The following is a 49,745-nucleotide window of genomic DNA, read 5'->3' on the forward strand; positions in this document are numbered from 1 at the left end:
GGTCGTGCGCGGCGTCCAGGGCGGAGGCGATCTGCAGGGCCAGCCGGGTGGCGCGCTCGATCGGGAGCGGGGCGTCCCGGTTGATCAGCGCGCGCAGGTCGCCGCCCTCGACGTAGCGCATCGCCAGGTAGAGGATGCCGTCGTGCTCCCCGGCCTCGAACACCGGGACGATGTGCGGGTGGTCGATGCCGGCGGCGGCCTCGGACTCGTGCATGAAGCGCTGCCGGAACACCTCGTTGCGGGCCAGCTCGGGGGCCAACAGCTTGACCGCGACGGTCCGGCCGAGCCGCAGGTCCTTGGCCCGGTAGACCACGGCCATCCCGCCGCGCCCGATCTCCTGCTCCAGCCGGTAGCCCGCCACCCTCCGCCCGACCAGGCCGGCGGGCAGCCCGCCGGTCGAGGGCGAGGACGAGGCCGAGTCGGCGGCCGGGCCGGAGGCGGAGGCCGGGGTGGAGGCCGTGGCCGGGGGTGGTTCGGCGGGGGTCACGGCTCACCCGTCCGGGTGGGCGCGTACGGGCCCTGCGCCTGCGGGTCGGGCACCGGTGCCGCTCCCGGCGTGACCGCGGACCCGACGGCTGCCTGCCGGTCGGTGGCCGCGTAGGTCTGCAACTGGAGCCCGTCGCAGTAGCACCAGCGGTCGTGCACCGGGTCGAACACCCAGAGCGCCTCGCCGTCCGCGACCAGGCCGATCCGCAGGCCGCGGGTCCGCTCCCGGAAGGACTCCAGGTCCAGGGCGCCCGTGGCGAGGTCCTCCAGCAGGGCGCGGTGCCGGGCGAGTGCGGCCCCGGCCTCGGCGAGGGCGGGCCGGGGGTCGGCGGTGCGGGCGGGTGGTCCGTCCGCGGCGGGGGGCGGTTGGGGGAGTACGACCAGCAGCCGGGCGTCCACCCAGGCGGTCCAGCCGTTGGAGCAGAGCACCTGGGCCCAGTCGCCCTGCCGGGCGATCAGCCGGACCGGGAGCAGCGGGTCGAGCCGGGCGGAGGGCCGTGCCGGGTCCGGCGCCGTCCAGGTCGCCAGGCCGTCCGGCGGGGCGACGTGGGTGGGGCGGAACGCGAACTCGTCCATGGGCGGGTACATTCCCTCCGCCGCGCCGACCGGTGCCGGGGGGCAGGGGTCGCGAGCGGCATTCGCACCGCAGTTCGTCTCCCACTCTACCGGCGGGGCCGGGGGCGGCTACTTGCGCATGACGCTCGGCTCGTGCCGCCGCAGCAGGGCGAGCACCGCCAGCCCGTACGCCGCCGCGAGGGCGGCCAGTGCGCCCATGGAGACCAGCCAGCCGGTGCGCTCGGGGCGGAACATCGGGTCCGCGGTGATCGGGCTCGGTACGGTGAGCCGGTTCAGGTCGACGGTGCGGGCCATCGCCGACAGGCCCCACCGGGACGGCACCAGCCAGGCGAACTGCTCCAGGCCGGGCACGCCGTGCAGCCGGAGCATCAGGCCGCTGAACACGACCTGGACGATCGCGAGGAGCACCAGCAGCGGCATGGTGGTCTCCTCCTTGGCGACCAGCGCGGACACCACCAGGCCGAGCATCATCGAGGTGAACGCCAGCAGCGCGACCGCGATGATCAGTTCCGGCAGCTGGGGCATCAGCACGCCGGTGGTCACCGGCGGCGGGGCGTTCGGGCGGGGCTGCGCGGTGAGCGTGACCCCGGCCAGGCCGACCACCGTCAGCACCGCGGCCTGCGCCACGGTGACCGCGCCGAGCACCACCACCTTCGACACCAGGTACGCCGACCGGGACAGGCCGACCACCCGCTCCCGCCGGTAGATCGCGCGCTCCTTGACCACCTCGCGCACCGCGTTGGCCGAGCCGGTGAGCACCCCGCCGAGACAGAGCGTGAGCAGGCAGTTGATGGCGTTCTCGTCGCTGAGCCGGCTGCCGGCCATCGCCCGGCACATCAGGCCGATGATGAACGGCAGCACGATCATCACGGTCAGGAACAGCCGGTCGGCGGCGAGCACCGCGGCGTACCGGCGCACCAGGGTGCCCAGCTGGGAGAACCAGCCCTGCGGCTTCTCCCGGCCGACGGGCGACGCGGCCGCCCCGGCCGGCTCCGGCGGGCGCGCCGGGGGCACCGGGTGCGCCGCCTCGGCCGCCACGTACCGCTGGTACTGCGGCGAGGCGCGGAAGCGCTGCCGGCAGAGCCCCTCGGTGTCGTTCTCGAAGGCCTCGAAGGCCTCCGGCCACTCCGCCTCGCCGAAGTACGCCAGCGCCTCGGTCGGCGGCCCGTAGTAGGCGGTCCGGCCGCCGGGGGCGAGCACCAGCAGGCGGTCGCACACGTTGAGGCTCAGCACGCTGTGCGTCACCACGACCACCGTGCGGCCGTCGTCGGCCAGCCCGCGCAGCAGCTGCATCACCGAGCGCTCCATGCCCGGGTCCAGGCCGGAGGTCGGCTCGTCCAGGAAGAGCAGCGAGGGCTTGGTGAGCAGCTCCAGTGCGATGCTGACCCGCTTGCGCTGGCCGCCGGAGAGGCTGGCGATCACCTGCTGCTCCCGCGCCTCCAGGCCCAGTTCGCCGATCACCTCGGAGACCCTGTCCTCCCGCTCCTCCTTCGCGGTGTCCCCGGGGAAGCGCAGCTCGGCGGCGTACGACAGGGCGCGGCGGACGGTCAGCTGGGTGTGCAGGATGTCGTCCTGGGGGACGAGGCCGATCCGGCGGCGCAGCTCCGCGTAGTCGCGGTAGAGGTCGCGCCCGTCGTACAGCACGGTGCCCTCGTCGGCGGGGCGCAGCCCGGTGAGGGCGTTGAGCAGGGTGGATTTGCCGGCGCCGCTCGGGCCGGCCACCGCGAGCAGGGCCTTCTCGGCGAGCGGGAAGCCGACGTCGTCCAGCAGCACCCGGTGGTCGGGGCCGACCCGGACGACCAGGTGCTGGACGTCCAGCGAGACCTCGCCGGTGTCGGTGTACTCGACCAGCCGGCCGTCGGCCAGGCAGAGCGAGGAGTGGCCGATGCCGACCAGGTCGGCCGGGCCGACCGGGGCACGGCGGACCGGGCGGCCGTTGAGGTAGGTGCCGTTGTGGCTGTCCAGGTCGACGATCTCGTGCCCGCCGTCCGGCAGTTCGCGCAGCTCGGCGTGGTGCCGGGAGACCACCAGGTCGTCCAGGACCAGGTCGTTGTCGGGGGCGCGGCCGATCCGCAGGGCGCGGCCGGGCAGTTCCAGCACGGCGCTCGGGCTGCGGAAGGTACCGGAGCTGCGCGGGGCGAGCAGCACCGTGCGCTCGCCGGGGGCGGGGCCGGGCAGGCCGGCGAAGGTCGCGGACGGGCCGGTGGCCGGGTCGCCGAAGCGCAGCCGGGTGCCCGGGCCGACGTCCTCGTGGTCGACCCGGTGGCCCTGGTCGTAGGTGCCGTTGGTGCTGCCGACGTCCTCCAGCAGCCAGTGGCCGTCGGTGGCGCGCAGCACCGCGTGGTGCCAGGAGACCCGGGGGTCGTCCAGCACTATCTCGCTGGTCGGGTCCCGGCCCAGGTGGTAGGCCCGGGTGGGGTCGATCAGCCGGGATTCGCGGTCGGTGACCAGGACGAGGGGCGGCGCGGTGGGTGCGCCGGGGCGCTGTCCCATGCTCGGCATTCTATCGTCGGCGGGCCCGAACGGCCTTTCCGGATCCTGACATTGGACTGGACCACTGCCTCGGCGCAGCACTATCGTTCGGCGTGCCCGCAGGCCGGACCACCGGCCGGACCACCGGATGGGAACCCATGACGATCTGGCCGCATCCGCGCAGCTCCCGGACCGTCCGCGCCGGCCGGGCCGACGGCCGGGTGCTGCGCCTGGGCCTGATGGACACCATGCTCGCCGACCTCGCCGTCTCCGTCGTGCTCTGCTTCGACCGGCCGCTGGACGAGGACCGGCTCGCCGCCGGACTCGCCCTCGCCCTGGAGCGGGTGCCGGTGTTCGCCGGACGGCTGCGCACCGAGGACGGCGCGCTCCGGGCGGTCTGCGACGACTCCGGGGTGCCGCTCGCGGTCTACACCGTGGACGGCACCCTCGCCGAGGCGATGGGCCGGGTGGTGGCGGCCGGCTCCGAACTGGTCGACCCGGTGGACGCCGTCGCCGCGCGCACCGGCGATGCCCCGCTGTTCACCGTACGGGTCACCCGGACCGCCGACGGCGGGACGGTGCTCGGCTGCTCCTGGCACCACGCGATCGGGGACCTGCACAGCTTCGTCCTGCTGCTGCGGATCTGGTCCGCGGCGGTCGAGGGCGAGCCGCTGCCGGAGGCCGAACTCGTCGACGACCAGGACGTGTTGCTGGCCGCCGTGCTGCCGGCCGAGGACTGCGGACGCCCCGGCTTCCGGCTGCCGGAAGCGGCGGAGGCGGAGCAGCTGGCCCGCGAGGTCGCGGCCGGACCGCGCGCCAACCGGACCGTCCAGATCGCCTTCACCGAGGCCGAGGTCGACCGGATGCGCGAGGAGTTCGGGGCGGCCGCCGGGCGCAGGCTCTCCCCCGGGGACGTGCTCTGCGCCCATGTGCTCGCCACCCTGCGGGAGTTGGACGGGGACCAGGCCGAGCGGATGCTCACCGTGCCGGTCAACGCCCGCCGCTGGCTGGGCCTTTCGCCCGCCCTGGTGGGCAATCTGCTGAGCGAGGTGCACGTGCCGCACCGGCCGAAGGACGGCCCGGCGGTGCTGGCGGCCGCGCTGCGGACGGCCGTCGAGGAGTTCCCGACCGCCCACCTCAACCTGCGCGCCAACCTGGACTTCCTGGCGGGGCTGGGCCGTTCACGGATGGGGGAGTGTGTGCCGCTGGGCTTCGACCCGCAGCAGCGCCGGTTCAGCTTCTCCAACTGGAGCCGCTTCGGCACCTATCGGGTGAGCTTCCAGGGCTGCTCCCCGGTGTTCGTTAGTCCGGCCGCCAACTACCCGCTCCCCTGGGTGAGTTGGACGATCGAGGGGTATCGCGGCGAGGGGTGGCTCAGCACCGTGGTGCTGCCCGCCCGGCTCGCCGCCCGGGTCCGCGGGGCGGACGGCCGGGCGGCGCTGCACCGGTTCCGGCTGGCGGGCGACGAGCCGCCCGCCTCGGCGGCGGTGCTGCCGAAGGTGCTGTGAGCCCTCCGGTGCGGCCTGGAAGGCCTGGTCGATCGCCCAGTGGCGCCAGGAAGTCCGCCACCGGGCGGGGGCGGCACCGGCCTGGCGCATGCCCTCGACCCACCGTCACGGTGGTGGCCGGGGGAGCCGTGACGGCGGGTCGGGGGTGTCGGGGGTGTTGGGGCCGGGGCCGGGGGTGTCGGGGCGGCGGTCAGCGGGCCTTCACGACGGACCGCAGCGCGTGCCGCAGCTGCTCGCGGCCGGGCTGGACGGCCCGGTCGAGGGCGGGGGCGAAGGGCAGCACCGCGCCGTCCGGGCGGGTGATCCGGCGCGGCGGGGCGATCAGCCGCATCTCCTCGGCGGCGGTGGCGAGCACCTCGGCGCCGAAGCCGCAGCTGCGGTTGGAGTCGTCCACGACGACCAGTCGGCCGGTGCGCTCCAGCGACTCGGCGAGCGCCGGCCAGTCGAAGGGGTGGACGGTGCGCGGGTCGAGCACCTCGACCGAGAGCTCCGGTGCCAGCTCCTCGGCGACGGCCAGGGCGTCGTGCACCAGGTGCCCGAGGGCGACCAGGGTGACGTCCGTGCCGGGTCGGTGGATCCGGGCCCGGCCGAGCGGCACCGGGGCGAGTTCCCAGGTCACCGTCTCGCGCACCGGCAGGGCGGCCGCCGGGGCGAACACCACCACCGGGTCAGGGTCGCGGATCGCCGAGCGCAGCAGCCCGTAGGCGTCGGTCGGGGTGGCGGGCACCACGGTCTTCACCCCGGCGTGCGCGAACAGGCTGTACGGGTGGTCGGAGTGCTGCCCGGCCCAGCCGTCCCGGGAGCCCGAGCCGGGCACCAGGCAGGTCAGCGGGACGGCTGCCTGGCCGCCGGTCATCAGCGAGAACTTGTGGGCCTGGTTGACGAGTTGCTCGAAGACCAGGAAGAGCAGCGAGGGGATCTGGAACTCCAGCACCGGCCGTCGCCCGGCCAGTGCGGCGCCCATCGCCATCGCGGTGAAGGCCTGTTCGGAGAGCGGGGTGTCCACGATCCGCTCCGGGCCGAAGCGGTCCAGCAGGCCCAGGGTGGGGCCGGCCAGACCGGCGCCGATGTCCTCGCCGAACACGCAGACCGCCGGGTCCTCGGCGAGTTCGTCGGCCAGGGCCCGGTTGAGCGCCTTGGTGTAGGAGAGCCTGGTCACGCCGACACCCCCGCCCGGGGCCGCAGACCGTCGGCGTACAGGTGGTCCAGCGCGCCGGCCGGGTCCGGGTGGGCCGAGGCCAGGGCGAACTCCTCGGCGGCGGCCAGCTGTTCGGCCACCGAGCGGTCCAGTTCGACGACCGCGGCCCGGTCCAGCGGGGCGGTGGCCCGGGTCAGCGGGTCGCGCTCGCGCCAGGCCGCGACCTCCTCGGGGGTGCGGTAGCGCAGTTTCATCCGGCGTTCCATGGTGTGGTGGCCCTCGTAGCGGTAGGTGCGGCACTCCAGGAAGCCGGGTCCGCCGCCCGCGCGGGCCCGCTCGACCGCGCGCAGGGCGGCGGCCCGGACGGCCTCGGTGTCCATGCCGTCCACCTGCTCGGCGGGGATGCCGAAGGCGGCGGCCCGGCCGGTGGCGGTGCCCGCGACGGCGGTCGCGGCGGGCAGGGTGGTGGCGTAGCCGTTGTTCTCGCAGACGAAGAGCACCGGCAGCCGCCACATCGCCGCGAGGTTGAGCGACTCCAGCAGCACGCCCTGGTTGAGCGCGCCGTCGCCGAAGAAGGACACCGCGACCGGGCTGCCCTCGGTCCCGCTCTCGGTGTGCGTGGTGTGCGTGGTGTGTGTGGCGTGCTTGGCGGCCCAGGCGGCGCCCACCGCGATCGGCGCCCCGGCGCCGACGATGCCGTTGGCGCCGAGGATGCCCAGCGAGAGGTCGGCGGCGTGCATCGAGCCGCCCCGGCCGCCGTTCAACCCGCCGACCCGGCCCGCGAGTTCGGCGAGCAGCCGGTCCGGGTCGGCGCCCCGGGCGAGCACGTGGCCGTGGCCGCGGTGGGTGCTGGTCAGCCGGTCGGCCGGGCCGAGCGCCGAGCAGACGCCGACCGCGACGGCCTCCTGCCCGATGTACGGGTGGATGCCGCCGGGGATCGCGCCGGACTTCACCAGGCCGAGCGCCAGCTCCTCGAAGCCGCGGATCAGCCGCAGCATCCGGTAGCGCTCGGCCGGGGTGGCCAGCGGGGCGATCGCGGCCGCGGGCGGTGCCGTCACAGCGTTCCCCGCCAGACCGTCGGGCAGAACGCCGGGTCGGCGTAGTCCGGTCGGCCGTCGGCGGTGCGGCGCACCAGCACGTCGTGGTTGTACACCACCGGGCCGCCGTCCGGCCCTTCGTGCCGCCGGTACTCGTTGGCGCCGTCCTGGAGGTGCAGCGAGACGGCCCGGCGGGGGAAGGAGGCCAGGTTGGGGCCGCTGCCGTGGTAGGTGCGGCAGTGGTGGAAGGACATGTGGCCGCGCGGGATCAGCATCGGGACCTTCCGCACCCGCTGCCCGTTGAATGCGGCGTTGGCGTCCAGGATGGCGTCCAGCTCGGAGTTGTCGCGGTCGGCGAAGTGCCGGGTGGAGTCCTCGCCGGAGGGCATCTCGCGCCAGCGGTGGCTGCCGTCGACCATGGTGATGGTCCCGTTCTCCTCCCGGCAGTCGTGGAACGGGATGAAGGCGGTGAGCATGTTCTGGGAGGTCGAGGTCTGCCAGTAGTGCTTGTCGAAGTGCCAGGGCACGTGGTTGCTGGGCTCCCCGGGCACCGGGGGCTTGTAGATCAGGGTGGCCTGGAAGATCCGGATCTCCTCGGCCCCGGCGAGCAGTGCGGCGACCGCGCCGACCAGCGGCTTGCGCAGGATCGCGCCGATCGCGTCGCTCTCGTGGTGGACGTAGTCGTTGTGCCGCTGGACCGGCCCGTGCGAGGGCTCCCAGGCGGCCAACCGGGGCGGGCGGACGGGCAGTTCGCGGTCCCGGTGGCCCGCGTAGTACAGCTCGGTGGCGGCCTGGAGGGCGTCCAGCTCCTCGTCGGTGAACAGCCGGCGGGAGAGGTACCAGCCGTGCTCGCGGTAGTGCGCCACCTCCTCGGGGGTGGGCAGCAGGGCGTGTTCGGCGTCGGTGAGGCGGAACTCGGTGGCGGTGGTCATCGGTGGTGCTTCCCTTCTGGGGGCGGTCAGCGGGCGGCGGCGGAGGTCTGTCGCTCGACCGCCTCGTAGAGCGCCTTGATGTTCGCGGTGCCGAACGTGCCCGCGCCCTGGCGCTCGATCAGTTCCAGGAAGGAGGTGCGCCGCGGGTGGGTCGAGCGGGCGAAGATCTGGAACAGCTGGCCGCCGTGGTCCTGGTCCACCAGGACGTGCAGGTCGCGCAGGGTCTCCACCGGGATGGCCGTCCCGCCGAGCCGCTCGGTGAGCGCGTCGAAGTAGGCGCCCGGGGTGGTCAGGAACTCCACGCCGCGGGAGCGGGCGGTGCGCACGGCGGTGGCGATGTCGTGGGTGCTGAACGCCAGGTGCTGCACCCCGGCGCCGCCGTGGGCGGACAGGAACTCGTCGATCTGGCCGGGGCGGCGGGCGGTGTCGGGCTCGATCAGGGTGAAGGTGACCAGGCCGGAGGAGCTCTGCACCACGGTGGAGTCCATGGCCTGCTCGCCGACCTCGATGTACTCCTCGAAGATCGCGTGGAAGCCGAGCGCGGCCTCGCAGAACCGTACGGTGTCGGCGAGTTCGCCACCGGGCAGGCAGATCGCGACGTGGTCGAGGGCCTCCAGCAGCCCGGGCTCGGTGCTCCCGGTTGCCCCGTTGGCCCGGTCCGTCCCGGCCGCGTGCATCGAGGTGAACCGCAGGGCGGTGTCGCCGAATCCGGCGATCAGGCAGGCCTCCCGGTCCAGCACCCGGGCGCCGTGCCGTTCGGCCCGCTCCAGGGCGGCCTTCGGGTCGGTGCAGCCGAGGGCGAGCGCGGCGACGCCGTCGCCGTGCCGGGCGACGTAGGCGGAGACCGGGTGGCCGGGGTCGGCGGCGGCGGTCAGGCGCAGCCGGATCGAGCCCTGGCGCAGGTCGATGGAGCGGGTGCCGTCCGCCGAGGTGGTCGGGGGTGCGGCGGTGAAGTCGTAGTCGGCGTGCAGTTCGGCGGCGGTTTTGTCGGCGTCCGCGCAGTGGAACTCGACGCGGGCGATGGTCTGGATGGACAACGGGATCTCCCCCCGGAGGGATGGTGGTTCGAGGAGCGGCGCGCTGCCGGGCGGCGCTGCCCGGCGAGGACCCGCAGGAGCTAGCGCGTGGCGTCGGCGGGGCGGACGGAGGCCGGGCCGAGGATCAGGCTCAGGTTGTGGCCGCCGAAGGCGAAGGCGTTGCTCAGCGCGGCGCGCACCGGGGTGGACCGGGCGGCGCCCTGGACGTGGTCCAGGTCGCAGGCAGGGTCCGGGTCGACCAGGTTGAGCGTCGGCGGCAGCGTCCCCCTCGCCACCGCCAGGGCCGTCACCGCTGCCTCCAACGCGCCTGCGGCGCCCAGGAGATGGCCGGTGGAGCCCTTGGTGGAGCTGACCGCAGGCCGGTGCGCGCCGAAGACGGCGTGCAGGGCGGCGGTCTCCGCCACGTCACCGAGCTTGGTGCCGGTGCCGTGGGCGTTCACGTAGTCGATGTCCTCCGGGGCCAGGCCCGCGTTGGCGAGCGCGGCGCGCATCGCGTCGGCGGCGCCGGCGCCGTCCGGGCGGGGCATGGTCGGGTGGTGGGCGTCGGTGGAGGCGCCCCAGCCGAGCACGTCCGCGTAGCCGGTGGCGCCGCGCGCGGCGGCGTGGCTCGCGCTCTCCAGGACGAGGACGGCGCTGCCCTCGCCCAGCACGAAGCCGTTGCGGCGGCTGTCGAAGGGTCGGCTGGACTGCTCCGGATCCTCCCAACCCTGCGCCAGGGCACGGGCGTTGGTGAAGGCGGCGGCGATGGTCGGGTGCAGCGAGGACTCGGTTCCGCCGCACACCACCACGTCGGCGTCGCCCGCGCGGATCAGCCGCAGCCCCTCCGCGATCGCCTGGGCGCCGGCCGCGCAGGCCGTCACCACGGCCGAACTGTAGCCCCGGATCCCGTACTTGATGGCGATCCGGGCGGCGGCCATGTTGGAGAGCATGCCGGGCAGCAGGTACGGGCTGACGCCGGGGCGGCCGCGCTCCAGCCGGCGGTGCGACTGCTGCTCGAAGGTCTCCAGGCCGCCGCCCCCGGTGGCCAGCACCACGGCGGTGCGGTGCGGGTCGGCGTCGCGGCCGACCACCAGGGCGGCGTCGGCGAGCGCGTCGTCGGCGGCGGCCAGGGCGAGCAGCACGAAGCGGTCCACGCAGCGGGTCTCGGTGGGCGGCAGCACCTCGCGGCCGTCCACGGCGGGGGCGATCCCGGCGGCGGGCAGCCAGCCGTGCGCGGGGTGGTCCTCGGGGACGGCCCGCAGGCCGGAGCGGCCGGCGGCCAGCGCCTCGAACACCTCGGCGGGCCCCCGGCCGAGCGGGGAGACCAGGCCGATGCCGGTGATGACGGCGGCTTCGCGGGCGGTCATCGGGCGCTCACCGCCGCCAGGTGGCGCTCACGCAGCAGGACCTTGCGGACCTTGCCGGTCGGGCCGAGCGGGATGTCGTCGCCGGTGACCACCAGGACCTTGCGGACGGTCGCGGCGGTGGCCTCGTCCAGGGCGGCGACGACGGCCTCGGCGCGGTCGGCCTCGGCGGCGGCGCCCCGGTCGGCGTCCTCGCCGAGGAGCAGCAGCACGTCGGTGACCACCTGCCCGCCGTCCCGGACGGCGACCACCGTGCAGTCCAGCACCTCCGGGCGGGCGGCCAGCACCCGCTCCTCCGACATCGCGGTGAACAGCCGCTTGCCGTCGGCGAGTTCGAGCGAGTCCACGGCCCGGTCGACGTGGTAGTAGTAGCCCTCCTCGTCCCGGTACATCAGGTCCCCGGTGAGGAAGCGGCCGCGCAGCCGGGTGCGGAAGGTGGTGGCCGAGTCGTTCCAGTAGCCGAGTGCCAGGGTCGGTGAGGCGGTGGCGAGTTCGCCGACCTCGCCGGGGCCGAGCGGTTCGCCGTCCGGGCCGACCACCTCGCAGTCGACGAAGGCGTGCGGGCGGCCGACGCAGCGGCCGTAGCGGTCGGTGCCGGGGCCGTGGGTGATGAAGAAGTGCGAGTGGCCCATCTCGGTGGAGCCGAGGCCGTCCACGAACAGCGAGCCGGGCTGCCGGGTGCGGCCCTGCCGGGTGACGGTCTCCCGGCTGCCGGTGGCGATCAGTCGGCGGATGTGCACCTCGTGGGCGCAGTCGCCGGTGTTCCACCAGAGTGCGACGGACGCCAGGTCCCGTGCGGCCAGGTCGTGGTGGGCGAGGTCGGCCCAGGTGGCGGCGAAGCCGATCACCCCGGTGGGGTGCCACTGCTCGATCGCGTCCAGCACGCCGGCGCCGGACTGGCCGGACAGGCAGGCCAGTTCGGTGTGCGAGCTGAGCGCGAGGTTGAGCGCGATCAGGGTCGCGGCGTGCGGGGCGGGCAGGGCGCTGAGCATCCGGTCCTGGCCCTGCGGGCGGGGCAGCCGCAGCCGGTGGCGGATCGCCGCGTACAGGCCGGCGTGGGAGTGCACGACGGCCTTCGGCATGCCGGTGGTGCCGGAGGAGTGGGTGATCGCCACCGGGTCGCCGGACCAGTGCCGGTAGGGCTCCGGGGCGGCGTCCGGGTCGCCCGCGCCGAGGGTGGAGATCTCCGGCAGCAGCGGTGCGCCCGGGTCGTGCTCGGCCAGGGCGGCCAGGTGGGCCGGGTCGGCGAGCACCCCGACGGCGCCGAGCCGGGCGATGTAGCGGGCGGCGCGCTCGGCGTCCAGGTTGGGGTTGAGCAGGGCGGGGACGGCGCCGAGCCGGGCCAGGGCGAGGAAGGCGAGCACGTGCTCGGCGGCGTCGCTCGCGTGGACCACGACCGGGTCGCGCCGGGTGATGCCGAGGCCGTGCAGGGCGGCGGCGCGGGCCCGGACGACGCGGTCGAGCTCGCGCAGGGTGAGCGGCTGCCAGGCGGGGTGGCCGTCCACCGGGGTGTCGAAGGTGAGCAGCGGCTCGTCGAGTCCTTGGCCGAGGGCGATCCGGGCGGTCAGCACGTTGCCGGCGCCCACGTCGGGGTCGTCCGCGAGCTGGGTGCGGAGACTGCGGATGGTCACGGGGGTGGATCCCTCCCTCGGGGCCGGGGCGGCCCGGGCGGCTGATCGGGTGTCGGGGTGCGGCCGGCGCGGACGGCGGCCGGGCGGGGGTGGGGCGTCGGCCGTGGCGGGGCGTCGGCGGTGCGAGGGTGGGCCGGGCGGGTCGCTGGTGTGCCGGGTACGGCTGCGTCAGGCGGCGGGCCTCATCGATGGCTACGGGCGCCGTCGGCCCGCGGGTTCAGTCGGCGGGCCCGGTGAGCAGCACGGCCACGGCGTGGTCACCGTCGGTGCCCTGCTCGGCGGCGATCACCAGGACGTGGTCGGCGTCCCCGTCGGCCAGCAGCAGCGCGGCCAGCTCGTAGGCGTCCGCGGGGACGGTGCCGGGTACGGCCTCGGCCGGGCTGATCGCCACGACGGGGCCGGTCAGGCCCCAGCGGGCGGCGATGTGCCCGAGGACGGCGTTGGGGTTGGACTGGAAGAACAGCAGCGGGGCCGGGCGGTGTCCGGGCTCCGCGCTCCGGTCGATGGCGCGCGCGGTGGCGAGGTCGCCACCCGCGCTGGCGAGCAGCAGGGCGGTGCGCCCGGGGGCGGGCGGCGGGCCGTGGTGGGCCCGCAGGCAGTGGTCGGCGGTGTCGGCGATCAGCGGGGCCAGGCCGGCGGGGGTGAAGCCGGGCAGCGGTGGCGGGGGCCCGGGGAGGTCCGGGCCGGGGCGGCGGGCCTCGGCGAGGACGCGCGGGGCGGTGGTGGCAGGGGTGGTCATGGTGTGGGTGTCCGGGTCAGGCGGCGGCCAGCAGCAGGGCGGTGTTGGCCCCGCCGAAGGCCGAGTTGAGGGTGAGCGCGTAGTCGGGGCGGGTGGTGTGCGGGCCGTCCAGCACGAGGTCGAGCCGGACGTCGGGGTCGGGGCCCAGCCAGCCGGCGTTGACCGGAGTCAGTCCGCTCTCCAACGCGCCGACGGTGACGGCGAGTTCGAGCAGGGCGGAGGCCTCCAGCGCGTGGCCGTGCACGGATTTGCTGGAGCTGACCGGCAGTCGGTCGGTGTGCGGGCCGAACACCGTGTGCAGGGCGGTGGCCTCGGCCCGGTCGGCGAGCTCGGAGCCGGTGCCGTTGGCGTTGACGTAGCCGACCTGGTCCGGGGTGATGCCCGCGCGGCCCAGTGCGGCCTCGATCGCCCGGGCGACCCCGGTGCCGTCCGGCTCCGGTCGGCAGACGTGGTGGGCGTCCCCGGCCCGGCCCCAGCCGGCCAGCCGGGCGAGCGCGGGGGCCGAGCGCCGTTCGGCGGCCGGGGCGGACTCGACCAGGACGGCGGCGGCCGCGTCGCCGAGCAGGGTGCCGGTGCGGCCGGCGCTGAACGGGCGCAGCTCGCCGTCCCGGGCCAGGGCGCGTCCGGCGTCGAAGACGGCGAACACCCCGGGCTCGACCAGGTGGCCGGCCGCGACCAGGACCCGTTCGTGCCGACCGGCGGCGACCAGGGCGGCGGCGTCGGCGACCGCGGTGGCGGCCGCCACGCAGGCGCCGGTGTACACCCGGGTGACGCCCGGCGCGCCCCAGTGCGCCCGGACCCCGGCGGCCACCGCGTCGGCGGTGGCCCGGGTGCGCTCGTCACTGTGCAGGGCGAGCAGGACGGGCATCGCGGCGCCCTCGGCGGCGGTCAGCCCGGCCTGCCGGCCGGCCTGTCCGATCGCCTCCAGCACGGCCCTGGCCAGCGGGAAGGTGCTGGCCAGCGGTACCGTCCCGGGCAGCAGGGCGGCCCGGGTGGTGCGCCGGCCGGACACGTCGAAGCGGGTCACCTCGGTGAACGCGGCCTTGCCGTGGGCGGCGGCCTCGGTCAGCGCGGTGAGCCCGCGCCCGGCGGCGCTGAGCACCCCGACGCCGGTGACGACCGGCCGGGCGGCGACCGCCACGGGCCCGGGGGCGGCGGACCGGGGCGTCGGGACGGGCGTGCCGGTGCCAGTGCCAGTGCGGGTGCCGGTCACGGCCGCGCTCCGGCGCGGGCGGCCAGCACCGTCGAGCGCAGCAGCTCGGCTGCGTCGTCGACCGTCCGTACGGCGCCGAAGTGCTCGTCGTCCAGGTCCAGCTGGATTCCGTAACGCTGCTCGAACTCGGCTATCAGCCAGGTCAGTTCGAGCGAGCCGAGTTCCTCGGGCACGGTGTCGGCGGCGCGCTGCCCGAACGCCGCCAGCATCGTCAGGACCTCGGCCCGGTCGGGGAGCGCGCCGGTGGCGGAGTCCGCGGGGCGGGCGGAGTCGGTCACGCCGCGCTGCCGGTGGCGGCGGGGAGGGCGTCGATCCGCTTGACCACGTCGGCGGTGAACTCGTCCAGGGTCATCATCGCGGTGGTCTCCATCTCGTCCAGGTCGAACTTGATCCCGAACTCGTCCTCGACCTGCACCGAGAGTTCGGCCAGGGCGAGCGATTCGAGGTCCAGTCCGGCCGGGCCGAGGTCGGTGTCCCCGGTGACCTCGGAGACGTCGTACTGCATCTCGGTGAGGGCGGCCAGAACGAACGCGCGGATGCGGTCCTGCATGAGTGGGCTCCTTGTCGGGGTTGTCCGGAGGGTGTCCGGCGGGTGGTGCGTCCGGTCAGCGCACGGCGGCCGCGGCGGTGTCGCGCAGGGCGGCCGGGTCGCGCAGCAGCTTTCCGGTGGCGGTGCGGGGGAGGGCGGGCAGCAGGACGAGGCGGCGCGGCCGCTTGTAGGCGGCGAGCCGGCGGGCCAGCCCGTCCTGGACGAGGGCGGGTTCGGCCCCGGCCTCGACGGACAGGTACGCCTCGATCGCCCCGCCGTCGAAGACGACGACCGCCTCGCGGACCTCGGGCAGCGCGGCGAGGGTCTGCTCGACCTCGGTGAGGTCGACCTTCAACCCGCCGATCGAGACCTGGGAGTCGAGCCGGCCGTGCACGGTGACCAGGCCGGTCGCCTCGTCCAGGGCGGCGGCGTCGCGGGTGTGCAGCCAGCCGTCCGACCAGCGGCCCGGGTCGTCCAGCCCCGGGTACGGGGAGGTGGCGGCGCCGAGCTGCAGCTCGCCGGCGACGAGCCGCATCCGCATGCCGTGGACGGGGCGCTTGGCGGGGTGCAGCGTTCCGTCGAGGTCGGTGGCGATGACCCCGGTCTCGGTCATGCCGTACATGGTGCCGAGCGGTACGCCGTACCGTTCGGTGAACAGCGCGGGCAGGCCTGGGCGGACCAGTTCGCCCGCGACGACCATCCGGCGCAGCTGCGGCAGCGCCGGGGGAGTGACCGTCCCCGCCAGCAGCTCGGCGTGGAAGGGCACTCCGACGACGGTGGTCGGCCGCTGGTCGGCGGCGACCGCGGCGAGGATGCCGGCCGCCGTCATCCGCTCCGGGACGGTGAGCACGGCCCGGGCGTGCAGGGCGTTGAGCAGCCCGCCGACCAGCCCGAGCACGTGCACCACCGAGGACAGCAGCACGACCCGCTCGCCCTCGCCGGGGAACTCCACCAGCCTGCGGTAGCAGTCGAGTTCGCGCAGCAGGTCGGCGGCGGTGCGGGCGATGACCTTGGCCGGGCCGGTGGACCCGGAGCTGAGCTGGATCAGGGCGTGCCCGGTGCGGGCCGGGAGCCCGTCCGGCAGCGGGACGGCGACCGGCTCGACCTCGGAGAAGCCGCGCAGCGCCGCGGCGGGCCGGTGGGCGGAGCCTACCAGCACCTGCGGGGCCAGCCGGGCCACCGCCGCGTCCACTTCGTGGTCGGTCAACCGGTGGTCGAGCAGTGCGACTTGGGCGCCGAGCCGCCAGCAGGCCAGCAGGACGGCGACGAAGGCCACCGAGGGCGGCAGCCGCAGCGCGGCGGTGCCGCCCGGGCCGAGCCCGGCGGCGGTCAGTCGGTCGCACTGGTCCTCGACCAGGGCGCGCAGGGCGTCCCGGTCGAGGGGTGCGCCGAAGTGCAGGCACTCCTCACCGCCCGGCCCGGCCAGCAGCGACCGTTCGACCCAGTCCTGCGGGGCGTCGGCGTGCGGCGGGGCGGAAAGCGGAAGGGAAAAGCGGGAAAAGCCGGTCAACGCGGCTCCACAACAAGTGAGGGGATTTGGCATGGACGCAATGGGCGTCGTTCTCAACCAATACGGTCAATTCCGTTGCCAGACCTTGGCACAGACGTTTGGTCAAATCAAGGTCTATACCAATGTGCTCGTTGCTCCTACGCTGCCGAACCGGGACCGGCCCGCGCGTGGCCGTCCGGGAAACGAGGATGCCCGTGGGAGCACTCACGCTGGCCGGGATCGAGCACGCCGCACGCGACCGACTCCCCCCGGAAATCTGGGACTTCATCGAAGGCGGCAGCGGCGCGGAACGCACTCTGACGGCGAACCGGGAGGTGTTCGGGCACTATGCACTGCGCCCGCGCACCCTCGTCGACGTCTCGGCCTGCGACCCCGCGCTGACCCTGCTCGGAGCCCCGCTGCGGATCCCGCTGGGCATCGCCCCGATGGCCTACCACCGGCTGGTCGACCCGGAGGGCGAGACCGCCACCGCGCGCGCCGCCGGGGCGGCCGGCGCCCTGCTGGTCGCCGGGATGTTCGCCAGCCGCACCCTGGAGGAGATCGCCGCGGCCGCCACCGGCCCGCTCTGGCTCCAGCTCTACTGGCTGCGCCGTCGCGACGCCCTGACGGCCCTGGTGGAACGCGCCGAGGCGGCCGGCTTCCGGGCCCTGGTGCTGACCGTGGACGCGCCCAGGATCGGCCGCCGGCTGCGCGACCTGCGCAACGGCTTCGCCGTCCCGCCCACCGTCCGCGCGGTCAACCTGGACGAGACCCTGATGTCCGCCAGTCACCGCGCCACCGACGGCGGTTCCGGCATCGCCGAGCACGCCCGCGAGCAGTTCGACCCCACCCTGAGCTGGTCCGACCTGGCCTGGCTGCGCGAGCGCACCCGGCTGCCGCTGGTCCTCAAGGGCGTGCTGACCGCCGAGGACGCCCGGCTGGCCGTCGAGCACGGCGTGGACGCCCTCCTGGTGTCCAACCACGGCGGCCGCCAGCTCGACGGCGCGCTGCCCGCCCTGACCGCCCTCCCCGAGGTGGTCGACGCGGTGCCCGCCGAGCTCCCGGTGCTCCTGGACGGCGGCGTGCGCACCGGCACCGACGTCGCCGTCGCCCTCGCCCTCGGCGCCCGGGCCGTGCTGATCGGCCGCCCCGCCCTGTGGGGCCTCGCCGTCGACGGCGAGGCCGGGGTGCACCGGGTGCTCCGCCTGCTGCACGAGGAACTCGACCACACCCTGGCCCTGTTGGGCCGCCCCCGGCTCGTCGACCTTGGCCGCGACGCCCTCGCGCGCTGGCCCCGCCCGGTCGGCTGAACCGCGCCGTACCCGCAGCCCGTTCCTCCAGAAGGAGAACCGATGACCGAACCGACGAGCAGGACGAACGACCGCTTCCCCGGCTGGGACTGGGACGACCCGGACGGGCTGGAGACCCGCCTGGACGCCTTCAGTGCCCAGGTCGCCACCTGCAAGACCCTCGAAGCCCACCCCGGCGCCCTGCCGCACGACCACCACGACTTCCGCGAACTCGGCCTCACCGGCATCGAGTTCGCCGCCTTCCGGACCGCCCACCCGGAAGGCCTCGGCACCGACCTGGCCACCCTGCGCGGCGCCGCGGCCGACGGCGGGCCCGGCCCCGCCACCGAGCCCGGCACCCTCTACCGGGTCGACGGCGACCGCTGGTTCACCCAGCTGGACGTCTCCCGCCCGCTGCCCTTCGCCGACGCCAGCGTCGACTGGGTCTACGCCGAGCACCTGATCGAGCACGTCACCCAGCCCGTCGCGGTCGGCTGGCTGCGCGAGGCCCGCCGGATCCTGCGCCCCGGCGGCGTCCTGCGCCTCACCACCCCCGACCTCGCCCGCTACCTGGTCGGCTACGCCACCGGCGACGGCTTCCTCGGCAAGCACCGCCGCCGGCTCGGCACCCTGGGCTTCGGCCCGCCGATGCCCGCCCGGCCGGCCTTCCTGGTCAACCAGATCTTCCGGTACTACGGCCACCAGTGGATCTACGACCTGGACGAACTGCGGCACGTGCTGACCCTGGCCGGGTTCACCCCCGACCAGATCCGGCACTGCGCCTACCGCCAGGGACTCCGTTCGGACGTCGCCGACCTCGACACGGCCTTCCGCACCGACGAGACCGTCTACGTCGAGGCCGACCGCTGAACCGGGGCCGAACCCCTGGCCGACCACAGCCCGCCGCAACCCCGCTGAACCCCCGCCGAGCCGCCGCCCGGCCCCGGCCGGGCCACCGAACGGACCGCCACCCATGCCCCTGCACCCCCAGGCCGAGGCCTACCGCGCCCACCGCGCGCGCAGCGGCGCACCGCCGCTCTACACCCTCACCCTCGCCGAGGCCCGCGCCGCCGACCTCGCCGACATCCGCGCCGCGTCCGGCACTCCCGAGCCGGTTGCCGCCGTCGAGGAGCACCGCATCCCCGGCCCCGGCGGCGAACTCGCCCTGCGGCTCTACCGGCCCGAGCCGCCCGGCCGCCCGCTGCCCGCCCTGCTCTACCTGTTCGGCGGCGGCTGGACGCTCGGCTCGGTCGACACCAGCGACGCGATCTGCCGCCGCCTCACCAACGCCGTCGGCTGCGTCACCGCCTCCGTCGGCTACCGCTCGGCCCCCGAACACCCCTTCCCCGCCGCCCTGCACGACTGCCGCGCCGCCCTGGAGCAACTGGTCGCCGGGGCCGCGGACTTCGGCATCGACCCGGACCGCCTCGCGGTCGGCGGCGACAGCGCCGGCGGCAACCTCGCCGCCGCCCTGACCCTGCTGCTGCGCGCCGAGGGCGGCCCGGCGCTGCGCCACCAGCTGCTGGTCTACCCCAATACCGACCACGCCGCCGACACCCCCTCGCTGCGCGAGCACGACGACCCGCTGCTGTTCAACCGCCGCTCGGCCGCCTGGTACTGGGGCCACTACCTGGCCGACCCGGCCGACGGCGCCTCCTCGTACGCCTCCCCGCTGCGCGCCGCCGACCTGTCCGGCCTTCCGCCCGCGACCGTCCTCACCGCCGAGTACGACCCGCTGCGCGACGAGGGCGAGCGGTACGCCGAGGCGCTCCGCGCGGCCGGGGTCCCGGTGGACCTGCGCCGCTACCCGGGCATGCCGCACGGCTTCTTCGCCATGACCGGCACCCTGGACGCCGCCGCCGAGGCCCAGGCCCACGCGGCCGCCCGCCTCCGGGAGGCCCTGCGGTGACCGACCACGACCCGACCGACCACGACCCGACCGGCGTCGACCGGACCGGCGTCGACGGGATCGCCGTCGACAGGATCGGCGACGACCCGACCGACCTGGCCCTCGCCGAGCTGCACGGCTCGCTCGCCGACCCGCTGCTGGACGCGATGACCTTCCTCAACGAAGTCACCACCCGCTACCCCGGCGCCGTCTCCTTCGCCCCGGGCCGCCCCTACGAGGGCTTCTTCGAGCCCGAGGACGTCCCCGCCTACCTGGACGGCTACCTCGACCACCTGGCCGACCGCGGCCTCGACCGCGACGCCGTGCGCACCGCGCTGTTCCAGTACGGCCCCACCAAGGGCATCATCGCCGACCTGGTCGCCCGCACCCTCGCCAACGACGAGGGCCTCACCGTCGACCCCGCGGCCGTGGTGCTCACCGTCGGCGCCCAGGAGGGCATGCTGCTGGCCCTGCGCGCCCTGTGCGCCGGCCCGCAGGACGTGCTGCTGGTCAGCTCGCCCTGCTACGTCGGCGTGACCGGGGCGGCCCGGCTGCTCGACCTGACCACCCGGCCGGTCCCCGAGGGCCCCGACGGCGGCCCCGACCCGGCGGCCGTCCGCGCCGCCGCCCGGGAGGTGCGGGCCGAGGGCCGCCGCCCGCGCGCCCTGTACGTCGTCCCGGACTTCGCCAACCCCTCGGGCACCAGCATGCCGGTCGCCGCCCGCACCCGGCTGCTGGACGCCGCCGCCGAGGAGGGCCTGCTGGTCGTCGAGGACAACCCGTACGGCTTCTTCGCCCGCACCCCGGGCCCGCGGCCCACCCTCAAGGCGCTGGACCGCCGCCGCCAGGTGGTCTACCTGGGCTCCTTCGCCAAGACCTGCTTCCCCGGGGCGCGGGTCGGCTACGTGGTCGCGGACCAGCGGGTGGCCGGCCCGGGCGGGCGCCGCAGCCTGCTGGCCGACGAACTGGCCAAGGTGAAGAGCATGACGACGGTCAACACCCCCGCGCTCAGCCAGGCCGTCATCGGCGGCATGCTGCTGGCCCACGACTGCAGCCTGCGGGCCGCCAACGCCCGTGCCACGGCCCACTACGCGGCCGGGATGGACACCCTGCTGCGGGAGCTGGACCGGCACTTCCCGGCCTCCGAGCGGCGCCGGCTGGGGGTGGACTGGAACCGGCCCGAGGGCGGCTTCTTCGCCGTGCTGACGGTGCCGTTCCGGGCCGACGACGCGGCCATGGAGCGCTGCGCCCGGGAGTTCGGGGTGCTCTGGACACCGATGACGCCGTTCTACCCGGCGGGCGGCGGCGAGCACCGGCTGCGGCTCTCGATCAGCTCACTGACGCAGGCTCAGATCATCGACGGTGTCGCAAAGTTGGCGGAGTTCATCCGCTCCTGAGCGGTGCGGAGGCAGCAGCGGGGCCCGGCGCCCCGGGGGGGGGCCGGGGCCCTACCGAAATGCCCGGGGGGGGGCCCCCGGGCGCCCCCCCCCGCGCCCCCACATCCACCACCCACGCGGACACCCCCGAACGCACTACGGAGGCCCAGCGGTGCACGACCTACCGCAGCAGCTGGCCAACGGCCTGATCCTCGGCGCCCTCTACGGACTCGTCGCGATCGGCTACACGATGGTCTACGGCATCGTCCAGCTCATCAACTTCGCCCACGGCGAGATCGTCATGGTCGGCGGCTTCGGCGCCCTGACCGCCTACCTCGCCCTCCCCGGCGGCACCACCCTGTGGCTGGCCCTACCCCTCATGCTGATCGCCGGCATCCTGGTCTCCACCCTCACCGCCGTCGCCGCCGAGCGCTTCGCCTACCGGCCGCTGCGCAACGCCCCCCGCCTCGCCCCCCTGATCACCGCGATCGGGCTGTCCATCTTCCTCCAGCAGCTCGTCTTCTCCTTCTACCCGGACGCCAAGAAGGCCAGGGTCTTCCCCAAGCTCCCCGGCGACCCGTTCAGCCTCGGCTCCGTCACCATCCAGCGCAGCGACATCTTCCTGATCATCGCCGCCCCGCTGTGCATGCTCGCCCTCGGCTGGTTCGTCACCCGCACCCGCTCCGGCCGCGCCATGCAGGCCACCAGCCAGGACCCCGACACCGCCAAGCTGATGGGCATCGACACCGACCGCATCATCGTCATGGCCTTCGCCATCGGCGCCGCGTTCGCCGCCGTCGCCGCCGTCGCCTACGGACTGCGCAGCGGCCAGGTCGACTTCCGGATGGGCTTCATCCTCGGCCTCAAGGCCTTCACCGCCGCCGTCCTCGGCGGCATCGGCAACATCTACGGCGCCATGCTCGGCGGCCTCGCCCTCGGCCTCGCCGAAGCCCTCGCCACCGGCTACATCCAGCACCTGCCCGGCATGCACCTCTTCGGAGGCGGCGCCTGGAAGGACGTCTGGGCCTTCGTACTCCTCATCCTCGTACTCCTCGTCCGGCCACAGGGCCTGCTCGGCGAGCGCGTCTCGGACAGGGCGTGACCACCATGACCACCACCAGCACCGAGACCACCCCGGTCATCCCCCTGCCCGCCCCCGCCGCCACCGCCCTCACCGGCCTCGGCGCCCTGCTCACCGCCGCCTCCGCCGCCATGTCCTGGACCTGGACCAGCGACTTCCCCGGCGACCTCACCTACTACGGCTCCCCCGCCGGACTCCAGTGGCTCGCCGTCGTCGCCGGCGTCCTCACCCTCGTCCTGCTGCTCGCCGGCCAAGGCGTCCCCGGCCTGCGCTGGGCCGCCCCCAGCCGCAGCAACAACGCCGTCCTCTACGCCGCCACCGGCGCCCTCGCCGTCGCCGCCTACTCCGTCACCTCCATCTCCGTCGAACTCGGCGGCCTCGCCAACCTCGAACCCGGCGGCTGGGTCCTCGCCGCCGGCGGCCTGCTCGGCATCATCGGCGCCCTCGGCCTCCCCCTCGACCGGCGCACCGCCGTCCCGCTGCGCATCCTCGACAAGCGGCTCTTCCTGCTCGTCCCCGTCGCCCCCGTCGCCTGGTTCGCCGCCCACGCCATCCCCGACGACCAGCCCGTCGCCCCGGTGATGACCGCCCTCGCCGGCGCCCTCGCCATCGCCGCCGGCGTCGTCCTGCTGCTCCAGCTCGGCCACCTCGCCAACAGCCGGATCCGCCTCGGCACCGTCGAGCGCCCGCTCCCCGCGGCCCGCCAACTCCCCTCCTGGGTCGAGGTCCTGCTCATCGTCCTGGCCTTCGGACTCGGCCTGTACGCGATCACCTTCGGCATCGACACCGAGTACGGCGAACTCTTCATCTGCTACCTGCTGCTCGCCGCCCCCTCGATCGCCGCCCTCGCCAAGTCCGGACTGCTCGGCCGGCTGCGCGCCCTGACCGTCAAGTACCGCCCGGTCACCACCGGCGCCGCCTTCGCCGCCGCCGCCAGCTTCCCCTTCACCCAGAGCAGCGACCAGTACACCTCGGTCGCCACCAACATCCTGATCTTCGCCACCGTCGCCCTCGGCCTCAACATCGTCGTCGGCCTGGCCGGCCTGCTCGACCTCGGGTACGTCGCCTTCCTCGGCGTCGGCGCCTACGCCGCCGCCCTGGTCTCCGGCTCCCCCGCCTCGCCCATCCACGTCCAGTTCCCGTTCTGGGCCGCGATGCTCACCGGCGCCGCCGTCTCCATGGTCTTCGGCGTCCTGATCGGCGCCCCCACCCTGCGGCTGCGCGGCGACTACCTCGCCATCGTCACCCTCGGCTTCGGCGAGATCTTCCGCATCACCATGCTCAACCTCAACGGCACCACCGGCCCCAAGATCACCAACGGCTCCAACGGCATCCCCCGCATCCCCGACCTGGAGATCTTCGGCTTCGACCTCGGCAAGCCGCACACCGTCGCCGGCATCGAACTCGGCCGCTTCTCCAACTACTACCTGCTGATGCTGCTGGTCACCGCCGTCGTCGTACTGATCTTCGCCCGCGTCGGCAACTCCCGCATCGGCCGCGCCTGGGTCGCCATCCGCGAGGACGAGACCGCCGCCGAGGCTATGGGCATCAACGGCTTCCGCCTCAAGCTCCTCGCCTTCGCCCTCGGCGCCTGCCTCGCCGGCCTGGCCGGCACCGTCCAGGCCCACGTCAGCTACACCGTCACCCCCGACCAGTACACCTTCGCCGAGGCCCTCCCGCCCAACTCCGCCTTCCTGCTCGCCGCCGTCATCCTCGGCGGCATGGGCACCATCAGCGGCCCCCTGGCCGGCGCCACCCTCCTCTTCCTCATCCCCAAGAAGCTGGAATTCCTCTCCGACTACCAGCTCCTCGCCTTCGGCGCCGCCCTCATCGTCCTGATGCGCGTACGCCCCGAAGGACTCATCCCCAACCGGCGCCGCCAACTCGAGTTCCACGAAGCCGCCATCCCGGCCCAGCCCACCGGCGAACCGGGCGCACTCACCAAGGCAGGGGCGTGACGCGCCAGATGACCACCACCGCAACGCCACCGACCGCAACCCCCCTGCTCGACGTCACCGGCGTCACCATGCGCTTCGGCGGCCTCACCGCCGTCAACGACGTCTCCCTCACCGTCGGCGAGGGCGAGATCATCGGCCTCATCGGCCCCAACGGCGCCGGCAAGACCACCTTCTTCAACTGCCTCACCGGCCTCTACGTCCCCACCGAGGGCACCGTCCGCTACCGCGGCACCCAACTGCCCCCCAAGCCCCACCTCGTCACCCAGGCCGGCATCGCCCGCACCTTCCAGAACATCCGGCTCTTCGCCAACATGACCGTCCTGGAGAACGTCCTCGTCGGCCGGCACAGCCGCACCAAGGAAGGCATCTTCGCCGCCATCCTCCGCGGCCCCCGCTACCACCGCGCCGAGGCCGAGAGCCGTGAGAAGGCCATGGAACTCCTCGCCTTCACCGGCCTCGCCGAGAAGGCCGACCACCTCGCCCGCAACCTCCCCTACGGCGAACAGCGCAAGCTGGAGATCGCCCGCGCCCTCGCCTCCGACCCCGGCCTGCTGCTCCTCGACGAACCCACCGCGGGCATGAACCCGCAGGAGACCCGCGCCGCCGAGGAACTCGTCTTCGCCATCCGCGACCGCGGCATCTCCATCCTCGTCATCGAGCACGACATGCGGTTCATCTTCAACCTCTGCGACCGCACCGCCGTGCTCGTCCAGGGCCAGAAGATCGTCGAAGGCGACCGCGAGACCGTCCAGAACGACGAACGCGTCATCACCGCCTACCTCGGCGCCCCGCTCGAAACCCCCGCAACACCGGAGGACCCCAAGTGACCGCACTCCTCGAGGTCGAGGACCTCCGCGTCGCCTACGGCAAGATCGAAGCCGTCAAGGGCATCAGCTTCACCGTCGAACAGGGCGAGGTCACCACCCTCATCGGCACCAACGGCGCCGGCAAGACCACCACCCTGCGCACCCTCTCCGGCCTCCTCAAGCCCACCGCCGGCCGGATCACCTTCGACGGCCAGGACCTCAGCACCGTCCCCGCCCACAAGATCGTCGCCCTCGGCCTCGCCCACTCCCCCGAGGGCCGGCACATCTTCCCCCGCATGACCATCGAGGAGAACCTCCTCCTCGGCGCCTTCCTGCGCACCGACACGGCGGGCATCCAGTCCGACGTGGAGCGCGCCTACACCCTCTTCCCGATCCTCGGCGAACGCCGCAAGCAGGCCGCCGGAACCCTGTCCGGCGGCGAGCAGCAGATGCTCGCCATGGGCCGGGCCCTGATGTCCCAGCCCAAGCTGCTCATGCTGGACGAGCCCTCGATGGGCCTCTCCCCGCTGATGATGCAGAAGATCATGTCCACCATCGTCGAGCTCAAGGCCAGTGGCACGACCATCCTCCTGGTCGAACAGAACGCCCAGGCCGCCCTGTCGCTCTCCGACCGCGGCTACGTCATGGAAACCGGCCGCATCGTCCTCTCCGGGACGGGCGCCGACCTCCTCCACGACGAGTCCGTCCGCAAGGCCTACCTCGGCGAGGACTGAGCCCGCACACGCGAAGGGGCCCGGCGGATCCGATCCGCCGGGCCCTTCCACACTCTTCTACTCCGGCTTGTCGGCCTCGTCGGCCTTCTTGCGGTCCTGGGCCTCGCCCTCCTCGATGACCGCCTCGGCCACCGCCGCCATCGTCATCCGCCGGTCCATCGAGGTCTTCTGGATCCACCGGAACGCGGCCGGCTCGTTCAGCCCGAACTTCGTCTGCAGCACGCCCTTCGCGCGGTCCACCAGCTTCCGGGTCTCCAGCCGCTGGGTGAGATCCCCGATCTCCTTCTCCAGCTCCCGCATCTCGGTGTACCGCGACACCGCCATCTCGATCGCCGGCACCAGGTCCGACTTCGAGAACGGCTTCACGATGTACGCCATCGCCCCGGCGTCCCGCGCCCGGTCCACCAGCTCCCGCTGCGAGAACGCCGTCAGCATCAGCACCGGCGCCAGGTGCTGCTCGTGGATCTGCTCGGCGGCCGACAGCCCGTCCAGGATCGGCATCTTCACGTCGAAGATCGCCAGATCCGGCTTGAGCTCCTCCACCAGCCGCACCGCCGTCTCCCCGTCCCCGGCCTCACCGACGACGGTGTACCCCTCCTCTTCGAGCATCTCCTTGAGGTCGAGACGGATCAGCGCCTCGTCCTCGGCGATCACGATCCGGGTGATCTGGGGCATATCGGTCTCAAGCGGCTGTGCCTGCTCGTCGGCGGTGCTCACGGGGCTCCTAGTTCCGGCGGGGTACTGCATGCACGAGGGTACCCAGACACGGTATGTTTAGGGCACTCAGGGTCGGGGCCAGCCTTCGATTCTGGGGCGGGCCCCGATAGCCCAGCGGTAGAGGCAGTGGTCTCAAACACCATCCAGCGTGGGTTCGAATCCCACTCGGGGTACGTCCTCCTTCCATCCGAAGGAGATGCGGTTGACGTGTGTCGTCACCGCTGCGGGTGAACGCCCCGACGCGTCGCTCAGCTCGCCCGGTCCAGCGGCTCCAGCTCGACCGTGAGCCTCATGCCGAGCGCCCCGGCGAACCGCTCCAGAACCACGATCGTGGGCATCGTCGCGCCGGCCTCGAACCGTGCCACCGCCGGCTGCTGCATGCCGATCGCCGCGGCCAGCTGTGCCTGGGTCATGCCGAGGGCCTCCCGGCGCAGCCTGACCTTCTCCCCGAGCTCGAACCGGATCCGCGCGGCCTCGTACGCCGCGCCGGCGCCGGGACGGTTCAGGATCTCCTCACGCATGGCGCGCCAGGACGTGCGCTCGCTCATCTCGCCCACTCCTCGTCCTCGTCAACGGTGTGCTGCTCGGCCACGCAACGACGCAACGCCCGTCTCGCGCGGTCGACCTCGCCGGCCTCCCGCATCCGGGTCTTGCGGAACACGGTCAGCAGGATGATCCTCCTGCCCGACGCGATCCAGTAGGTGATCCGCAGGTCCGATTCGTTCAGGTGGAAGCGCAGTTCCCGGAGTTTGCCGTCGAGTTGCCGACTGTGCGGCTCGCCCAGCAAAGGCCCGCGGACGGCGAGCAGTTCGACGTAGAAGGCAACGGTCTCCTGATCGTCCTGGCTCAGTGCGCGGATCCAGTCCCGAACCTCCGGTTCGAGTTCCACCTCTCCCCAAGTCATAACACGGATGTTATGGAGACGCCAGCACACTCTCCCGCGGATCCGACGGCCCACGGGCGGCATCCCTCCCAACGGGGGACGCCGCCCACGCGCAACCGTTCGAGTACCGCTCAGTCGTCCAGGGTCCCCACGTGGTGGACGCGGACGAGGTTGGTGGAGCCGGCCAGGCCGGGCGGGGAGCCGGCGGTGATGACGACGATGTCGCCCTTCTGGCAGCGGCCGAGAGAGAGCAGCGCCGCGTCGACCTGTTCGACCATCTGGTCGGTGGTCGGGGCGAAGGGGCCGAGGAAGGTCTCCACGCCCCAGGTGAGGGCGAGTTGGCTGCGCACGGCCGGTTCGTAGGTGAAGGCGAGCACCGGGATGGGCGAGCGGTAGCGGGTGAGCCGCCGGGCGGTGTCGCCGGACTGGGTGAAGGCGATCAGGTACTTGGCGTGCAGGAAGTCGCCGATCTCGGCGGCCGCGCGGGCGACGGCGCCGCCCTGGGTCCGCGGCTTGCTGCCGGTGGTCAGCGGGGGCAGGCCCGCGGCCAGGATGTCGTTCTCGGCGGCTTCGATGATCCGGCCCATGGTCTTGACGGTCTCGACCGGGAACTTGCCGACGGAGGTCTCGCCGCTGAGCATCACCGCGTCGGTGCCGTCCAGCACCGCGTTGGCGACGTCGGAGGCCTCGGCGCGGGTGGGCCGGGAGGCGTTGATCATCGAGTCGAGCATCTGGGTCGCCACGATGACGGGCTTGGCGTTGCGCCTGGCCAGCTTGATGGCGCGCTTCTGGACCAGCGGGACCTGTTCGAGGGGCATCTCCACGCCCAGGTCCCCGCGGGCCACCATGATGCCGTCGAAGGCGTCCACGATGGAGTCGAGGTTCTCGACCGCCTGCGGCTTCTCGATCTTGGCGATGACCGGGACGTGGCGTCCCTCCTCGGCCATCACCCGGTGCACGTCCTCGATGTCGCGCCCGCTGCGGACGAAGGAGAGCGCGATCAGGTCGGCGCCGGTGCGCAGCGCCCACCGCAGGTCGGCGACGTCCTTGTCGCTGAGTGCGGGGACGGAGACGGCGACGCCGGGGAGGTTGAGGCCCTTGTGGTCGGAGACGAGTCCGCCTTCGATGACGAGGCACCGTACCCGCGGTCCGTCGACGGCGACGACCTCCAGGGTGACGCGGCCGTCGTCGACGAGGATGCGTTCGCCGCGGCTGACGTCGCCGGCGAGGCCGGCGTAGGTGGTGCCGCAGATGTCCTTGTCCCCCACGACGCCGTTGTCGGTGGAGATGGTGAACTCGTCGCCGCGTTCGAGGAGTACGGGCCCGTGGGCGAAGGTGTCGAGTCGGATCTTCGGGCCTTGGAGGTCGGCGAGGACGCCGACGCTCCGGCCGGTCTCGTCGGCGGCCTTGCGGACCCGACGGTAGCGTTCCTCGTGCTCGGCGTGGGTGCCGTGGCTGAGGTTGAATCGGGCGATGTCCATTCCGGCGTCGACCAGGGTCTTGATCTGGTCGTACGAGTCGGTGGCCGGCCCGAGGGTGCAGACGATTTTTGCTCGGCGCATACTGCTGAGGGTAGGCATTACCGGCGCGTAACCTCGACGCGGGTCCGGACTGCGGGATGACCTTTGCCGTAAGGCGAGTTGAACAATCTGACACATCCTCGGACCGGTGTGCGAGGGCCGCCCCGGGGCGCCTCCCGGGCGCCCGGCCGATGCGATTCCGTGAAACGGTGTTCACCCCCGGTTCACCGCACCTTCCGCCCGCGCTCCCCACCCGGCGGGACGCTCGTCACCCCCGGGTGTCGCACCCGGGGTGTTGCGGCGATGAGGGGGGAGGCGCGCGCGATGAGACGACGCGCTCTGGGGGTGATCGCGGCCCTGGCCCTGCTGGGCGGGGTGACGTACGCGCTGGTCCCGGACGACGGGGGGGCCGATCCGGTGAGGACGGTCGCGGTCACCGGGCTGATCGGTTCGGAGAAGCGGGCGTTCTTCGAAAGCCCGGAGGTGAAGGCCGAGTTGGCGAAGCAGGGCTTGGAGGTGCACGCCGATTCGACCGGTTCCTGGACGATGAGCGAGCAGGCGCGGAGCGCCTCCGGGCTGGACTTCGCCTTTCCGGCGAGCACGGCTCCGGCCCGCGAGATCCAGCGCCACTGGGGGTTGCAGGACTCTCCGCTGGTGCCGTTCTACTCGCCGCTGGTGGTGGTGGCGCACGCGCCGGTCGCGCAGATCCTGCGGGAGAACAACCTGGCGGCGCTGGACGATGCGAGCGGCGTCTGGACGTTCAGGATGGACGAGTACGTCAACGCCCTCAAGAAGGGCGGCAAGTGGCAGGACCTGCCGGGCGCGAAGGGCCACGCGGAGCTGTCGGGCCCGATCTTCGTCACCACCACCGATCCGGAGAGCTCGTCCTCGGGCGCGCTCTACGTCGCGCTGCTGTCGTACGTCCTGAACGGCAATCTGGTGGTCTCCGACGACCAGGGCGTGGAGGCGGCCCGGCCGGTGCTGTACCAGGCGACGGCGTTGCAGGGCGGCCAGAAGAGCAGCAGTGACGAGCCGTTCCGGGACTTCCTGGCGGGGGTCGGCAATCCGCTGATCTTCGGCTACGAGTCGCAGGTCGCCGCGATGGCGGTGCAGGGCCAGCCGACCGGGGACATGGTGGTGATGTACCCGGACACCACGGCGTACTCGGACCACACGATCATCGCCCGCACCGAGAACGGCCGGAAGCTGGCCGGGCTGCTGCAGAACGACCCGGCGCTGATCGCCCTGGAGATCAGGTTCGGCTTCCGTCCGCAGACCGGCCACGACGCGTTCGCCGACCGGGTGAAGGGCATCAAGCAGCCGGTCCTCGCCCAGGACCTGAACGCGGCGAAGGTGAAGCAGGCGACCGTCCCGTCGTTGGACAACCTGACCAAGCTGACCAAGGCGGCGAAGGGGAGCCCGAAGTGAACCTCCGGACGAAGCGGCCCGCCCGGCTGGCCGCCGTGCTGGCGGCGGTGCTCGCCGCGCTGGCCGCCTGCACCTCCTCGCCGGCCCCGGGGCCGACGCCGCCCCCGAACCCGTCCGGCACGCTGGCCGGGACCGCCCGCCCCGGGGTGCTGCGGGTCCTGGCCGGCAGTGAACTCCAGGACCTGCAACCGGTCCTGGACGACGCCCGGAAGGCGACCGGGGTGACGGTCCAACTCGCGTTCGGCGGCACGCTGGACGGCGCGGACACCATCTCCGCCGGCCGGGCGGACGGCAAGTACGACGCGGTCTGGTTCCCGTCGAACCAGTACCTGCGGCTGGATCCGGCCGGCCGGTCCAAGGTGCTGTCGGAGACCCCGGTGATGGTCTCCCCGGTGGCCGTGGGGGTGCGGGCCTCGGTCCTCGCCGACCTGGGCTGGGGGGACGGTTCGAAGGTCACCTGGGCGCAGATCGGCGACGCGGCCGCGGCCGGGAAGCTGTCGTACGGAATGTCCGACCCGTCGCGCTCCAACTCCGGCTTCTCCGCCCTGGTCGCGGTGGCCTCGGCGTTCTCCGGCGCGGGCGCGGCGCTGACCGCGCCGGACGTGCAGAAGGCGACGCCGCAGTTGAAGCAGTTCTTCACCGGCCAGAAGCTGACCTCGGGTTCCTCGGGCTGGCTGGCGCAGGCCTACGCCAAGGCCGAGCCGGGCCGGGTCGGCGCCCTGGTGAACTACGAGTCGGTGCTGCTGTCGCTGAACCGGACCCTGCCGGCGGACCAGCGGCTGACGGTGGTGCGCCCGGTGGACGGCGTGGTGTCGGCGGACTACCCGCTGTCGCTGCTGTCCTCGGCGGGGCAGGGCGAGCGGGAGTCCTTCCAGCGGCTGGTCGGCTACCTGTTGAAGGAGGACGTGCAGAAGCGCATCTCGGAGCTGACGCTGCGCCGCCCGGTGACGGCGGGGGTGGCCCCGGCGGCGGGGCTGCCCACCGACCGCCGCCGCGAGCTGCCGTTCCCGGGCACCCGGGAGGTGGCGGACGGCCTGCTGGCCTCGTACCAGAACGAACTGCGCCGCCCGTCCCGGACGGTGTACGTGCTGGACACCTCGGGTTCGATGGACGGCCAGCGGCTGGCCTCGCTCAAGGCGGCGCTGGGCCGGCTGACCGGCACGGACGACACCCGGGGGCTGCGCCGCTTCCGGGACCGCGAGGAGGTGACGCTGATCTCCTTCGCGTCCTCGGTGAAGTGGTCGAAGACCCACGTCGTCCCGGCCTCGGGGAGCCAACCCGGCCCGGAGTCCGAACTGGCGTCGATCAACGCCGACGTCCAGTCGCTGCGGGCCGAGGGCGGTACGGCGCTGTACGACTCGCTGGAGCAGGCGTACCGGGTGATCGAGACGCAGCAGAAGGCGGCGGGGGACGACCGGTTCACCTCGATCGTGCTGATGACGGACGGGGAGAGCAACGAGGGCGCGACGGACGGGGACTTCAAGCGCTTCCACGACGGGCTGCCGTCGGCGGAGAAGTCGATCCCGGTGTTCCCGATCAAGTTCGGGGAGGCGGCGGTGAGCCAGTTGCAGGGGATCGCGGACGTGAGCGGGGGCAAGCTGTTCGACGGCGGGGGTTCGCTGGACGGGGTGTTCGAGGAGATCCGTGGCTACCAGTAACCGCGCCGGGATCGGCCGGCTGCTGCTGGGCTACCTGGAGTCGACCAGGAACCTGGCCGGCTGCGGGGGCGGGGCGGTCGGGCTGGGGCTGCACTTCGCGGGCCTGGGCGGGTCGTGGTGGCCGGGGGTGGTGGCGGGGCTGTACGGGGTGGGCGCGCTGCTGGCGCCCGGCCGGACGACGCGGCCCGAACCGCCCGAACCGCCGGAGCCGCCCACCCCGCCGCGGCCCGTTCCGGTGCACACCGAGCTGGAGGTGCTGACCGGCTACCTGGCGAGCGTCCCGCTGCCGGCCTCGGCCGGGGTGGACACCCTGCTGGTGGCGCTGCGCGAGGCGGGGCCCGGTGCGGTGGTCGACCCGATCGTCCGGCACCGGCTGCCGGTCGCGGTGGACGGTTACCTGCGGGCCCGGGCCTGGCTGCCGTGGGCGGATCCGGACGCGCCGGACCCGGCGGCGGAGCTGGGCCGGGAGGTGAAGCAGCTCTCCGCCGAACTGGACTGACCCGCCGACGGGACGGCCCGGAGGCGGAGCAGCGAACCCCGGAGGCGGAGGAAGAGGTGGCCGGAGGCGGGGGAAGAGGTGGCCGGAGGCGGAGAAGGAGGTGGCCGGAATTCGACCGTCCCGCCCCGATACCACCCCTTTCTCCGCCCATCCCGGTCACGAACGAGTCGCCAAGATCTCACCTGTTGGAAACGTCGGAGGGCTATCCAGCGGCCCGGCTCGCACGGCACACTTCTACGCGCGTCCTTCTACGCGCGTCACCGCTCTCGCGGACGCGCCACGCACCTCATCCGCACACCACTTGACGGCCCATCCGCCGTCGTTCCCACTCGGGAGAGTCGTCCATGTCGCTGAACCGCCGTGACTTCGTCACCCGGTCCGCCGCCACCGCCGCCGGTGCCGCCCTGACCGGCGGAGCCGTCGTCGCCGCCGCCCCCGCCGCCGCGGCCGCCGAGCCGGACACGGCGGCCGCCAAGGGCAAGAAGAAGCAGCCCCGCCGCCAGGCCTTCACCGTCATGGGCACCACCGACCTGCACGGCCGGGTCCTCAACTGGGACTACTTCACCGACGCCGAGTACGTCGACCAGGCCCACAACGCGGTCGGCCTCGCCAAGATCTCCACCCTGGCCAACCAGGTCCGCGAGGAGAAGGGCTGGGACCGCTGCCTGCTCATCGACTCCGGTGACATCATCCAGGGCACCCAGCTGTCCTACTACTACGCCCGGGTCGAGCCGATCGCCACCGACGGCGACAACGTGCCGGACCACCCGATGGCCGTCGCCATGAACCTCATGGGCTACGACGCCGCCGCGCTCGGCAACCACGAGTTCAACTACGGCATCCCCACCGTGAAGGCCTTCGAGGATCAGCTGGAGTTCCCGCTGCTCGGCGCCAACGCCCTGCACGCGAAGAACGAGAAGCCGGCCTTCAAGCCGTACGTGATCAAGGAGGTGTGGCTGGACGAGGACACCCCGATCAAGGTCGGCATCCTCGGCCTCACCAACCCCGGCATCGCGATCTGGGACAAGGCCAACGTGGCCGGGCAGATGGTCTTCCCGGGCATCGTCGAGACCGCCGCCAAGTACGTGCCCCGGATGAAGGCCGCGGGCGCGGACGTCATCGTGGTCTCCGCCCACTCGGGCATCGACGAGCCGACCACCTACGGCGACCAGCTGCCCTGGCCCGAGGACGCCTCCGGCGAGATGGCCCAGACCGTCCCGGACATCGACGCGGTGCTGGTGGGCCACACCCACAAGGAGGTCGCCCAGCGCCTCCTCGTCAACAAGAAGACCGGCAAGACGGTTGTGCTCTCCGAGCCGCTGTGCTGGGGCCAGCGCCTGAGCTGCTTCGACTTCGAGGTCGAGTTCGTCGACGGCCACTGGAAGGTCGCCTCGGTCTCCTCCCGGGTGCTGAACTCCAACACCGTGCCGGAGAACCCGGAGATCAGCAACGCGATCCTCGAACAGCACAGGAAGACCGTCGCGTACGTCAACCAGAACATCGGCACCAGCAAGATCGAACTGTCGATCGCCGAGGCCCGGTTCAAGGCCACCCCGATCATCGACCTGATCGGCAAGGTCCAGGCCGACGCCGTCAGGACCGCGCTGGCGGGCGGGCAGTACGCCAACCTCCCGGTCCTGGCCCAGGCCGCCCCGTTCAACCGCACCGCACTGATCCCGTCCGGCCAGGTCAAGCTGCGCGACGCGGCCGGCCTGTACATCTACGAGAACACCCTGGAGGCCCGCATCCTGACGGGCGCCCAGCTCAAGGACTACCTGGAGTTCTCGGCCAAGTACTACTACCAGCTCGCCCCGGGCGCCCCGGTCGACAAGAACGCCATGACCGGCGCCGAGACCACCCCGGACTACAACTACGACTCGGTCTACGGCCTGAGCTACGACATCGACATCGCCCAGCCCAAGGGCAGCCGGATCGTCAACCTGTCCTACCAGGGCAAGCCGATCGACCCCAACGCCCAGTTCGTGTTCGCGGTCAACAACTACCGCGCCAACGGCGGCGGCAACTTCCCGCACGTCGCCACCGCCAAGGTGGTCTGGACGAACTCCGACGAGATCCGCAACACCATGATCGCCTGGGTCAAGGCCAAGGGCGTCATCGACCCCGCCGACTTCTTCACCAACTCCTGGCGCCTCGTCCGCGCCGGCCAGCCGGTGTTCTAGTCACGGCTTCCCGTCGCACCCGCTCCTCATCGGGCCCCCGCACCGCCACCGGCGGCGCGGGGGCCCGTACCGTTCGACCACTCCGCCCGGCGATCGACGCCCTCGTCCGCTACCCCGCCTGATCCGCTCCTCCGGCGAGACGATCGGACATCCAGCCGAGACTTGGGGATATTCATCCGCTCGCCCCGCCTCCCTATCGTTGAACACATCGAGAACGGCCCCACGGGGGGCCGGTGGTGGACCGGACGAGGGTGAGTGGCGATGCGTGCGATCGTGCAGAAGGAGTTCGGCGGCCCCGAGGTCCTGCGGGTGGCCGAGGTGGAGCGTCCGACGCTGCGCAGCGGCGAGGTGCTGGTGCGGGTGAGGGCGGCCGGGGTGAACCCGGTGGACCTGGCGGTGCGGTCCGGGGCGCTCCCGCTGCTCGGCGAGCCGTCGTTCACGGTGGGCTGGGACGTCTCCGGGGTGGTCGAGGAGGCCGCCCCCGGCGCCCGCTACCGGGTCGGCGAGGAGGTGTACGGGATGCCGTTCTTCCCCCGGGCCGCCGGCGCCTACGCCGAGTACGTGGCCGCGCCGTCGCGCCAACTGGCCCGCAAGCCCGCCACCTTGGACCACGCCGAGGCCGCCGCGCTGCCGCTGGCCGCGCTGACCGCCTGGCAGGGCCTGGTCGACCGGGCGGGGATCGGCGAGGGCGACCGGGTGCTGGTGCACCGCGCGGCCGGCGGCGTCGGCCACCTCGCCGTACAGATCGCCAAGGCCCGGGGCGCGTACGTGATCGCGCTGGCGAGCGAGCCCAAGCACGCCTTCCTGCGGGAGCTCGGCGCCGACGAGGTGATCGACTACCGGACCACCGACTACACCGAGGCCGTCTCCGACGTCGACGTCGTCCTCGACTCCTCCTCCGAGGGCACCCGCGCCCTGGCGGTGCTCAAGCCGGGCGGCACGCTGGTCAGCATCATGGAGCACTGGAACCAGGGGCTGGCCGCCGAGATCGAGGCCGCCGGGCGGACCTTCGCGGGCGTCTCCGTCGAGCCCGACTACGCCTCCCTGGAGGCACTCGCCGCCCTGGTGGACGAGGGCCGGATCCGCCCGCACGTCGCCGCGTCCTTCCCGCTCGACGAGGCGGCCCGGGCGCACGAGCTGGTCGGCTCCGGTAGCGTCCGGGGCAAGGTCGTCCTGACCGTCGACTGAGGCGTGGCGACGAACAACACCGGGGGCGGGTCGTGGACATCCTGAGCGAGGCACTGGCGTCGATGCGCACGGCGCACCCCGCGTCCGTGCGCACCGAGGGCCGGGCGCCGTGGGCACTGCGGCTGCCCCCGGTGGTGGGGGCGGGCTTCCACGTGGTGCTGTACGGCACCTGCTGGCTGGTCCCGGTGGATCCGGGGATCGGGGGCGCCCCGGTGCCGCTCAGCCCGGGGGACGTCGTCTTCCTGCGGGACGCCCGGGGCCACGTCCTGGCGGACAGCCCGGACACTCCGCCGGTGGACGCCCGGGCCTGCCGGGTGGAGGACGGCTCGCCGATCGGCACCGTGACGATCGGCGGGGACGGCGCCCGCACCAGCCTGCTGTGCGGCAACTACCACCTGGACCAGGCCCGCCCGCACCCGATGGTCCGCCAGCTGCCGGCCCTGATCCAGCTGCCGACCCGGCACGGCCGGCACCCCGAACTGGCGGCCGCCGTCCAGCTGTTGGGCGCCGAGCTGGAGAACCCGCGGATCGGTTCGGCCGGCATCGTCCCGGCGCTGATCGACTCGCTGTTGCTGTACATCCTGCGGGCCTGGTTCGAGGACCGCCCCGCCGCGGACTCCGCGGGCTGGGCGGCCGCGCTGCGGGACACCGCGGTGGCGCCCGCCCTGGCGGCCATCCACGAGGCGCCGTCGACCCCGTGGACGGTGGAGTCCCTGGCGGAGCGGGCGGGCCTGTCCCGGGCCGCCTTCGCCCGCCGTTTCACCTCGATGGTGGGCGAGCCCCCGATGGCGTACCTGACCCGCTGGCGGATGACCACCGCCGCCCGGCTGCTGCGCGAGTCGGAGGCGCCGCTGACGGCGGTGGCCGCGAGGACCGGGTACGGCTCGGAGTACGCCTTCGCGAAGGCGTTCAAGCGGGAGTTCGGCCTGGCCCCCGGCGGCTACCGCCGGGAGGCCAGGGCCGCGTGAGCGCCCGCACCGCCCGGAACGGGAACGCCCGGAACGGGACCGCCCGGAACGGGACCGCCCGGAGCGGGAGCGCACGGAACGGGACCGCCTAGAACGGGAACTGCGCCCGCCCGTGCTGCACCGAGATCCACTTCACCGTGGTGAAGGCGTCCACCGTGTACTCCCCGTTGAGCCGCCCGACGCCGGAGTTCTTCTCCCCGCCGAAGGGCACCCCGGGCTCGTCCGCGATGGTCCCGCCGTTGACGTGGATCATGCCGGTCTCGATCCGCTGGGCGACCCGCACCCCGCGCTCGACGTCCGCGGTGTGCACCGCGCCGCTGAGCCCGAAGGGCGTGTGGTTGGCCAGCCGGACGGCCTCCTCCTCGCCGTCGAAGGGCACCAGCAGGACGACCGGGCCGAAGAGTTCGCGCTGCAGGATGGGCGCGTCCTCGGCCAGGCCGGTGAGCACGGTGGGCGCCATCAGGCTGCCGGCCGTGGCCCCGCGGAGCAGCGCGGTGGCGCCGCCGGCGACGGCCTGGTCGACCTGGGCGTTGATGGCGTCGGCCTGGACGGCGTTGATCAGCGGGCCGATGTGGGTGGCCGGGTCCCGGGGGTCGCCGACGGTCAGCGAGGCGATCTTGGCGACGAACTTCTCGGTGAACTCGGCGAGCACCCGCCGGTCCACCAGCACCCGGTTGGCGGCCATGCAGACCTGGCCCTGGTGGACGAAGCGGCTGAACACGGCGGCGTCCACGGCGTAGTCGACGTCGGCGTCGTCCAGGACGATCAGCGCGCTGTTGCCGCCGAGTTCCAGCACCGTCCGCTTGAAGTGCGCGGCGGCGACGGTGGCGACGTGCCGGCCGATCTGGTCGGAGCCGGTGAAGGAGATCACCTTGGGCACCGGGTGCTCCAGGAAGCTGTCGCCGATCTCCGCGATGTCGGTGATGACGACGTTCAGCAGGCCGGGCGGCAGGCCCGCGTCCTCGAAGAGCTTGGCGATCAGGCTGCCGCCGACGATCGGGGTCTCCTGGTGCGGCTTGAGCACCACGCCGTTGCCGAGCGCGAGCGCCGGGCCGATCGCCTTGAGGCCGAGGAACAGCGGGAAGTTGAACGGGCTGATCACGCCGACCACGCCGACCGGCAGTCGGTAGAGGCGGTTCTCCTTGCCGGGGGCGGGCGAGGGCAGCAGCCGGCCCTCGGTGGCCACCGACAGGTGCAGGCACTCCCGCAGCACGTCCTTGACCAGGGAGAGTTCGAAGCCGGCCTTGAGCGCGGTGCCGCCGAGTTCGGCCATCACGGCCCGGACGATCTCGCCCTCGCGCTCCTCCAGCAGCCGCAGCGCCCGCTCGAAGACCAGGCGGCGCTGGTAGGGGTTGGTGGCGGCCCAGGTGCGCTGGGCGCGCTCGGCGGCGCGGTAGGCCCGGTCGACCTCGGCGACGGTGGCCACGGTGATGGTGGCCAGCTTGTCCCCGGTGTAGGGGTCGACGTCGACGATGTCCCAGGAGCCGCTGCCGCTGCACCATTCGCCGTCGATGTACTGCAGCGCCAACTCGGAGAAGTACGACATCTGATCCCTCTCGTGCCCGACCTGATGGGAGCTCATCGTACTGATGTGTCAAAGCTCTTGGCGTACGGAGAGCAGAAGATCGCGGGTCCGTTCGGGTCCGAGGCTCTCGGCGACCAGTCCGTCCATCGCCTGCCGGTACGAGGCGACCTCGGCGGGCTTGTCCACGTAGAGGGCGGTGGTGAACTGCTCCAGGTAGACGACGTCGGCGAGTTCGGCCTCGGCGAAGCCCAGCACGCTGAACGCACCGCTCTCGGCGCTCAGCGCGGCGCCGCCGAGCGGGCGCACCTGGAGGCGCACGTTGGGCAGTTCGGAGAGCTGGAGGAGGGTGTCGAGCTGGCCGCGCATCAGCTCGGGCCCGCCCCAGGGGCGGCGCAGCGCGGCCTCGTCGAGGACGGCGTACAGGTGCGGGGGGTGGTCGGCGGTGAGCAGGTCCTGGCGCTTGCGCCGCACCTCGACCCGGCGTTCGACCTCGTCGTCGCGGAGGCCGTGGCAGCCGGCGTGGACGACGGCGCGGGCGTAGTCGGCGGTCTGCAGCAGCCCGTGCACGAACTGGACCTCGTAGCTGCGGATCTCGGCGGCGGCCTCTTCCAGGCCGAGGTAGTTCTGGAACCAGGCGGGCAGTACGTCGCCGTAGTCGTGCCACCAGGAGGTGGCGTTGGCCTCCCGGACGAGGCCGAGGACGTTGGCCCGTTCCTGTTCGGCGTCGACGCCGTAGAGGGTGAGGAGGTCGGCGACGTCGCGTTCCTTGAAGCCGACCCGGCCGAGTTCCATCCGGCTGATCTTGGACTCGGAGGCGCGGATCGAGTACCCGGCCTCCTCGCGGCTGACGCCTCTGGTCTCGCGGAGCTTGCGCAGCTGGCTGCCGAGCAGCAGGCGCCGTACGGTGGCGCCTCCGCCTGCCTGAGTCGTGCCCATCGAAGTCAACCTCCGCACTCGTGCAGCCCCCCGGCCGTCGGCCGCAGTCTGCCACCTGGCACTGACGAACAACAGCCCGTGCCGGGTCGCATTCCGGTCGCGGTGCGAAGCCTGGGAGAAAGCTGTGAGGCGACCGTCGGTGTACGGACGCGGGTGCGGGTGGGAGCGCAGGTGGGAGCCCTGGTAAGGGGCGGGTGAGAGCCCCGGCGGGGCACGGGTGAGAGGAGCCTGGGAACGCGCTGCGGAACCCGCAGGGAAGCCCCGGCGACACCCCGGGAACGCACGGGGGAACGCGTTCGGGAACGCGAAGAGGAACGCGCAAGGGAACGCGAAGAGGAACGCGACGGCGCCCGCCCTCCAACTGGTCGGGGAAGAGGGCAGGCGCCAGGAGACCGCGTTGGCCCGGCGACGCTGGCGGGGGCAGCGGGTTGAGCTCCCGGCGATGCGGCGCCGGGGGTTCGGGGTGGGCCGGTCGGACCGTCGGCCGTCAGACCACCAGGGGGCGGTCGGTGGGCCGGATCGGGGCGGGAAGCGGGGTCTTGCCGCCCAGGTGCTTGTCCACCGCGGCGGCGGCCGAACGGCCTTCCGCGATGGCCCAGACGATCAGTGACTGGCCACGGCCGGCGTCTCCGCAGACGTACACGCCATCGACATTGGTGGCGAACCGGCCGTCGCGGCCAATGTTACCGCGTGTGTCGAGGTCGACGCCGAGCTGCTCGACCAGGCCGTTCTTCACGTCCGTCCCGGTGAAGCCCATGGCCAGGGTGACCAGCTGGGCCGGCAGGGCCCGCTCGGTGCCGGGCACGGGCTCGAACCGGCCGTCCTTGAACTCGACCTCGACCAGGTGCAGTTCCTGGACGTTGCCGTCCTCGTCGCCGGTGAAGCGGGTGGTGTTGACGGAGTAGATCCGCTCGCCGCCCTCCTCGTGCGCGGAGGTGACCTTGTAGGTCATCGGCATGGTGGGCCAGGGCTGGTGGCCGGGCCGCTCCTCGCCGGGGCGCGGCATGATCTCCAGCTGGGTGACGGAGAGGGCGCCCTGGCGGTGGGCGGTGCCGACGCAGTCGGCGCCGGTGTCGCCGCCGCCGATGACGACCACGTGCTTGCCCTTGGCGCTGATCGGGGAGTCGACGAGGTCGCCCTCCTGGACCTTGTTGGCCAGCGGCAGGTACTCCATCGCCTGGTGGACGCCCTTGAGCTCGCGTCCGGGCACCGGCAGGTCGCGGGCGGTGGTGGCGCCGGCGGCGATCACCACGGCGTCGAAGCGCGACCGCAGGTCCTGCCCGGTGATGTCCTCGCCGACGTGCACGCCGGTGCGGAACCGGGTGCCCTCGGCCCGCATCTGCTCGATGCGGCGGTTGATGTGGCGCTTCTCCATCTTGAACTCGGGGATGCCGTAGCGCAGCAGTCCGCCGATCCGGTCGGCGCGCTCGTACACCACCACGGTGTGCCCGGCCCGGGTGAGCTGCTGGGCGGCGGCCAGGCCGGCCGGGCCGGAGCCGACGACGGCGACGGTCTTGCCGGAGAGGCGCTCCGGGACCTGCGGGGTGACCCCGCCGCGGTCCCAGGCCTTGTCGATGATGGTGACCTCGACGTTCTTGATGGTCACCGCGTCCTGGTTGATGCCGAGCACGCACGCCGACTCGCAGGGCGCCGGGCACAGCCGCCCGGTGAACTCCGGGAAGTTGTTGGTGGCGTGCAGGCGCTCGATGGCGCCGGTGAAGTCCTCGCGGTAGGCGAGGTCGTTCCACTCGGGGATGAGGTTCCCGAGCGGGCAGCCGTTGTGGCAGAACGGGATGCCGCAGTCCATGCAGCGGCCGGCCTGCTTGGTGATGATCGGCAGGAGGCTGCGCTCGACGTAGACCTCGTTCCAGTCCTTGATCCGCACGTCGACCGGGCGGCGCTCCGCCAGCTGCTTGGGCGTGGTCAGGAAGCCCTTGGGGTCAGCCATGTGCCGCCTCCATCATCTTGCGAGTGGTCTCGGTCTCGGAGAGACCGTCGCGCTCGGCGGCGTCCTTGGCGGCGAGCACTGCCTTGTAGTCGGTCGGCATGATCGTGGAGAAGCGGGAGACCCCGCTGCCCCAGTCGGCCAGGAGCTCGGCGGCGACGGTGGAGCCGGTCTCCTCGTAGTGCTGCTGCACGGTCTCGCGCAGCCATTCGCGGTCGGCGGCGGCCGGGGCCTCGATGCCCACCATGCCGTCGTTGACGTTGGCGGGGCGCAGGTCCAGGACGTACGCGACACCGCCGGACATGCCGGCCGCGAGGTTGCGTCCGGTCTCGCCGAGGATGACGACCCGGCCGCCGGTCATGTACTCCAGGCCGTGGTCGCCGACGCCCTCGACGACGAGGGTGGCGCCGGAGTTGCGGACGGCGAAGCGCTCACCGGCCTTGCCGCGCAGGTGGATCCGGCCGGAGGTGGCGCCGTAGCCGATGGTGTTCCCGGCGATGACGTGGTTCTGGGCGTCGTTGCCGATGGCCGCGGCCTCGCGGGCCGGGCGGACGACGACCACGCCGCCCGAGAGCCCCTTACCCACGTAGTCGTTGGCGTCGCCCTCCAGCCGCAGGGTGACCCCCTTCGGCAGGAAGGCGCCGAAGGACTGTCCGGCGGAGCCGGTGAGGGTGACGTCGATGGTCCCCTCCGGCAGGCCCTCGCCGCGGTACCGCTTGGTCACCTGGTGCCCGAGCATGGTGCCGACGGTGCGGTTGACGTTGCGGATCGGCAGCTGGATCCGCACCGACTCGCCGCGCTCCAGGGCGTCCTCGGCCAGCGTGATCAGCTGGTTGTCCAGGGCCTTGTCCAGCGCGTGGTCCTGCTCGGTGGTGCGGTGCCGGGCGGCGCCCTCGGGCAGCTCGGGCACGTGGAAGAGCGGGGCCAGGTCGAGCCCGGCGGCCTTCCAGTGGTCCACGGCGGCCTGGGCGTTGATGTGCTCGGCGCGGCCGACGGCCTCCTCGATCGAGCGGAAGCCCAGCGAGGCCAGGATCTCCCGGACCTCCTCGGCGATGAACTCGAAGAAGTTGACCACGAATTCGGGCTTGCCGGAGAAGCGCTCGCGCAGCACCGGGTTCTGGGTGGCGACGCCGACCGGGCAGGTGTCCAGGTGGCAGACGCGCATCATGATGCAGCCGGAGACGACCAGCGGGGCGGTGGCGAAGCCGAACTCCTCGGCGCCGAGCAGCGCGGCGATGACCACGTCGCGGCCGGTCTTCAACTGGCCGTCGGTCTGGACGACGATGCGGTCGCGCAGCCCGTTCAGCAGCAGCGTCTGCTGGGTCTCGGCGAGGCCGAGCTCCCAGGGGCCGCCGGCGTGCTTGAGCGAGGTCAGCGGCGAGGCGCCGGTGCCGCCGTCGTGGCCGGAGACCAGCACCACGTCGGCGTGCGCCTTGGAGACGCCGGCCGCGACCGTCCCGACGCCGACCTCGGAGACCAGCTTCACGTGGATGCGGGCCGCCGGGTTGGCGTTCTTGAGGTCGTGGATCAGCTGGGCCAGGTCCTCGATCGAGTAGATGTCGTGGTGCGGCGGCGGCGAGATCAGGCCGACGCCCGGGGTGGAGTGCCGGGTCCTGGCGACCCACGGGTAGACCTTGTGGCCGGGCAGCTGGCCGCCCTCGCCGGGCTTGGCGCCCTGGGCCATCTTGATCTGGATGTCGTCGGCGTTGACCAGGTACTCGGAGGTGACGCCGAAGCGGCCGGAGGCGACCTGCTTGATCGCCGAGCGGCGCTCGGGGTCGTACAGGCGGTCCGGGTCCTCGCCGCCCTCGCCGGTGTTGGACTTGCCGCCGAGGCGGTTCATCGCGATGGCGAGGGTCTCGTGGGCCTCCAGCGAGATGGAGCCGTACGACATCGCGCCGGTGGAGAAGCGCTTGACGATCTCGGAGACCGGCTCGACCTCCTCCACCGGGATCGGCTCCCGGTCGAGGCCGTCCAGCCGGAACAGGCCGCGCAGCGTCATCAGCCGCTCGGACTGCTCGTTCACCCGGTCCGTGTACTGCTTGAAGATGTCGTAGCGGCGGTTGCGGGTGGAGTGCTGGAGCCGGAAGACGGTGTCCGGGTCGAACAGGTGGGGCTCGCCCTCGCGGCGCCACTGGTACTCGCCGCCGATGTCCAGCGCGCGGTGCGCGGCCGGGATGCCGGAGGCCGGGTACGCCTTGGCGTGCCGGGCGGCGGTCTCCTTGGCGACCTCCTCCAGGCCGATGCCGCCGAGCTTGCTGGTGGTGCCGGCGAAGTAGGCGTCGACCAGGCCCTGGGAGAGGCCGATGGCCTCGAAGACCTGGGCGCCGCGGTAGGAGGCGACGGTGGAGATGCCCATCTTGGACATCACCTTGAGCACGCCCTTGCCGAGCGCCTTGATCAGGTTCTTGATCGCCTTCTCGGCCTCGACGCCCTGGATGAAGACGCCCTGCGCGACCAGGTCCTCGACCGACTCCATCGCCAGGTAGGGGTTGACGGCCCCGGCGCCGTAGCCGATCAGCAGCGCGACGTGGTGCACCTCGCGCACGTCACCGGCCTCGACCAGCAGCGACACCTGGGTGCGCTGCTTGGTGCGGATCAGGTGGTGGTGGATCGCGGAGGTGAGCAGCAGCGAGGGGATCGGGGCGTGCTCGGCGTCGGAGTGCCGGTCGGAGAGCACGATGATCCGGGCGCCGTCGGCGATCGCGGCGTCGGCCTCGGCGGCGATCTCCGCCAGCCGCGCGGCCAGGCCCGCTCCCCCGCTGGCGACCTTGTACAGGCCGGACAGCGTGACGGCCTTCAGGCCGGGCTGGTCGCCGTCGGCGTTGACGTGGACCAGCTTGGCCAGCTCGTCGTTGTCGATCACCGGGAAGGTGATGCCGACGGAGCGGCAGGAGGCGGACTCGGCGACCAGCAGGTTGCCCTCGGGGCCGAGGTTGGACAGCAGCGAGGTGACGAGCTCCTCGCGGATGGCGTCCAGCGGCGGGTTGGTGACCTGCGCGAAGAGCTGCACGAAGTAGTCGAAGAGCAGCCGCGGCTTCTCGCTCAGGGCGGCGATCGGCGAGTCGGTGCCCATCGAGCCGAGCGCCTCGGCGCCGGTCCTGGCCATCGGCGCCAGGATGACGCGCAGCTCCTCCTCGGTGTAGCCGAAGGTCTGCTGGCGGCGGGTGACGGAGGCGTGGGTGTGGGCGATGTGCTCGCGCTCGGGCAGCTTGGCGAGCTGGATCTGCCCGGCGCCGACCCACTCCTGGTAGGGGTGCTCGGCGGCGAGGGCGGACTTGATCTCCTCGTCCTCGACGATCCGGCCCTGGACGGTGTCCACCAGGAACATCCGGCCGGGCTGGAGGCGGCCCTTCCTGGTGACCTTCTCCTGGTCGATGTCGAGCACGCCGACCTCGGAGGAGAGGACGACCAGGCCGTCCTCGGTGATCCAGTAGCGGGCCGGGCGCAGGCCGTTGCGGTCGAGCACGGCGCCGATCTGGGTGCCGTCGGTGAAGGTGACGCAGGCCGGGCCGTCCCAGGGCTCCATCAGGTTGGAGTGGTACTGGTAGAAGGCGCGGCGGGCCGGCTCCATGGTGGCGTGGTTCTCCCACGCCTCCGGGATCATCATCAGCACCGAGTGCGGCAGCGAGCGGCCGCCGAGGTGCAGCAGTTCCAGGACCTCGTCGAAGGAGGCGGAGTCCGAGTGGTCCGGCGTGCAGATCGGGAAGATCCGCGACAGGTCCCCTGGAATCAGATCCGTCGCGAGCTGCGACTCCCGGGCCTGCATCCAGTTGCGGTTGCCCTTCACCGTGTTGATCTCGCCGTTGTGCGCGACGAAGCGGTACGGGTGGGCGAGCGGCCAGCTCGGGAAGGTGTTGGTGGAGAACCGCGAGTGCACCAGGCCGATGGCGGACGCGTAGCCGCGGTCCGACAGGTCGGGGAAGAAGGGCTCCAGCTGGCCGGTGGTCAGCATGCCCTTGTAGACGATGGTGCGGGCGGACAGCGACGGGAAGTACACCCCGGCCTCGCGCTCGGCCCGCTTGCGGACCACGAAGGCGACCCGGTCCAGCTCAATCCCCGACCGGCCCTCCTGGGCCAAGAAGACCTGCCGGAAGCGCGGCATCACGCTGCGCGCGGTGGCGCCGAGCAGGTCCGGGGTGACCGGCACGTCGCGCCAGCCGAGGACGGTCAGGTCCTCCTCGGCCGCGATGGCCTCGATCCGCGCGACGGCGGCACCGGCGGCCTCGTCCTCGTCCGGGAGGAAGGCGATGCCCACCGCGTAGGAGCCGGCGGCCGGGAGCTCGAAGTCGACCTTGCCGCGCAGGAAGGCGTCCGGGACCTGGGTCAGGATGCCCGCGCCGTCACCGGAGTCCGGCTCGGCGCCGGTGGCGCCCCGGTGCTCCAGGTTGCGCAGGACGTTCAGCGCCTGCTCGACGATGGTGTGGTCGGCGATGCCGGTCAGCGTGGCGACGAAACCGACGCCGCAGGCGTCGTGCTCGTTCCGCGGGTCGTACAGGCCCTGAGCAGCAGGTCGCGCATCCGGCACGAGCGCGTACGGCTGGCGGGCGGCGCCGGCCTGGGGCTCGTTGGCGGAGTGCATGGATGCAGACAGCATCGGCTCTCCCGTCGTCGTCTTTCGGCAAGTTGGTGCAAGTAGGGACGACGTTGGCCCTGATGCGGTGAATCGATGTCGTGCAAGTTACATGATGCCCAGGATCCCGAGAAGCGGAATATCCCGTCCATATGGCGGACGGACGCGCAGGTCAGGGGGCCGGAGAAGAGGACGTGCCACAGTGCACGTCCCGACGATTGTGCCCGGCCGCCCCCGGCCTGAAACAGGGGCGAAACCGGATCGCCACACGAGCCGATCATGAACGCCTGGGAATCCATCCCGGGACCGGGCCCCCCGGATGCGAATCCGCGGCTCCGAGGCCCGGATGATGAGACGATGCCGGGCAGCGCGCGACGTCCATGTGTGAAACGTCACCCACTGCCCGGCATAGTCATGCAGCCCCGTCGCCAGGCACCGCCGCGTCGGCCCTAGCCGACGTGCCCGCCGATCAGCCACCCCAGCAGGTACGTCACCCCGGCCGCGGCCCCGCCCAGCACCAGCTGCCGCAGACCGCTGAACCACCAGCTGCGCGCCGTCACCCGGGCCACCACCGCGCCGCACAGGAACAGCCCCAGCCCCGCCAGCAGCAGCGCCGGCAGCAGCGTGGTCGCCCCCAGCAGGTACGGCAGCAGCGGCAGCAGCGCGCCCAGCGCGAAGCACAGGAAGGACGAGCCGGCCGCGACCAGCGGGGAGGGCAGGTCGTTGGGGTCGATCCCCAGCTCCTCCCGGGCGTGCACCTCCAGCGCCAGCTCCGGGTCCCGGGACAGCTGCCGGGCCACCTCGTGGGCGAGCTCCGGGTCCACCCCGCGCGAGACGTACACCTGCGCCAGCTCGGCCAGCTCGCCGTGCGGGTTGCGGCTCAGCTCCAGCCGCTCGGCCTCGATCTCGGCCTGCACCAGCTCCCGCTGGGAGGCCACCGAGGTGTACTCCCCCGCCGCCATCGAGCAGGCACCGGCCGCCAGGCCCGCCAGGCCGGTGAGGATCACCGTGCTGCTGGAGGCCGCGCCGCCGACCACACCGGTCATCAGCGCGAAGTTCGACACCAGGCCGTCCACCGCCCCGAACACCGCGGGCCGCAGCCAGCCGCCGTTGACGTCCCGGTGGTGGTCGGCCGCGGGTATCCGCGGGTGCTGGGCGGGCTCGGCTTCCAGGGTGCTCGCAGTCACGGTACTTCCCCTCCGTCTTTCGTTCGTCGACCCGACCGTAGCCCCGTTGACCTGCGCATTTCCAGCAAAGTAAGGCTGTCCGAACAGCACTGAGGCCACCCTTCGCAAGGGTGGCCTCAGTTGCGGGGAAGTCCCTGGTCAGATCGGGTTCTTGGCGTCCTTGCCGGCCTTCTCGGCGCCCTCGTCGGCCGGTTCGGCCGCCGCCTTTTCGTCCAGCAGTCGAGACGGCTTCTCCCCGTCCACCGTCTCGCTCGGCTTCGGAACGGCCGCCTCCGCCTTCTTCTGCGCCGCGTCCTCCTCCTGCGCCGCGTCCTTCTCCTGGGCCTCGGCGTGCGCCGCCGGGTCGATGCTCGCCGGGTCCTCCCGGCCGGGCCGCTTCTTCCCGACGACCACGAAGTACACGACGGCGCCGATGAACACCACGATCGAGGTCCAGTCGTTCAGCCGCAGGCCGAAGTAGACGTGCGCCTCGTCGATCCGCAGCCACTCGGTCCAGAACCGGCCCACCGTGTACGCGGCGACGTACAGCGCGAAGGCCCGGCCGTGGCCCAGCCGCCAGCGCCGGTCCGCCCAGATCACCAGCAGCGCGACGGCCACGTCCCAGATCGACTCGTACAGGAAGGTCGGGTGGAAGACCCCGTTCACGACCTCGCCGTCGGGCAGCGTCTTGTGGATCTCCAGGCCCCACGGCAGCGTGGTGGCCCGCCCGTACAGCTCCTGGTTGAAGTAGTTGCCCCAGCGGCCCATCGCCTGGGCGAGCACGATGCCCGGCGCGATGGCGTCGGCGTAGGCGGGCAGCGGCACGCCCCGGCGGCGGCAGCCGATCCAGGCGCCGACCGCGCCGAGCGCGACCGCGCCCCAGATGCCGAGGCCGCCCTCCCAGATCTTGAAGGCGTTCCAGGGGTTCTTCCCCTCGCCGAAGTAGAGCTGGTGGTCGGTGATCACGTGGTACAGCCGACCGCCGACGAGGCCGAAGGGCACGGCCCACACGGCGATGTCACCGACGGTGTGCTTGGCACCGCCCCGGGCGACCCAGCGCTTGCTGCCGAGCCAGACGGCCGCGACGACCCCGAGGATGATGCAGAAGGCGTAGGCGCGCAGCGGGATCGGTCCGAGGTACAGGACGCCCCGCGACGGGCTGGGAATGTAGGCGATATCCATGGCAGTTCCGACGCTACAGGGTCCGGCGTCCCCATCCGACACCCCCGGGGTCACAGATACCGAACAACGAATGCCGCCGCCCCCTCCCGATTCGGAAGGGGGCGGCGGCCGGACGCGCTCAGCCGGCCGACGGCGAGGGGTTGTTGGCCTCCGAGGCGGCGGCGGTGGGCGCCGGGGTCTGACCGTTCGTGCCCGCCGTCCCGAGCTGCTTGCCCTGGTTGGCGGCGTCCACCCACTTCACCAGGTTCGCCGGGGTGATCTCCTCGTTGCCGTTCTTCGGGTAGATCGGCTGACCGTTGAGCAGCACCGTCGGGGTGGACTTGTAGCTGGACTTGTCGAAGTCCTGCTGCACCGCCGACACCCATCCGCCGTACTTGTTGTCGTTGACGCAGGCCTGGAACTCCGGCGTGTCCAGCCCCCCCACCTGCTTCGCCAGGTTGAGCAGCACCGCCTTGTTCCCGAAGGCGTCGTTGGTCTCGTCCGGCTGGTTGCGGTAGAGCACGTCGTGGTAGTCCCGGAAGTGCCCGGCGTCCTGGGCGCAGGCCAGCGCGTTGGCCCCGTTCTTCGAGCCCTTGCCCGGCACCGCGCGGTCGATGAACGACACCACGTGGGCGTTGGTGTAGATCTTCCCGGCGTCCTCGAGCTGGTCGATGGTCGCCGAGAACTCGCGCTCGAAGATCCCGCAGGCCGGGCAGCGCGGGTCCTCGTACACGGTGAGCACCGACGGCGCGTTGCTCGCGCCGACCGGGATGACCAGGTTCTTGTCACCGATCGTCCCGGCCGGGGCGGCGGTCGGGGTCTCCGGCTTGGAGCGCTGGTTCTGCACCAGCACGCCGGTGACGACCGCGGCGGCGATCACCACGAGCACCGCTCCGCCGACGACCAGCTTCTTCCTGCGCCGCGAGCCGGCCTCCTCGGCCGCCCGCTGCTCCAGCATCCGCTCACGGGCGGTGCGCTTGCCTTCTCGGTTCTTCTCGCTCATTGCCTTGACATCCACGGTCTGGGGGCCTTCGTCGGGTGCGGGGATGGGAATGGCCGGACGGGTCAGCTCGCCAGCCAGCCGTCGGCCGAGAGCCGGGTGCGGGGCCGCCACAGCAGGAATCCGGCCAGCAGCAGGAAGCCGGTGTCGCGGAGGATCTCCTGCAAGTACTCGGTCTGCGAGGCGTCGACGTGCCCTCCGCCGCCGAAGCAGCCGCAGTCGATCGAGATCCCGCGCGCCCAGGCGGAGGCGATCCCGGCGATGAAGGCGAGCAGCAGCAGCGCCGACACCCCGGCGACCAGGCGGACCCCGAGGCCGATCACCAGCAGCAGGGCGAGCGCCAGCTCCAGGAAGGGCAGCCCGTAGCCGATCGGTTTGACCAGGCCCTCGGGCAGGATCTCGTACGCCCGCACCGCCTGGGCCGCCTCCGCCGGGTCGGCGATCTTCGCCAGCCCGGCCCACCCCCAGACCACGGCCAGGCCGAGCCGCGCGGCCGTACCGATCCACTCGCTCCGGACCGGCACCCGCCGCGGCGCGGGCGCGGAGCCACCGGACTGCACTGCCGGCCCCGCCATCAGGGAACCCCCCTCGGGAAACTCGTTCACTTCCTGACGAACCGTAAGGGATGAAGACCGGTTCCTCCGGATTCACGAATTAAGCCGGACGAGTGACGTTCCGTCCGATTCCCTCGAACACCCCTACGTCACCGGCACCCCTGCATCCGCCCCGGGTCGAACAGCTCCGGCCGCCCCTCGTGCCGCCCCCGCGCGGCCCGCTCCGCCGCGTCCCACCGCGCCGCCTCCGCGCAGGCCACCGCCTCCCGCTCGGCCCGCTCCGCCCCCCGCTTGGCCAGGGCCTGCCCCACCTCGGTGTGCGCGCCGACCGCGGCCCCCAGAGCCAGCGCGGCCGCCGCCGCCCGCAGCAGCACGGCCCGATGAAGCCCAGCCACCCGCTCACCCCTTCGCTAGCCCGGCCACCCCCGTAGACGTGGTTCGTGCACTCGTCCCTCCACTCAACGCCGGTCAACCCCGCCTGATGCGTGTCGCCCCCGCTCTTCACCCGTTCGGGGCCGCCGCGCCGCTGACGCCGACGGAAAAGCCGGCGGCCCGTTCCCCTCGGAGGGGGGAACGGGCCGC

The 49,745-nt window shown here is 73.0% G+C and carries 42 protein-coding genes and 1 tRNA gene (1 of these 43 running past the window's edge); 16 read left to right on the forward strand and 27 right to left on the reverse strand.

Annotated features, from left to right (window positions below; genetic code table 11):
- The 3 genes from ACFV8H_RS09940 to ACFV8H_RS09950 all read right to left on the reverse strand — a co-directional run.
- On the reverse strand, positions 1-388 hold the 5' portion of the coding sequence (locus tag ACFV8H_RS09940; RefSeq protein ID WP_380398156.1) for a serine/threonine-protein kinase. The gene continues 629 nt to the left of window position 1, outside the view; the window shows 388 of its 1,017 coding nt (coding positions 1-388); the start codon lies at positions 386-388; its stop codon lies beyond the left edge, outside the window.
- A gap of 95 nt (positions 389-483) precedes the next feature.
- Positions 484-1,062 carry a hypothetical protein gene (locus ACFV8H_RS09945; RefSeq protein WP_380398096.1) on the reverse strand — a complete coding sequence of 193 codons (579 nt, stop codon included), beginning with the start codon at positions 1,060-1,062 and terminating at the stop codon, positions 484-486.
- A gap of 108 nt (positions 1,063-1,170) precedes the next feature.
- Positions 1,171-3,555 carry an FHA domain-containing protein gene (locus ACFV8H_RS09950; protein ID WP_380398098.1) on the reverse strand — a complete coding sequence of 795 codons (2,385 nt, stop codon included), beginning with the start codon at positions 3,553-3,555 and terminating at the stop codon, positions 1,171-1,173.
- A gap of 137 nt (positions 3,556-3,692) precedes the next feature.
- Between ACFV8H_RS09950 and ACFV8H_RS09955 the strand changes: the two genes are divergently transcribed.
- Positions 3,693-5,042: an acyltransferase gene (locus ACFV8H_RS09955; RefSeq protein ID WP_380398100.1), complete on the forward strand. Its 1,350-nt coding sequence runs from the start codon at positions 3,693-3,695 to the stop codon at positions 5,040-5,042.
- A 190-nt stretch (positions 5,043-5,232) separates the two neighbouring features.
- On the opposite strand, the gene ACFV8H_RS09960 is transcribed toward ACFV8H_RS09955, so the two are convergent.
- From ACFV8H_RS09960 to ACFV8H_RS10010, 11 genes are all read right to left on the reverse strand, one after another.
- Entirely contained in the window at positions 5,233-6,201 is a 969-nt protein-coding gene (locus ACFV8H_RS09960; protein WP_380398102.1) for an alpha-ketoacid dehydrogenase subunit beta, read from the reverse strand.
- Positions 6,198-7,238 (reverse strand): thiamine pyrophosphate-dependent dehydrogenase E1 component subunit alpha, encoded by a 1,041-nt coding sequence (locus tag ACFV8H_RS09965; RefSeq protein WP_380398104.1) that lies wholly within the window; start codon positions 7,236-7,238, stop codon positions 6,198-6,200. The genes ACFV8H_RS09960 and ACFV8H_RS09965 overlap by 4 nt, the downstream gene beginning before the upstream one ends.
- Entirely contained in the window at positions 7,235-8,149 is a 915-nt protein-coding gene (locus ACFV8H_RS09970) for a phytanoyl-CoA dioxygenase family protein (protein ID WP_380398106.1), read from the reverse strand. Before ACFV8H_RS09970 ends, ACFV8H_RS09965 begins: the two co-directional genes overlap by 4 nt.
- 26 nt (positions 8,150-8,175) lie before the next feature.
- Positions 8,176-9,186, reverse strand: coding sequence for a 4-hydroxyphenylpyruvate dioxygenase (gene hppD, locus ACFV8H_RS09975; RefSeq protein WP_380398108.1), 1,011 nt, complete (start codon positions 9,184-9,186; stop codon positions 8,176-8,178).
- An 80-nt stretch (positions 9,187-9,266) separates the two neighbouring features.
- Positions 9,267-10,532 carry a beta-ketoacyl-[acyl-carrier-protein] synthase family protein gene (locus ACFV8H_RS09980; protein ID WP_380398109.1) on the reverse strand — a complete coding sequence of 422 codons (1,266 nt, stop codon included), beginning with the start codon at positions 10,530-10,532 and terminating at the stop codon, positions 9,267-9,269.
- A complete protein-coding gene (locus ACFV8H_RS09985) occupies positions 10,529-12,160 on the reverse strand; it encodes a class I adenylate-forming enzyme family protein (RefSeq protein WP_380398111.1) in 1,632 nt (543 codons plus the stop codon). Before ACFV8H_RS09985 ends, ACFV8H_RS09980 begins: the two co-directional genes overlap by 4 nt.
- A 217-nt stretch (positions 12,161-12,377) precedes the next feature.
- A complete protein-coding gene (locus ACFV8H_RS09990) occupies positions 12,378-12,899 on the reverse strand; it encodes a hypothetical protein (RefSeq protein WP_380398112.1) in 522 nt (173 codons plus the stop codon).
- A gap of 16 nt (positions 12,900-12,915) precedes the next feature.
- Complete coding sequence (locus tag ACFV8H_RS09995; protein ID WP_380398114.1) at positions 12,916-14,112, reverse strand: beta-ketoacyl synthase N-terminal-like domain-containing protein; 1,197 nt, start codon at positions 14,110-14,112, stop codon at positions 12,916-12,918.
- Entirely contained in the window at positions 14,109-14,390 is a 282-nt protein-coding gene (locus tag ACFV8H_RS10000) for an acyl carrier protein (RefSeq protein WP_380398116.1), read from the reverse strand. Before ACFV8H_RS10000 ends, ACFV8H_RS09995 begins: the two co-directional genes overlap by 4 nt.
- Positions 14,387-14,662: an acyl carrier protein gene (locus ACFV8H_RS10005; RefSeq protein WP_360243150.1), complete on the reverse strand. Its 276-nt coding sequence runs from the start codon at positions 14,660-14,662 to the stop codon at positions 14,387-14,389. Before ACFV8H_RS10005 ends, ACFV8H_RS10000 begins: the two co-directional genes overlap by 4 nt.
- A 55-nt stretch (positions 14,663-14,717) precedes the next feature.
- A complete protein-coding gene (locus ACFV8H_RS10010; protein ID WP_380398118.1) occupies positions 14,718-16,151 on the reverse strand; it encodes a class I adenylate-forming enzyme family protein in 1,434 nt (477 codons plus the stop codon).
- A 188-nt stretch (positions 16,152-16,339) separates the two neighbouring features.
- On the opposite strand from ACFV8H_RS10010, the gene ACFV8H_RS10015 reads away from it, so the two are divergent.
- From ACFV8H_RS10015 to ACFV8H_RS10050, 8 genes are all read left to right on the forward strand, one after another.
- Positions 16,340-17,440, forward strand: a complete 1,101-nt coding sequence (locus ACFV8H_RS10015; protein ID WP_380398120.1) for an alpha-hydroxy acid oxidase — start codon at positions 16,340-16,342, stop codon at positions 17,438-17,440.
- A gap of 42 nt (positions 17,441-17,482) precedes the next feature.
- On the forward strand, positions 17,483-18,289 hold the full coding sequence (locus ACFV8H_RS10020) for a class I SAM-dependent methyltransferase (RefSeq protein ID WP_380398122.1): 807 nt from the start codon (positions 17,483-17,485) through the stop codon (positions 18,287-18,289).
- Between the two features lie 103 nt (positions 18,290-18,392).
- On the forward strand, positions 18,393-19,328 hold the full coding sequence (locus tag ACFV8H_RS10025) for an alpha/beta hydrolase (protein ID WP_380398124.1): 936 nt from the start codon (positions 18,393-18,395) through the stop codon (positions 19,326-19,328).
- Complete coding sequence (locus ACFV8H_RS10030; protein WP_380398126.1) at positions 19,325-20,704, forward strand: PLP-dependent aminotransferase family protein; 1,380 nt, start codon at positions 19,325-19,327, stop codon at positions 20,702-20,704. Before ACFV8H_RS10025 ends, ACFV8H_RS10030 begins: the two co-directional genes overlap by 4 nt.
- Before the next feature lie 151 nt (positions 20,705-20,855).
- Positions 20,856-21,785 carry a branched-chain amino acid ABC transporter permease gene (locus tag ACFV8H_RS10035; RefSeq protein ID WP_375893396.1) on the forward strand — a complete coding sequence of 310 codons (930 nt, stop codon included), beginning with the start codon at positions 20,856-20,858 and terminating at the stop codon, positions 21,783-21,785.
- A gap of 5 nt (positions 21,786-21,790) precedes the next feature.
- On the forward strand, positions 21,791-23,722 hold the full coding sequence (locus tag ACFV8H_RS10040; protein WP_380398128.1) for a branched-chain amino acid ABC transporter permease: 1,932 nt from the start codon (positions 21,791-21,793) through the stop codon (positions 23,720-23,722).
- 8 nt (positions 23,723-23,730) lie between these two features.
- Positions 23,731-24,549, forward strand: a complete 819-nt coding sequence (locus ACFV8H_RS10045) for an ABC transporter ATP-binding protein (RefSeq protein ID WP_375893394.1) — start codon at positions 23,731-23,733, stop codon at positions 24,547-24,549.
- Positions 24,546-25,262 carry an ABC transporter ATP-binding protein gene (locus ACFV8H_RS10050; RefSeq protein ID WP_375893393.1) on the forward strand — a complete coding sequence of 239 codons (717 nt, stop codon included), beginning with the start codon at positions 24,546-24,548 and terminating at the stop codon, positions 25,260-25,262. Before ACFV8H_RS10045 ends, ACFV8H_RS10050 begins: the two co-directional genes overlap by 4 nt.
- 57 nt (positions 25,263-25,319) lie before the next feature.
- Here ACFV8H_RS10050 and ACFV8H_RS10055 read toward each other — a convergent pair whose 3' ends face one another.
- Positions 25,320-25,937: an ANTAR domain-containing response regulator gene (locus tag ACFV8H_RS10055; protein ID WP_380398158.1), complete on the reverse strand. Its 618-nt coding sequence runs from the start codon at positions 25,935-25,937 to the stop codon at positions 25,320-25,322.
- A gap of 142 nt (positions 25,938-26,079) precedes the next feature.
- Here ACFV8H_RS10055 and ACFV8H_RS10060 point away from each other — a divergent pair.
- A tRNA-Leu gene (locus ACFV8H_RS10060) sits at positions 26,080-26,152 on the forward strand.
- Between the two features lie 75 nt (positions 26,153-26,227).
- Here the strand turns inward: ACFV8H_RS10060 and ACFV8H_RS10065 are convergent.
- The 3 genes from ACFV8H_RS10065 to pyk all read right to left on the reverse strand — a co-directional run bounded on the left by ACFV8H_RS10065 (position 26,228) and on the right by pyk (position 28,424).
- Positions 26,228-26,527, reverse strand: a complete 300-nt coding sequence (locus tag ACFV8H_RS10065; RefSeq protein WP_380398130.1) for a multiprotein-bridging factor 1 family protein — start codon at positions 26,525-26,527, stop codon at positions 26,228-26,230.
- Entirely contained in the window at positions 26,524-26,868 is a 345-nt protein-coding gene (locus tag ACFV8H_RS10070) for a type II toxin-antitoxin system RelE/ParE family toxin (protein ID WP_380398132.1), read from the reverse strand. The genes ACFV8H_RS10065 and ACFV8H_RS10070 overlap by 4 nt, the downstream gene beginning before the upstream one ends.
- 125 nt (positions 26,869-26,993) lie before the next feature.
- Positions 26,994-28,424 carry a pyruvate kinase gene (gene pyk / locus ACFV8H_RS10075; RefSeq protein ID WP_380398134.1) on the reverse strand — a complete coding sequence of 477 codons (1,431 nt, stop codon included), beginning with the start codon at positions 28,422-28,424 and terminating at the stop codon, positions 26,994-26,996.
- A 282-nt stretch (positions 28,425-28,706) separates the two neighbouring features.
- On the opposite strand from pyk, the gene ACFV8H_RS10080 reads away from it, so the two are divergent.
- From ACFV8H_RS10080 to ACFV8H_RS10105, 6 genes are all read left to right on the forward strand, one after another.
- Entirely contained in the window at positions 28,707-29,810 is a 1,104-nt protein-coding gene (locus ACFV8H_RS10080; RefSeq protein WP_380398135.1) for a hypothetical protein, read from the forward strand.
- On the forward strand, positions 29,807-31,468 hold the full coding sequence (locus ACFV8H_RS10085) for an extracellular solute-binding protein (protein WP_380398137.1): 1,662 nt from the start codon (positions 29,807-29,809) through the stop codon (positions 31,466-31,468). Before ACFV8H_RS10080 ends, ACFV8H_RS10085 begins: the two co-directional genes overlap by 4 nt.
- Entirely contained in the window at positions 31,455-31,967 is a 513-nt protein-coding gene (locus tag ACFV8H_RS10090) for a hypothetical protein (protein WP_380398139.1), read from the forward strand. The genes ACFV8H_RS10085 and ACFV8H_RS10090 overlap by 14 nt, the downstream gene beginning before the upstream one ends.
- A 344-nt stretch (positions 31,968-32,311) precedes the next feature.
- Positions 32,312-34,147, forward strand: coding sequence for a bifunctional metallophosphatase/5'-nucleotidase (locus ACFV8H_RS10095; protein ID WP_380398141.1), 1,836 nt, complete (start codon positions 32,312-32,314; stop codon positions 34,145-34,147).
- 261 nt (positions 34,148-34,408) lie between these two features.
- Positions 34,409-35,335 (forward strand): NADP-dependent oxidoreductase, encoded by a 927-nt coding sequence (locus ACFV8H_RS10100; RefSeq protein ID WP_380398143.1) that lies wholly within the window; start codon positions 34,409-34,411, stop codon positions 35,333-35,335.
- 32 nt (positions 35,336-35,367) lie between these two features.
- A complete protein-coding gene (locus ACFV8H_RS10105) occupies positions 35,368-36,303 on the forward strand; it encodes an AraC family transcriptional regulator (protein WP_380398145.1) in 936 nt (311 codons plus the stop codon).
- An 88-nt stretch (positions 36,304-36,391) separates the two neighbouring features.
- Here ACFV8H_RS10105 and ACFV8H_RS10110 read toward each other — a convergent pair whose 3' ends face one another.
- The 9 genes from ACFV8H_RS10110 to ACFV8H_RS10150 all read right to left on the reverse strand — a co-directional run bounded on the left by ACFV8H_RS10110 (position 36,392) and on the right by ACFV8H_RS10150 (position 49,558).
- Positions 36,392-37,849 (reverse strand): aldehyde dehydrogenase family protein, encoded by a 1,458-nt coding sequence (locus ACFV8H_RS10110; protein WP_380398147.1) that lies wholly within the window; start codon positions 37,847-37,849, stop codon positions 36,392-36,394.
- A gap of 48 nt (positions 37,850-37,897) precedes the next feature.
- Positions 37,898-38,764 carry a helix-turn-helix domain-containing protein gene (locus tag ACFV8H_RS10115; protein WP_375893372.1) on the reverse strand — a complete coding sequence of 289 codons (867 nt, stop codon included), beginning with the start codon at positions 38,762-38,764 and terminating at the stop codon, positions 37,898-37,900.
- Between the two features lie 487 nt (positions 38,765-39,251).
- On the reverse strand, positions 39,252-40,712 hold the full coding sequence (locus ACFV8H_RS10120; RefSeq protein WP_375893370.1) for a glutamate synthase subunit beta: 1,461 nt from the start codon (positions 40,710-40,712) through the stop codon (positions 39,252-39,254).
- Positions 40,705-45,291: a glutamate synthase large subunit gene (gene gltB / locus ACFV8H_RS10125; RefSeq protein WP_380398160.1), complete on the reverse strand. Its 4,587-nt coding sequence runs from the start codon at positions 45,289-45,291 to the stop codon at positions 40,705-40,707. The genes ACFV8H_RS10120 and gltB overlap by 8 nt, the downstream gene beginning before the upstream one ends.
- Before the next feature lie 440 nt (positions 45,292-45,731).
- Entirely contained in the window at positions 45,732-46,454 is a 723-nt protein-coding gene (locus ACFV8H_RS10130) for a VIT1/CCC1 transporter family protein (RefSeq protein ID WP_380398162.1), read from the reverse strand.
- Between the two features lie 153 nt (positions 46,455-46,607).
- Positions 46,608-47,630 (reverse strand): prolipoprotein diacylglyceryl transferase, encoded by a 1,023-nt coding sequence (lgt, locus tag ACFV8H_RS10135; RefSeq protein WP_380398149.1) that lies wholly within the window; start codon positions 47,628-47,630, stop codon positions 46,608-46,610.
- Positions 47,631-47,748: 118 nt separating this feature from the next.
- On the reverse strand, positions 47,749-48,612 hold the full coding sequence (locus ACFV8H_RS10140; protein ID WP_375893364.1) for a DsbA family protein: 864 nt from the start codon (positions 48,610-48,612) through the stop codon (positions 47,749-47,751).
- Between the two features lie 62 nt (positions 48,613-48,674).
- Positions 48,675-49,184: a MauE/DoxX family redox-associated membrane protein gene (locus ACFV8H_RS10145; protein WP_375893362.1), complete on the reverse strand. Its 510-nt coding sequence runs from the start codon at positions 49,182-49,184 to the stop codon at positions 48,675-48,677.
- A gap of 128 nt (positions 49,185-49,312) precedes the next feature.
- Positions 49,313-49,558, reverse strand: a complete 246-nt coding sequence (locus tag ACFV8H_RS10150) for a hypothetical protein (protein WP_380398152.1) — start codon at positions 49,556-49,558, stop codon at positions 49,313-49,315.
- Positions 49,559-49,745 lie beyond the last annotated feature (187 nt).

The organism is Kitasatospora sp. NPDC059827 (assembly GCF_042731675.1).
Classification (GTDB): domain Bacteria; phylum Actinomycetota; class Actinomycetes; order Streptomycetales; family Streptomycetaceae; genus Kitasatospora.

Bases quoted from the DNA above. Each gene is read 5' to 3' on its own strand.
- pyk (WP_380398134.1), bottom strand. From the start codon at position 28,424: ATGCGCCGAGCAAAAATCGTCTGCACCCTCGGGCCGGCCACCGACTCG.
- ACFV8H_RS09950 (WP_380398098.1), bottom strand. From the start codon at position 3,555: ATGGGACAGCGCCCCGGCGCACCCACCGCGCCGCCCCTCGTCCTGGTC.
- ACFV8H_RS10065 (WP_380398130.1), bottom strand. From the start codon at position 26,527: ATGAGCGAGCGCACGTCCTGGCGCGCCATGCGTGAGGAGATCCTGAAC.
- gltB (WP_380398160.1), bottom strand. From the start codon at position 45,291: ATGCACTCCGCCAACGAGCCCCAGGCCGGCGCCGCCCGCCAGCCGTAC.
- ACFV8H_RS09990 (WP_380398112.1), bottom strand. From the start codon at position 12,899: ATGACCACCCCTGCCACCACCGCCCCGCGCGTCCTCGCCGAGGCCCGC.
- ACFV8H_RS09955 (WP_380398100.1), top strand. From the start codon at position 3,693: ATGACGATCTGGCCGCATCCGCGCAGCTCCCGGACCGTCCGCGCCGGC.
- ACFV8H_RS10095 (WP_380398141.1), top strand. From the start codon at position 32,312: ATGTCGCTGAACCGCCGTGACTTCGTCACCCGGTCCGCCGCCACCGCC.
- ACFV8H_RS10040 (WP_380398128.1), top strand. From the start codon at position 21,791: ATGACCACCACCAGCACCGAGACCACCCCGGTCATCCCCCTGCCCGCC.
- ACFV8H_RS10140 (WP_375893364.1), bottom strand. From the start codon at position 48,612: ATGAGCGAGAAGAACCGAGAAGGCAAGCGCACCGCCCGTGAGCGGATG.
- lgt (WP_380398149.1), bottom strand. From the start codon at position 47,630: ATGGATATCGCCTACATTCCCAGCCCGTCGCGGGGCGTCCTGTACCTC.
- ACFV8H_RS10025 (WP_380398124.1), top strand. From the start codon at position 18,393: ATGCCCCTGCACCCCCAGGCCGAGGCCTACCGCGCCCACCGCGCGCGC.
- ACFV8H_RS10005 (WP_360243150.1), bottom strand. From the start codon at position 14,662: ATGCAGGACCGCATCCGCGCGTTCGTTCTGGCCGCCCTCACCGAGATG.
- ACFV8H_RS10145 (WP_375893362.1), bottom strand. From the start codon at position 49,184: ATGGCGGGGCCGGCAGTGCAGTCCGGTGGCTCCGCGCCCGCGCCGCGG.
- ACFV8H_RS10110 (WP_380398147.1), bottom strand. From the start codon at position 37,849: ATGTCGTACTTCTCCGAGTTGGCGCTGCAGTACATCGACGGCGAATGG.
- ACFV8H_RS10045 (WP_375893394.1), top strand. From the start codon at position 23,731: ATGACCACCACCGCAACGCCACCGACCGCAACCCCCCTGCTCGACGTC.
- ACFV8H_RS10015 (WP_380398120.1), top strand. From the start codon at position 16,340: ATGCCCGTGGGAGCACTCACGCTGGCCGGGATCGAGCACGCCGCACGC.
- ACFV8H_RS09970 (WP_380398106.1), bottom strand. From the start codon at position 8,149: ATGACCACCGCCACCGAGTTCCGCCTCACCGACGCCGAACACGCCCTG.
- ACFV8H_RS10055 (WP_380398158.1), bottom strand. From the start codon at position 25,937: ATGCCCCAGATCACCCGGATCGTGATCGCCGAGGACGAGGCGCTGATC.
- ACFV8H_RS10120 (WP_375893370.1), bottom strand. From the start codon at position 40,712: ATGGCTGACCCCAAGGGCTTCCTGACCACGCCCAAGCAGCTGGCGGAG.
- ACFV8H_RS10080 (WP_380398135.1), top strand. From the start codon at position 28,707: ATGAGACGACGCGCTCTGGGGGTGATCGCGGCCCTGGCCCTGCTGGGC.
- ACFV8H_RS10115 (WP_375893372.1), bottom strand. From the start codon at position 38,764: ATGGGCACGACTCAGGCAGGCGGAGGCGCCACCGTACGGCGCCTGCTG.
- ACFV8H_RS10020 (WP_380398122.1), top strand. From the start codon at position 17,483: ATGACCGAACCGACGAGCAGGACGAACGACCGCTTCCCCGGCTGGGAC.
- ACFV8H_RS10100 (WP_380398143.1), top strand. From the start codon at position 34,409: ATGCGTGCGATCGTGCAGAAGGAGTTCGGCGGCCCCGAGGTCCTGCGG.
- ACFV8H_RS09945 (WP_380398096.1), bottom strand. From the start codon at position 1,062: ATGGACGAGTTCGCGTTCCGCCCCACCCACGTCGCCCCGCCGGACGGC.
- ACFV8H_RS09980 (WP_380398109.1), bottom strand. From the start codon at position 10,532: ATGACCGCCCGCGAAGCCGCCGTCATCACCGGCATCGGCCTGGTCTCC.